This is a genomic window from Geodermatophilus sp. SYSU D00766, assembly GCF_054049915.1.
The window spans coordinates 111,890-155,417 of sequence record NZ_JBJGYI010000007.1 but is presented as its reverse complement, the minus strand read 5'-3'; the positions used below and the strand labels follow the sequence as shown (position 1 = coordinate 155,417).

Sequence of the window (43,528 nt, the reverse complement as noted above, 5' to 3'; positions counted from 1 at the left end):
ACTGCCCGAGGGGCCGACCAGCACCAGGAACTCCCCGTCGGCGACGTCGAGGTCCAGCCCGCTGACCGACGGCGCGGACGCCCCCGGATAGGTCAAGGTGGCGTGGTCGTAGGTGATGGCGGCCATGAGGTTCCTCTGATCGTCCCTTCTGCGCCGGTGCAGATCGCCCCACTGTGACACGTCGGCCGCCGCCGGGACCACGGGGCACCGGCGTGGCAACCCGTCCGGGGCACGCGGGCACCGTCACCGTCTCCCGACCTGCACCGATTCCGGAACGACCCGTCCGGATGAGCCAGTGGTGCCGTTGCATAACGGTTTCAACACTGTTGCGCGAAACCGACCGCTCGGCCGCTTATCGTCCCCGGGCGAACACGGCGACCGGCATGGGATGCCGGTCCGTCCGCGTGCGAGGAAGCAGGGCGGCGAGGACGCCGCAGCAACCGAAGGGAAACACATGACGATGCGCGCGAGAGGCCGACGCTCCACGGCGCTGGCCGGTGGCCTGGGTGTGGCGCTGGTGCTCGCCGGCTGCGGTGCCAGCGAGACCAGCAGCGGCGAGGGGGGGACCACCGACGCCTCCGAGCTGAGCATCGACTGCGCCCCCTACGAGGAGTTCGGCGACCTGGAGGGCGAGACGGTCAGCGTCTACACCTCGATCGTCGACCCCGAGGACCAGCCGCACATCGACTCCTACGTGCCGTTCGAGGAGTGCACCGGCGTCGACGTCCAGTACGAGGGCTCGCGCGAGTTCGAGGCCCAGCTGGTCGTCCGCGTCCAGAGCGGCAACGCCCCCGACATCGCCTTCGTGCCGCAGCCGGGCCTGCTGGCCAACCTGGTCGCCCAGGGCGCCGTCGTCCCCGCGCCGGCCCAGACCGAGGCCAACGTCGACGAGTACTGGGACGAGAGCTGGAAGAACTACGGCTCGGTGGACGGCGAGTTCTACGCCGCCCCGCTCGGCGCCAACGCCAAGTCCTTCGTCTGGTACTCGCCGTCGGCCTTCGAGGAGGCCGGCTACGAGGTGCCGCAGACCTGGGACGAGATGATCGCCCTGTCCGACCAGATCGCCGAGTCCGGCGCCAAGCCGTGGTGTGCGGGCATCGGCTCCGGTGACGCCACCGGCTGGCCGGCCACCGACTGGCTCGAGGACGTCGTCCTGCGCTCGGCCGGCCCCGACGTCTACGACCAGTGGGTCAACCACCAGATCCCGTTCAACGACCCGCAGATCGCCGAGGCGCTCGACACGGTCGGCGGCGTCCTGAAGAACCCCGACTACGTCAACGGCGGCCTGGGCGAGGTGCAGTCCATCGCGACCACCGAGTTCACCGACGCGGGCCTGCCCATCCTCGACGGCAGCTGCTTCATGCACCGCCAGGCGTCCTTCTACCAGGCCAACTGGCCGGAGGGCACCGACATCTCCGAGGACGGTGACATCTTCGCCTTCCCGCTGCCGCCCATCGAGGGCGACACGGCGCCGGTCCTCGGCGGCGGTGAGTTCACCGCGGCCTTCAACGACGAGCCGGCCACCCAGGCGTTCCAGACCTACCTCTCCTCGCCGGAGTGGGCCAACATCAAGGCCCAGGTCTCCGGCCCGGGCTGGGTCAGCGCCAACACCGGCCTCGACGTCGAGAACCTGACCTCGCCGATCGACCAGCTGGCCGCCGAGCAGTTCCAGGACCCGAACGCGGTCTTCCGGTTCGACGGTTCGGACCTGATGCCGGGTGAGGTCGGCGCCGGTGCGCTGTGGACCGAGCTGACCAACTGGATCGCGAACGACAAGCCGACCCAGCAGGTCCTCACCGACGTCGAGAACGCCTGGCCGACGTCCTGATCACCGCGGTCCCGGTCAGCCACCCCGGCTGACCGGGACCGTCCGTCCCACCACCCTGGAGGCCGGGGGGAGCGTGGCGCCACCGCACCTGCGGCGGCGCCGCGGTCCTCCCGGCGTTCCGTTGCCGAGAGAAGGTCGTCAGCGGTGCAGTGGTTCCTCGACGCGAGCACCACGGGGCACAAGTTCGCCCTGATGGTGTTCGCCATCCTCCTGTTCGCGGCCGTGATGGGTCTGATCCTGTTCGCGGTCGACCGGCCCAAGCGGGTCCCCACCTGGGTCGTGGCGGCCGGCTTCGTCGGCCCGACGCTGCTCCTGCTGGGCGTCGGCCTCGTCTACCCCGCCGTCGAGACCGTCCGGGGCTCGTTCTACAACCGGGACGGCTCGGAGTTCGTCGGCCTGGACAACTACGCCACGGTGTTCTCCGAGGACAACTTCCAGCGGGTCCTGCTGAACACGTTCCTGTGGGTGGTCCTGGTCCCGCTGCTGACCACCGGCCTCGGCCTGGTCTACGCCTACCTCGTCGACCGCACGCGCTTCGAGAAGCTGGCCAAGGCGCTGGTCTTCCTCCCGCTGGCGATCTCGATGGTCGGCGCGAGCGTGATCTGGAAGTTCGTCTACGAGTACCGCCCCGACCAGCCGGGCGTGCGCCAGATCGGCCTGCTCAACCAGCTGCTGGTGCTCATCGGCATCGAGCCGCAGCAGTTCCTGCTGAACTGGCCGTCGAACACCTTCTACCTGATCGTCGTCATGATCTGGATCCAGGCCGGCTTCGCCATGACCGTGCTGTCGGCGGCCATCAAGGCCATCCCCGACGACGTCGTGGAGGCCGCCCGCCTCGACGGCGTGGGCGGCGTGCAGATGTTCCGCTACGTGACGGTGCCGAGCATCCGCCCGGCGCTGGTCGTCGTCCTGACCACGGTGGCCATCACCACGCTGAAGGTGTTCGACGTCGTCCGCACCATGACCGGTGGCCAGTTCGGCACCAGCGTGGTGGCGAACGAGTTCTACACGCAGGCCTTCCGGCAGTTCAACTTCGGTCTCGGTGCGGCGCTCGCGGTGCTGCTGTTCGTCCTGGTCATCCCGATCATCGCCTACAACGTCCGCCAGCTGCGTCTCGCCGAGGAGATCCGATGACCACGACCACGCCGGTCATGGCGCCCGTCCCCCCGGACGAGCGTCGGCTGACCCGGACCGAGCGCCGGGCGGTGGCGGCCAAGAACAAGCTCAGCTCCCCGGCCGCCTCCATCATCGCGCTGGTCATCGCGGTGCTCTGGACGGTGCCGACCCTCGGCCTGCTCATCACCTCCTTCCGGCCCGAGCTCGACATCCGCCGCTCGGGCTGGTGGACGGTCTTCAGCGACCCGCAGTTCACCCTCGACAACTACAACGAGGTGCTCTACGGCGGCGCGACGAACTTCGCGGCACTGTTCGTCAACTCGCTGGTCATCACCCTGCCGGCGGTGGTCATCCCGATCTCGCTGGCACTGCTGGCCGCGTACGCGTTCGCCTGGATCAAGTTCCCCGGCCGCAACCTCCTGTTCGTCGCGGTGTTCGCGCTGCAGGTGGTCCCGATCCAGGTGACGCTCATCCCGCTGCTGAGCCTGTACGTCGACACCGGGCTGGCCGGGTCCTTCTGGACCATCTGGCTGTCGCACTCGATCTTCGCGCTGCCGCTGGCGATCTTCCTCCTGCACAACTTCATGAAGGAGATCCCCGCGTCGCTGGTGGAGGCCGCCCGCATGGACGGCGCCGGTCACGTGAAGATCTTCTTCCAGGTGCTGCTGCCGCTGCTCACGCCGGCGATCGCGGCGTTCAGCGTCTTCCAGTTCCTGTGGGTGTGGAACGACCTGCTGGTCGCGCTCACCTTCGCCGGCGGCGCCCCCGACGTCGTCCCGCTCACCGTCCGGGTGGCCGAGCTCGCCGGCACCCGCGGGTCGGACTGGTTCCTGCTGGCCGCGGGTGCCTTCGTGTCCATGGTGCTGCCGCTCATCGTCTTCCTGGGCCTGCAGCGCTACTTCGTCCGCGGTCTGCTGGCCGGCAGCGTCAAGGGCTGAGCGCCGGCCCGGCACAGGGCGCACACACGAGAGAGGCCCCCGGACCTGGTCCGGGGGCCTCTCTCGTCGTCTCGGGCGGTGTGCGCGCCCCTCAGGCGGGCGCGTGCTGCGTCTGCCGGCTGGCCGACGACGGCTCGGCCGAGCCGCGGCTGTCGAGGTCGCGCAGGTGCGACTCCAGGTAGGAGCGGAACCGCGTGCGGTACTCGCGCTCGAAGGTGCGCAGCTCCTCGATCTTGCGCTCGAGGTTGGCGCGCTTCTCCTCCAGGCCGCCCATGACCTCGCGGTGCCGGCGCTCGGCGTCCTGGTCGAGGGCCGCGGCCTTGGCGCGGGCCTCGCGCTCCATCGTGTCGGCGCGGGTGCGGGCGTCGTTGACCATCGACTCCGCGCGGGCGCGGGCGTCGTTGACCATCTGCTCGCTCTTGGACCGGGCGTCGGACAGCAGCCGGTCGCTGGTGGCCTTGGCGCTGGAGACCATCTGGTCGGCCTGCGCCTTGGCCTCGTTGACGTAGCGGTCAGCCGTCTCCGAGGCCAGCGCCAGCATCCGGGAGGCCCGCGCGGTGTCGTCCTCGCGCGCGACCGGCTGGGGCGGCGGCGCGGGCGCCGGCGGCGGCTCGGGTGCGGCGGCCTGGGCGGCGACCCGGCCGGTGCTCGACCCCGAGCGCAGCTCGTTGTTCTCCTCGATCAGCCGGGCGAGCTCGGCCTCCACCACGTCGAGGAACGCGTCCACCTCGTCCTCGTCGTAGCCACGCTTCCCGATCGGCGGCTTCTTGAAGACGACGTTGTGCACGTCGGCTGGCGTGAGTGGCAAGGGGCTCACCTCGGGTCGGACGGCGGGGACGGGGACGGTCGATCACGCGCGGGCCGCGTGAGCGGTGGTCAGGCGGTGAGGGCGAGACCGGTCGTGATGTTCCGCAGGATGTACACGGCGATCAATAAGACCATGAACGCGAGGTCGAGGCGGATGGACCCCAGGTTCAGCGGCGGGATCACCTTCCGGATGGCCTTGAGCGGCGGGTCGGTGGTCGCGTAGACGACCTCGAGACCCGCGGCCACGAAGCCCGACGGGCGCCAGCTGCGCGCCAGGACCATCACCCAGTCCACGACGAAGCGCGCGAACAGCAGGATCAGGAAGACGAGCAGGATCGACGAGACGATCTGCCAGAAGAGAGCCACTGTCCTCGCTCGTCCCGGGGCACGCGCGGTGCCGTGTGTCTGCCAGCGCCCCGGCCGACGACCTCAGGACTGGGCGAAGAACCCGCCCTCGCGGATCCGGGCCTTGTCCTCGGCCGTCACGTCGACGTCCCTGGGGCTGAGCAGGAACACCTTGGCCGTGACGGGCTCGATGCTACCGCGCAGGCCGAAGATCAGTCCCGCTGCGAAGTCCACGAGCCTGCGCGCGTCGGCGTGGTCGAGGTCGGTGAGGTTCATGATGACCGGGCTGCCCTCGCGGAAGGCCTCCCCGATGGCCCGCGCCTCGTTGTAGGTCTTGGGGCTCAGCGTGGTGATCCGGTAGGGCTGCGGGGCGGGGGCCGGCTCGGCGGCCGCGACCGGCTCGCGGGCGGCCAGCCCGGCGGCCGCGGCGCCGCCGCCCGCTCCCCCGGCGGTGCCGGCGCCCGCGCCGACGCTGCCCAGGCGCGGGGCGGGGGTGCCGGCCGACGCCGGCACCCGGGACTCACCGGCGGACCCCTGCGCCGGCACCGGCCCCGAGGACGCCACCGGGGTGGCCAGGCCCAGCCGGGTCGCGCCGCGGCGCGGCAGCGCCGGCTCCGGGTCGGCGGCGTCGTCGCGCGCGTCGAGGCCGCGCGGGTCGAGGCCACGCGGGTCGAGGCCACGGGGCTCGGGGCCGCGCGGCTCGGCGCGCTCGTCGAAGCGCTCGTCGTCGTAGCGGCGGTCGTAGCGCTCGTCGTAGCCGGGGTCGCCGGTCAGCGAGTCGTAGCCGCCGTAGCCGGCCCCGGCGCGCCCCTCGGAGGCGTAGCGGTCGTCGGCGCGCTCGTCGAAACGGCCCTCGAAGCGGCCGGCGCGGCGCTCGTCGTAGCGCCCGTCGTCGTAGCGCTCGTCGTAGCGGCCGTCGTCGTACCGGTCGTGGTGGTCGGCCTGGCGGGCGTCGTAGCGCCCGTAGGCGCGGGCGTCGTCGTCCTCGACGAGTCCGAGGTAGATGCCCATCTTCCGCATGGCCCCGGCCATCAGACCTCCTCCGGGGACCCGGGTGGGACCCCTGTGACTCGTGTGACTCGGGGCGAGGGTAGGGGCCGGGAGCCGAAGAGCGCGGTTCCGACACGCACCAGCGTGGCGCCCGCCGCGACGGCCTCCTCGAGGTCGGCGCTCATGCCGGCGGACAGCTCGGCGGCGTCGGGGTGGTCGGCCCGCACGCGGGCGGCCAGCGCGGCCAGCCGGGCGAAGGCCGGCCCGGGCTCCTCGTCGCGCGGGGCGACGGCCATGAGCCCGCGCAGCCGCAGTCCGGGCAGCCCCGCGACGGCGTCGGCCAGCGCCGGGACGTCGTCGGGCGCCGCGCCGCCGCGCTCGGCGAGCTCACCGGCGGCCCCGCCGAGGTCGACCTGCACGAACGCCTCGACCGGCCGGCCGGCCGCCTCCCCCGCCCGCGCCAGCGCCCGGGCCAGCGGCAGCCGGTCGAGGGAGTGGACGACGGCGCCGGTGCGGGCCACCGCGGCGGCCTTGTTGCGCTGCAGCTGGCCGACGAAGTGCCACTGCAGCGGCAGGTCGGCGAGCTCGGCGGCCTTGGCGGTGAGCTCCTGGGCGCGGTTCTCGCCGAACGCCGTCTGGCCCAGGGCCGCCAGGGCGCGGACGTCGTCGGCCGGGAAGGTCTTGCTGACCGCCAGCAGCGCCACCGAGGAGGGGTCGCGGCCGGCGGCGCGGGCGGCGTCGGCGATGCGCCGGCGGACGGCGGCCAGGCGGTCGGCCGGGGAGGTCATGCGCCGATCCTCCCGGATCGGGCCCGTGCACTTCCCCGGAAGTGCACGCGAGGGGTCCTGCGTCAGGACAGCCAGGTGACGCCGGCCTGCCGTCCGGTGACGCCGTCGCGGCGGTGGCTGAACAGCCGGCGGTCCTCGACGGTGCAGCGCGGGTCGTGCACCACCTGGGCCACGCCGGCGCGGGTCATCAGCTCGTCGAGCCCGGCGCGCAGGTCCAGTCCCGGGGTGCCCCGCCGGGTCCGGACGGCGGCCGCCGGCGCGACCCGGGCCACCTCGGCCTGCATCGCCCGCGGCACCTCGTAGCAGGCGCCGCAGACGGCCGGGCCGAGCAGCGCGGTGGTGTCGGCCGGGCGGCTGCCGAGCCGGACCATGGCGGCCAGCGTCGAGGGGACCACCCCCTGCCGCACGCCCTCGCGGCCGGCGTGGACGGCGGCGACCACCCCGGCGACCGGGTCGGCCAGGAGCACGGGGACGCAGTCGGCGACGAGCACGCACAGCACGAGACCGGGCGTGCGGGTGACCAGCGCGTCGGTGGCCGGCAGCGGGGCCTCGACCGGTCCGTCGACGACGGCGACGCCGGTGCCGTGGACCTGGTCCATCCACACCAGCCGCTCCCCGGGCACACCGAGCTCGCGGGCGAGGCGCTCGCGGTTGGCCGCGACGTCGACCGGGTCGTCACCGACGTGGGCCCCGAGGTTGAACGCGTCGTAGGGCGGGCGCGAGCGCCCGCCCCGCCGGTCGGTGACCACCCGTCGAGGGCGCACCTCCGGCGGACGAAGGACCCCCTCGCCCCCCACCGCTCGCACGCTCGCGGCGGGCCCCTGCGAGGGGGCCGGAGAGCGAGGGGTCTCCGTCATTGGCGGAGGAAGTCCGGGATGTCGAGCTCCTCCTCGAAGTCCTCGTTGCCCAGCGGCCGGCGGCCGGCGGCGCCGGACGCGGCCCCGTTGACCGGCGGCAGCGGCGGGACGGTGATGCCGCCGCCGGGCGGGGTCGCGCGGGACACCGGTGACGGCGCCGGGGCGACCGGGGCCGGCGGCGGCACCGACCCGACCAGCCGCTCCCCCGTGGCCCGCGGCAGGCCCGCCGGCGGCGCCGGGGCGACCGGCGGCGACGGCAGCCGCCCCGGGGCGGTCGTGGGCCCGGCGGACGGGACGGCGGCGACCGCGCCCTCCTTGCGCGAGGACGGGCGCCCACCGTCGAACCCGGCGGCGATGACGGTCACGCGGACCTCGTCACCCAGGGCGTCGTCGATGACCGCACCGAAGATGATGTTGGCGTCGGCGTGGGCCGCGTCGGACACCAGCGAGGCGGCCTCGTTGATCTCGAACAGCCCCAGGTCCGAGCCGCCGGAGATCGACAGCAGGACGCCGTGGGCGCCCTCCATCGAGGCCTCCAGCAGCGGGCTGGCGATCGCCTGCTCGGCGGCGAGCAGCGCGCGGTTGTCCCCGCGGGCGCTGCCGATTCCCATGAGGGCGGAGCCGGCGCCGGACATGACCGACTTGACGTCGGCGAAGTCGAGGTTGATCAGGCCGGGGGTGGTGATCAGGTCGGTGATGCCCTGGACACCGGAGAGCAGCACCTGGTCGGCGGTGCGGAAGGCGTCCATCACGCTGACGTTGCGGTCACCGAGCTGCAGCAGCCGGTCGTTGGGGATGACGATGAGCGTGTCGCACTCGTTGCGCAGCTCCTCGATCCCCGACTCGGCCTGCACGGCGCGCCGCTTGCCCTCGAAGGAGAACGGGCGGGTGACCACGCCGATGGTGAGCGCGCCGAGCTTGCGGGCGATCGAGGCCACGACCGGCGCGCCGCCGGTGCCGGTGCCGCCGCCCTCGCCGGCGGTCACGAAGACCATGTCGGCGCCCTTGAGCACCTCCTCGATCTCCTCGCGGTGGTCCTCGGCCGCCTGGCGGCCGACGTCGGGCTGCGCGCCGGCGCCGAGGCCGCGGGTGAGCTCCCGGCCGACGTCGAGCTTGACGTCGGCGTCGCTCATCAACAGTGCCTGGGCGTCGGTGTTGATGGCGATGAACTCCACCCCCTTCAGACCGACCTCGATCATCCGGTTCACCGCGTTCACGCCGCCGCCGCCGATGCCGACGACCTTGATGACCGCGAGGTAGTTGTGCGGAGGTGTCATGTGGGGCTCCCGACCTCGACCCTCATCCTCAAGTGGAGACTTAGCGTTATGTCAACTGGGTCGACGCGGACGAAGTTAGGTGGGCCCTGTCGGCACCATCAAGCACCCTCCTCGGACCGGCGTGTCGCGACACCCGCATCTCACGGTTCTCCGGCGACCCGCTGGTCACATCTGCACCACCGACCGTGACGACCCGCGGCCGGCGATCCCTCATCCCGGGGTGGAGACCGTGAGCACCGGCACCGGTGGACGGATTCGGTCCCGATGTCGTGTCGGGCGTGTCGCAGGAGCGGGCGTGTCGGCGGCGCGCCGGTCGATCAGCGGTCCGCACGCGGCCACGCACGCACGGCAACGGGATGGAACGGCCCTCCTGCAGGGTCCCGCCTCGAGCGGAGCGAGGGGTGGGGGGGCAGGAGGGTCCTTCGTCATCGGAGGACGACGGCGTCCGGCGCGCTGACGTCGATGGTCGTGGCCGGCTCGATGGCGCCGGCGGCGAGCTGGTCGAGCAGGGCCACCAGCGCGGCGGCGCGCCGGTCGTCGTCGGCGTCGTCACCGGTGCCGCCCCACACGACGGTGGTGCCGTCGGTGAGCGTGAGCGTCACGTCGTCGGCGGAGGGGGCCGTCGCCCGGGCGACCTGCTGCCGGACCGCGGTGGGCAGCGCGCCGAGCGCGTCGAGGCCGGCTCGGGTGGCGGCGTCGTCGGGACCGGGGTCGGCGACGTCGAGCGGCACCACCCCGGCCGGCGCCTCGCCGGTGACGGTGTCGAACAGCACGCCGGAGGCGTCGACCAGCGAGCGGGTGCCGCCGTCCTCGACGACGGCGACCGGCCGCCGCTCGGCCACGGTGACCACGACGCTGCCCGGCCAGCCGCGGGCGACCTGCACCGAGGCGACCTGCGGCAGGCGGGCGACCCGCGCCTCGGCCGCCTCGACGTCGACCCGCAGCAGCGGCGTCCCCTCGGCCACCCCGGCGGCGGTGCGCACCTGCTCGGCGGTCAGCGTGGTGGCGCCGTCGACGCGGACCCCGCGCACCGCCAGCAGCGGGCTCATCCACAGCGCCCACCAGGCCAGCGCCAGGACCAGCAGGGTCGCCGCGGCGCCGACCAGGCGGCGCCGGCGCCGGTCGCGCGGGGTGTCCCGGCGCCGCCGGCGGGCGGGCCGGGCGACCTCGACCGGCGTCCCGCGCTCGCGGTCGGCGGTGGTGAGGCCGGCGCGGCTCACCGGACGGCGTCCCCGCCGCCCGGGCCGGCCAGCGCGGCCAGCACCTCCGGGCCGACCATGGAGACGTTGCCGGCCCCCATGGTGATGACCAGGTCCCCGGGCCGGGCCCGGGCGGCGAGGGCCGGGGCGGCCGCCGACCACGAGGGCTCGAAGTGCACCCGCTCGGGCGGCAGCGGGACGGCGTCGGCGACCATCGCGCCGGTGACGCCGGGCACCGGGTCCTCGCGGGCGCCGTAGACGTCCATGACCACGACCTCGTCGGCCAGCCCCAGCGCCTCGCCGAAGGCCGCCGCGAACTCGCGGGTCCGGCTGTAGAGGTGCGGCTGGAAGGCCACCACCACCCGGCCCTCCCCCGCCACCGCGCGGGCGGCCCGCAGCTGCGCGGTGACCTCGGTCGGGTGGTGGGCGTAGTCGTCGTAGACCCGGACGCCGGCGGCGGTGCCCTTGAGCTCGAAGCGGCGGTGCACCCCGCCGAAGCGCTCGAGCCCGGCGACCAGCCCGTCGGCGGGCAGCCCCAGCTCCAGGCCGGCCAGCAGCGCTGCGGCGCTGTTGCGGGCCATGTGCTCCCCGGGCACCCGGATGCGCACCCGGCCGAGCACGGCGCCGTCGAGCACGGCGGTCCAGGCGGTGGCGTCGGGGCCGACGTCGAGGTCCACGATCCGCAGGTCGGCGTCCTCGGCGGTGCCGTAGGTGCGCAGCCGCGCCGGGGTGGGCACGCCGCGCAGCCGGGCCGAGCCCGGGTCGTCGGCGCAGACGACGACGAAGCCGTCGGGGTGGACGGTGCCGAGGAAACGGTCGAAGGCGGCCTCGACGGCGGCGAGGTCGCCGTAGTTGTCCAGGTGGTCGGCCTCGACGTTGGTGACGATCGCCCCGTACGGCGCGAGCAGCAGGAAGGAGCGGTCGCTCTCGTCGGCCTCGGCGACGAAGACGTCGCCCTCCCCCGCGTGCGCGTTGCTGCCGGACTCGTTGAGGGTGCCGCCGATGGCGAAGGAGGCGTCGACGCCGCAGGCCTGCACCGCGACGGTGAGCATCGAGGTGGTCGAGGTCTTGCCGTGCGTGCCGGCGACGGCGACGCTGCGCCGCCCGGACATCACCGCGGCCAGCGCGACCGCGCGGGGCAGCACGGTCAGTCCGCGCGCGCGGGCGGCGGCCAGCTCCGGGTTGTCCTCGCGGATGGCCGAGGAGACGACGACGGAGTCGGCGTCGCCGAGGTGGGCGGCGTCGTGGCCGGTCTCGACCCGGGCACCGAGGGCCCGCAGCGCGAGCAGCGTCGGGGTCTCGCGGCGGTCGCTGCCGGAGACGCGCACCCCGCGGGCGAGCAGGATCCGCGCGATGCCGCTCATGCCGGCGCCCCCGATGCCGATGAAGTGCACCGCGCCGAGGTCGGCCGGTGAGGGCACCGGGCCGGTCCAGGCGGTGGTCGCGTCAGCGGTCACCGGTCGCCACCTCCAGCACGATGTCGGCCAGCCGCTCGTCGGCGTCGGGGACCCCGGCCGCGGCGGCGTGGGCGGCGTACCCGGCCAGCGCCGCGGGGTCGGTGAGCAGCGGCACCACGGTGGCCTCGATCCAGGCGGGTGAGAGGTCGGCGTCGTCGACGAGCAGCCCGCCGCCGGCCTCGACGACCGGCAGCGCGTTGCGCCGCTGCTCGCCGTTGCCGATGGGCAGCGGCACGAACGCCGCCGGCAGCCCGACGGCCGAGAGCTCGGCGACGGTGACCGCCCCCGAGCGGCAGAGCGCGAGGTCGGCGGCGGCGTAGGCGAGGTCCATGCGCTCCAGGTAGTCGACGACGACGTAGGGCGCCGACCCGGCCGGCCGCGGCGGCACCGTGACGTCGGTGTTCTTGGGCCCGCGGGCGTGCAGCACCTGGATGCCGGCGGCGGTGAGCGCGTCGGCCGCCGCGACCGCGGCCCGGTTGAGCGAGGCCGCGCCCTGCGACCCGCCGAAGACCAGCAGCGTCGGGCGGTCGGCGTCGAGACCGAACTGCGCGCGCGCCTCGGGCCGGGTGGCGGCGCGGTCGAGGCTGGTGATCGCCGAGCGCAGCGGCATGCCGACGTGCTCGCCGCGGTGCAGCGGCGTCCCGGGCACGGTGACCGCGACCCGGGCGGCCACCCGGGCGCCGACCCGGTTGGCCAGGCCCGGCAGCGCGTTCTGCTCGTGCACGACCACCGGCACGCCGGCGCGCCTCGCGGCGAGGTAGGCCGGCAGCGCGACGTACCCGCCGAACCCGACGACGACGTCGGCGGCGAGCTCGGTGAGCAGGCCGCGGGTCTCGGCGACGGCGCGGCGCACCCGGCCGGGCACCCGCAGCAGGTCGAGGGTGGGCCTGCGCGGCAGCGGGACCGGCGGGATCAGCCGCAGGTCGTAGCCGCGGGCGGGGACCAGCCGGGTCTCCATGCCGCGGGCGGTGCCCAGGCAGGTGATCCGCAGCGCGGGGTCGCGACGCCGCAGCGCGTCGGCCAGCGCCAGCATCGGCTCGATGTGGCCGCCGGTGCCGCCGCCGGCGAGGACGACGCTCCCCGGGCGGCCTCCCGGGCGGGTGGCCGGGCCGGTCACCGGGACCGTCCCGGGCGGTCGGCCAGGCCCCGCCGGTCGCGGTCGGGACGGCGGGCGGCCGGCGGCGGCACGCGGCGGGCGGGGCCGCGGTCCTCGGCGGGCCGCCGCAGGGGGTGGGCGCCGACCGGCCGGCGCGGGGCCGGGCGGGCCGGCTCCGGCTCGGGCCGGGGGCGGCGCTGGCGGACCGGGTCGACGGCGAGCTCGGGCACCGGCAGCAACCAGCGGGCCAGCCGGCCGCGGTCGCGGCTGCGGGCGTACTCGATGGCCGCGGGCTCGGATCGGGCGAAGCGGATGAGGATCCCCACGATGAACAGGGTGAGCACCAGCGAGGTGCCACCGGCGGAGACCAGCGGCAGGGTGACCCCGGTGACCGGGAGGACGCCCACCACGTAGCCCATGTTCATGGCCGCCTGGCCGACCAGCCAGACGGTGATCGCCACGCTGGCCAGCGACACGAAGCGGTCGGCGGTCCGGCGGGCGATGCGGAAGCCGGCGTAGGCCAGCACCGCGTAGAGCGTGACGACGACCAGGCAGCCGAGGAAGCCGAGCTCCTCGCCGATGATCGCGAAGATGTAGTCCGACTCGGCCTCCGGCAGCAGGTTCCACTTCATCGCGCTGTTGCCCAGGCCCACCCCCCACAGCCCGCCGTTGGCCAGCGCGTAGAACCCGCGGACGGCCTGGAAGCCGGTGTCGCTGGGGTCGTCGAAGGGGTGCAGGAAGGAGGTGACCCGCTCCAGGCGGTACTCCGAGGTCGCGATCATGGCGTAGCCGAGAGTGGCGCCGGCGGCGATGCCGATCCCCCACAGCCGCCCGGGCAGGCCGCCGGCCCACAGCAGCCCGCCCACCACGAGCAGCAGGCTGACCACCGCGCCGAAGTCGGGCTCGAGCATGAGCAGGCCGCAGAGCAGGACGAAGACCGGCAGCAGGGGCACCAGCAGCGTGCGGACCGTCAGGTGGCGGCCGCGCAGGGCGAGCACGTGCGCACCCCACAGGGCGACGACGAGCTTGGACAGCTCCGAGGGCTGGAAGTCGGTGAAGCCGAGGCTGATCCAGGCGCGCGAGCCGTTGTACTCGACCCCCACGCCCGGGACGAGCACCGCGACCAGCAGCACGGCGACGGCGACCAGCGCGACCGGCGACCAGCGGCGGACCAGCCCGGCGGGCAGTCGCACCGCGACGCCGAGCGCGGCCAGGCCGAGGACGGCGAAGACGAGCTGGTCGACGCCGGGGCGCCAGGCGGGCTGGTCGTCGAGCGCGGCCTCGATGGCCGAGGCGGAGAAGACCATGACCAGCCCGATGGCCAGCAGCAGCCCGGCGGCGCCGATGACGAGGTGGCAGCTGACCATCGGCCCCTCGAGCCAGGCCGGGCCGCGCAGCCGCCGCAGGGGCGCCGCCGGGGACGTCCGGCGGGGCGTGCGCCGGGCGCGGGTGGACTCGCTGCGGCCGTCCATCCGGTCATCGTCGCCGAGCCGCGCGCGCGGCCCCGGCAGGGGCCGGGCGTGTCGTGACGGTCGGCGCGGTGAGGTGCTGGAACGGCCCCCTCGCAGACGAAGGACCCCCGTGCCCCCCACCGCTCGCAGGCTCGCGGCGGGCCCCTGCACGAGGGCCGAGGTGCCGGGGGCGAGGGGGTCCTCCATCACAGCCCGGTGAGCGACAGCCAGTCGGCGTAGAACAGCCCCAGGCCGAAGGCCACGGCCATCCCGGTGACCAGCCAGAACCGCACGATGACGGTGTTCTCCGCCCACCCGGCGAGCTCGAAGTGGTGGTGCAGCGGGGCCATCCGGAACACCCGCCGGCGGGTGGCGCGGAAGAAGGCGACCTGGATGACCACCGACAGCGTCACCGCGACGAACAGCCCGCCGAGGACGATGAGCAGCAGCTCGGTGCGGGTGACGATGGCGATGCCGGACATGAGCCCGCCGAGGGCCAGCGAGCCGGTGTCGCCCATGAAGATCCGCGCCGGGCTGGTGTTCCACCACAGGAAGCCCAGGCAGGCGCCCAGCGCCGCGGCGGCCACCAGCGTGACGTCGAGCGGGTCGCGCACCTGGTAGCAGCCGTCGACGGCGGCGGTGGCGCAGTCGTGGGTGAACTGCCAGAAGCTCATGACGACGTAGGCGCCGAACACCATGGCCGAGCACCCGGCCGCCAGCCCGTCGAGGCCGTCGGTGAGGTTGACCGCGTTGGAGAACCCGGCGATGAACAGGTAGGCCAGCACCACGAAGCCGAGGGCGCTGACGTACAGCGGCTCGATGTCGCGGACGTAGGAGACGAACTCCGACGCCGGCGTCACCCCGGCCTCGTCGGGGAAGTTCAGCGCCAGGACGGCGAAGGTGAGCCCCACGACGAGCTGCCCGACCAGCTTGGCGGTCTTGTTGAGACCCAGGCTGCGCCGGTGGCGGATCTTGAGGTAGTCGTCGAGGAAGCCGACGGTGCCGAGCCCCACCATGAGGAACAGCAGCAGCAGGCCGGTGGCGGTGACCCCGCGGCCGGGCTGGCCGATGAGGAAGAGGTGGGCGATCAGGTAGCCGCCGACGGTGGCCCCGACGATGACGGTGCCGCCCATGGTGGGCGTGCCCTTCTTCGACAGGTGCGACTCGGGGCCGTCGTCGCGGATCTCCTGCCCGAAGCCGCGCCGCCGGAAGGCGCGCACGGCCAGCGGCGTGGCGAGGATGGAGACGACCAGCCCGAACGCCGCGGCGATGAGGACGGACTTCACGCGCCTGCCCCGGCGCTCAGCAGGCCCTCGGCCAGGACCTCGAGCCCGTTGGACCGGCTGGCCTTCACCAGCACGACGTCACCGGGCACGAGCACCTCCGAGAGCAGGTCGAGGGCGGCCGCCCGGTCGGGCACGGACACGGCGCGCGTCCCGGCACCGGTCCCGCTGCCCTCCGCCGCGCGGGCACCGGCGGCCGTGGCACCCGTCACCATCCCTACCGCACCGGGTCCGACGGCGACCAGCAGGTCGACGCCCGCGGCGACCGCGTCGCGGCCGAGCCGCTCGTGCTCGGCGACGGCGTCGTCGCCGAGCTCGGCCATCCCGCCGAGGACGGCGACCCGCCGGCCGGCCGGCAGCCCGGCGAGGGCGGCCAGCGCCGCGCGCATCGACTCGGGGTTGGCGTTGTAGGCGTCGTTGACCACGGTCACGCCGTCGGCGCGGCGGGTGACCTCCATGCGCCAGCGGCTGCGCGGCTGCGCCTGCGACAGCGCGGTGGCGACGGCGGCGGGGGTCATCCCGGCGGCGAGCGCGGCGGCCGCGGCCGACAGCGCGTTGGCCACCTGGTGCTCGCCGACCACCTGCAGCGCCACCGGGTGCGCCTCGCCGCCGGCGACGAGGGTGAAGCGGGCCCTGGCGGTGTCGTCGAGGACGACGTCGGTGGCGCGGACGTCGGCGCCGCCGGCGCGCCCGGTGGTGACCACCCGGGCGCGGGTGCGCGGCGCCATCCCGAGCACGCGGGCGTCGTCGGCGTTGAGGACGGCGGTGCCGGTCTCCGGCAGCGCCTCCACCAGCTCGCCCTTGGCCACCGCGATGGCGTCGGCGGACCCGAACTCGCCGAGGTGGGCCGAGCCGACGTTGAGCACCACCCCGACGTCGGGCCGGGCGAGCGTGCACAGCCGCGCGATGTGGCCGATCCCGCGGGCGCCCATCTCCAGCACCAGGTAGCGGGTGTCCTCGCCGGCCGAGAGCACGGTGAGGGGCATGCCGATGTCGTTGTTGTAGGAACCGGGCGGGCTGACGGTGGGACCGGCGGCGGCCAGCACCTGGCCGAGCAGGTCCTTGGTGGAGGTCTTGCCCGAGGAGCCGGTGATGCCGACGGTCAGCAGGCCGCCGGCGGCGAGCCGGGTGTGCACCAGCGCGGCGAGCCGGCCGAGCGCGACCACGGTGTCGTCGACGACGAGGGCCGGCAGCGGGCCGCCGGGGCGGGTGGTCAGCGCGGCGACGGCGCCGGCGGCCGCGGCGGCGTCGAGGAAGTCGTGCCCGTCGACGCGCTCGCCGGCGACGGCGACGAACAGGTCGCCGGCGGCGACGCTGCGGGAGTCGAGCGTCACGCCGGTGACGGTGACGTCACCGGCGCCGGGCGGCACGGCCGCGCCGACGGCCCGCGCGACCTCGGCGAGGGAGAGGGCGATCACCGGGAGGCCGCCCCGGCGGGGGCCGACGCTCCCGGCTGCCGGGCGGCGAGCACCTCGCGCAGCACGGCGCGGTCGTCGAACGGCGTCACGGTGCCGGCGACCTCCTGTCCCGACTCGTGTCCCTTGCCGGCGACCAGCACCGTGTCCCCGGGACGGGCCAGGGCGACGGCGTGGGCGATGGCCGCCCGCCGGTCGCCGACCTCCTCGACGGCGGCGCGGCGCCCGGCCGGCACCCCGGCCAGCACGGCGGCGCGGATGGCGGCGGGGTCCTCCGAGCGCGGGTTGTCGTCGGTGACCACGACCAGGTCGCTGCCCAGCGCCGCCGCCGCGCCCATCGCCGGGCGCTTGCCCTGGTCGCGGTCGCCGCCACAGCCGAGCACGGTGATCAGCCTGCCCCGGGTGGCGGCGCGCAGCGCGGCGAGCGCGGTGGCCACGGCGTCGGGGGTGTGGGCGTAGTCGACGACGGCGGTGAACGGCTGGCCGGCGTCGACGGGCTCCATGCGGCCGGGGACGACGGTGGCCGCCACGCCCGCGAGCGCCTGCGGCACCGGGACGCCGACGGCGTCGAGCAGGGCGACGGCGAGGACGGCGTTGGTGACGTTGAACCGGCCGGGCAGCCGCACGCTCGCCGGCCAGGAGCCGCCGGGGCCGGTGAGGGTGAAGGTGGAGCCGCCGTCGGGCGCGGTCGCGACGTCGGTGGCGGTCCAGGCGGCGGGGGCGCCGTCGGCGGAGACGGTGACCGCCCGCTCCCCCAGCATCCCGGCCAGGCGGCGGCCGGCGTCGTCGTCGACCACGACCACCTCGGTGGCCGCGCGGCCGTCGAAGAGCAGCGCCTTGGCCTGGAAGTAGCTCTCCAGGTCGCCGTGGAAGTCGAGGTGGTCCTGGCTGAGGTTGGTGAAGCCGGCCGCGGCGAAGGGCACCCCGCCGACCCGGCCCTGCACCAGGGCGTGGCTGGAGACCTCCATGACGACGGCGTCGACGCCGGACTCGGCCATGGTCGCCAGCAGCGCGTGCAGCACCGGCGCCTCGGGCGTGGTGCGGACGCTGGGGAAGGCCCGCTCGCCGCCGTCGCGGCCGCGGGTGCGCGACTGCACGGTGCCGATCAGCCCGGTGCCGCGGCCCGCGGCGGCGAGCCCCGCCTCCACCAGGTAGCTCGTCGTCGTCTTGCCGTTGGTGCCGGTGATGCCGATGACCGGAAGCCGGCGGGCGGGCTCGCCGTAGACGCGCGCGGCGACGTCGCCGAGGCGGGCGCGGGGGTCGTCGACGACGCAGACCGGCAGGCCGGTGGCGGCGGACTGCTCGCGGCCGGCGGGGTCGGTGAGGACGGCGACCGCGCCGCGCGCGGCGGCGTCGGCGGCGTAGCGGGCGCCGTGGGTGCGGGCCCCGGGCAGGGCGGCGTAGAGGTCGCCGGGGGCCACCTCGGTGGAGGCGAGGGTGACGCCGCGGACGGCGGTGGCGGGGTCGCCCTGCACGGGGTCGCCGACGAGGTCGGCCAGCGCGCTGAGGGCGAGCGGGCGGTTCCCCGCGGGCCGGGGCGCCGACCCGGGTCCGGTCGGGCTCACGTCGGGCCAATCTACCGGCGCGCCGCCCCGGCCCCGCGCACCCGCGGCGGCTCGGCGGTGTCCGACGCCGTGCACGTCCGCGGAAGTGCACGCCGGAGGCACGGGCACTTCCGCGGAAGTGCCCGGCTAGTCGCCGGCGGGAGGGCCGGCGGCGGCCTCGGCCTGGTCCTCGCGGGTGAACGCGAAGTCCGGGCGCGGCGTGCCGGAGGGCACCACGCCGGAGGAGGTGAGCACGTACCGCATGACGTCGGCGAACACCGGGGCGGCGACCTGCCCGCCCTCCGCGGAGCTGGTGGGCCGCTCGAGGTCGACGGCGACGACGTACTGCGGGTCGTCGGCGGGCGCGAACCCGACGAACGTCGTCACGTAGCCGCCGCCGTCGTAGCAGTTGCACTCGGGGTTGGCGCGCTGGGCGGTGCCGGTCTTGCCGGCCACCCGGTAGCCCTCGACCTGTGCGAGCGGCGCGGTGCCGCCGGGGCCGACGACGGCCTCGAGCATGTGCGCGAGGTCGGCCGCGGTGTCCTCGCTGACGACGCGGGTCGGCTCGGGCGCGTCCGGCGTGGTCGTCGTCCCGTCGGGGGCGGTGATCGAGGAGACCACGCGGGGGGCGACGCGGACGCCGTCGTTGGCGATGGCCTGGTAGACCGAGGCCATCTGCAGCGTCGTCACCGACACGCCCTGCCCGATCGCGATGTTGGCCGCGCGGCTGTCCTCCCACTCGTCGGCGCCCTGCAGGATGCCGGCGCTCTCGCCAGGCAGCTCCACGCCGGTCTTCGCGCCGACGCCGAACGCGCGCAGGTACCGCTCCAGCGTCGCGTCGCCGACCTCGCGGGCCAGCATGATCGTGCCGACGTTGCTGGACTTGGCGAGGATGCCGGTCACCGTCCAGTCGATCGGCTCGTGGTCGTGGGCGTCGGTGACCACCGTGTCCCCGGCCCGGATGTGGCCGTCGACGGTGAGCACGGTGTCGGGGGTGGTCACGCCCTCCTCGAGCGCGGCGGCCATGGTCACCGCCTTCATGACCGAGCCGGGCTCGAAGACGTCGCTGACGACGGGGTTGCCGAGCAGCTCGGGGTCGGTGCGGCCGGCCTGCGCGGGGTCGTAGCCGGGGCAGGACCCCATGGCGACGACCTCGCCGGTGTGCACGTCGAGCACGACGGCCGAGGCGCGGGTGGTCGCGCCGTCGGCGCAGGCGGCCGCCAGCCGCTGCTCCACGACGTACTGCACGTCCTGGTCGAGGGTGAGCTCGACGGTGCTGCCGTCGGTGGCCGGCGTCGACTCGTCGATGCCCGCCGGGATCGGGTTGCCGCCGCTGCCGACCTCGACCCGGCGGCGGCCGTCGGTGCCGGCGAGGGTGTCCTCGAAGCGCAGCTCGACCCCGCCGAGGCCGGTCCCGTCGCGGCCGGTCCAGCCGACCACCTGCCCGCCGACGGCGCCGGCCGGGTAGAGCCGCACCGGGTCGTCCTCGAAGTACACCCCGGGCAGGCCGAGCTCCTCGATGGCCTCCACGGTCTCCGGCGGGACCTGCCGGGCGAGGCTGACGTAGCGCCCGTCGGAGGAGAGCTGCTCGGTGAGCTCGTCGACCGGGACGTCGAGCAGCGCGGTCAGCGCCAGCGCGGTGCGCTCGGGGTCCTCGACGAGGGAGGGGTCGGCGGTGACCCGCGAGGCGTCGACGGTGTAGGCGAGCGGGTTGCCGTCCCGGTCGAGGACGGCCCCGCGCAGCGCCGCGAGGGGGACGTCGGCGAGCCGGTCCTGCTCGGCGCGGTAGGCGAGGTCGGCGCTGTCGACGCCCTGCAGGAACACCAGCTTGCCGGTGACCACCAGCAGCGGGACGACGACGAGCACCAGTCCCCACCACAGGCGCGACGGTGCGGCGGTCAGCGGGCGGCCGCTGTGCCGGCGCCCCTGGGCGCGCCGCGGGACGAACGCGCCGGCACGGGTCGCTCCCCCGCCGCGCAGAGCGGCACCGCGGGGGACGGCACCCCGGCGCTCGGGGGCGCGGTGCTCGGCGCCGCGGGGCTCGGCACCGCGTCGTTCGGGACTGCGACGCTCGGGACTGCGACGCTCCGGCACCCGGCGCTCCGGCACGCGGCGCTCGGCGGCACCGCGGCCGGGGCTGCGCCGCCCGGGGTCGCCGGGCCGGCCGGTCTCGCGGGGCAGGTCGCGGGGCGCCACGTCAGCCACCCGCCCCGGCCGGCGGCTCGGCGCCGGGCGCCGGCTCGGGCGTGCCGCGCAGCGTGGCGCTGCCGTCGGGACCGATGACCAGGTACGCGGCGGCACCGGCGGGGACCAGCCCGGCGGCGGCCGCGGCGGCGGCGAGCTGGGCCGGGGCGCCGCCGGCGACCACCTGCTGCTCGAGCTGCTGGACCTCCTCGGCCTTCTCGGCGTTGGCGGCGCGCAGCTCGGTCGCCTTGAGCGAGTTGACCGCGATGGCGGTGTTGAGGACCAGCAGGCCGATCGTGGTGGCCACCAGGAGCACGAGGACGAACAGGACGAACGGCGCGCGGCGGCCGGCGGCCGCGGCGCGGGCCCGGCCGGCGACGCCGGTCGCCGGCCGCGCCTCGGCCGCCGACGGCACGACCGGCGCCGGCCCCGTGCCGCGCGCGGGCCGGACCGGCACGCCGCGCACGGGCCGCGAGGGCAGGGTCCGCACCGGCCGGGAGGGCAGCGCGCGCAGCGGCCGGGACGGGACGACGTGCGGCGTCGGCGGCGTGGTGCGCCGGGCGGTCGCCTCCGGGGTCGTGCGGGTGGCGCCGTCGCGGGGCGCGCGGGCGGCGGCGCTCACGCTGCCCGCCGGATGCGCTCGGCGGCCCGGACGCGGGCCGAGGCCGCCCGCGGGTTGGCGGCGAGCTCCTCCTCGGAGGGCGCCTCGCCGCCGCGGGTGAGCAGCCGCAGCACCGGGCCGTACTCGGGCAGCCGGACCGGCAGCTCCGGCGGCGTCCGGTCGGCGGCGCCCGCGGCGAGGGTCTGCTTGACGATCCGGTCCTCCAGCGAGTGGAAGGTGATGACCACGATGCGGCCGCCCACCGCGAGCGCGTCCAGCGCCGCCGGAAGCGCCCGCTGCAGCACCCCCAGCTCGTCGTTGACCTCGATCCGCAGCGCCTGGAAGGTCCGCTTGGCGGGGTGGCCGCCGGTGCGCCGGGTGGCCGCCGGGATCGACTCGCGCACCAGGTGGGCCAGCCGCTCGGTGCCGCTGAACGGCTCGCGGGCGCGCTCGCGCACGATCGCCCCGGCGATGCGGGCGGCGAAGCGCTCCTCGCCGTAGACCCGCAGCACCCGGGTCAGCTCGGCGGCGGAGTAGGTGTTGACGACGTCGGCGGCCGACCGCGGGGCGTCGGGGTCCATCCGCATGTCCAGGGGGCCGTCGGCGGCGTAGCTGAAGCCGCGGTCGGCGCGGTCGAGCTGCAGGGAGGACACGCCGAGGTCGAACAGCACCGCCTGCACCTCGCCCAGGCCGAGCCGGTCGAGGACGTCGGGCAGCTCGTCGAAGACGGCCGGCACCAGCGTGGCGCGGTCGGCGTGGCCGGCGGCGGCGATGCGGGCGGCGGCCTCGGCGCGGGCGTGCGGGTCGCGGTCGAGCCCGACCAGCCGCAGGCCGGGGTGGGCGCCGAGCAGGGCCAGCGCGTGCCCGGCCAGGCCGAGCGTGGCGTCGACGAGGACGGCGCCGTCGCGGGCGCAGGCGGGACCGAGCAGCTCGGCGACCCGGTCGAGGAGGACGGGCACGTGCACCGCGGGCCGGGTGGGCTCGGGCGTGCTCATCGTCGGTCTCCTCGGGTCGCGCTCCCGCGCGGGACGGTGTCGTCGCCGGTCGGGTGCGCCCATGGTGGCGCGGGCAGCGGGTCGGCTGGGGGAGCTCGGCGGCGTGCCGCGGGACGGGCGGGACACGAGGGGCGCCGTGCGGCGGGGTGCGGGCAGGCCGGAGGCCACCCGGGCGAGACGCGCGGGTGGGGCGGTGTGGGGACCGGGGGGCGGGGTGGAGCGGGAGTGGGGACCGCCACCCCCCGCGGGGCCGCCTGGCGCCGGGGAAGTGCGTCAGGAGGAGCCCGCGGGGGGCGGAGGCCGCCTGTGCCGGTCACCGGCGAGGCCGGTGGCGTGGGGACGCCGGGGTCCGCGCGGGGACCGAGCCGCGGGGAAGGCGGTTCGGGCCGGACCCGGTCGAGCCGCGGGGAAGTCGGCTCGCGGTCGGGTGCGCGGCGGCCGGGGCGACCGGCTGGACGGGGTCAGGACAGCGTGGGCATCCCCTCGCTCTCCATGGCGGCGAACGCCGCCTCCTGCTCGGCCTCGTAGGAGTCCCACGTGGCCTGGTCCCAGATCTCGAAGCGGGTGTCGACGCCGACCACCACGACGTCGCGGTCGAGGCCGGCGTACTGGCGCAGGGCCGCCGGGATGGTGATGCGGCCGGCCTTGTCCGGCTCGACCTCGACCATCGAGCCGAAGCTCAGGCGGGCGCGCATGCGGGCCTCGGCGGTGTCGGCGGGGGCCATGCTGGCGGCGGCGCGGCTCTGCTCGGCGACGCGGGCCATCGTGAGGCCGTAGACACAGCGCTCCTGGCCCTTCTTGATCACCATGCCGTCGGCCACCTGGTCTCGGAAGCGCACGGGGAGCGCGAGCCGGCCCTTCTCGTCGAGCCGCAACGAGTAGCTGCCGACGAACACCGGATCACCTCCCCCATGCGCCCTCCTCGCGTCCACCGCGGACCCGGGACGGGCCCTGGCTCCCCACCGCGCCACACACTAACCCACTACGCCCCACCGAACACCACTCGACACCATGTCGTGACCGGTTCTCCCCACCGCTCCCCGTGCAGGTCAGCGCCGGTTCCCCGGGCTCCCCGCCGGCAGGGGGGCGCGGGTGGGGCCGGGTGGGGCGCACGAGCACCGCGGGACCGGCCCGGGAGCCCCTCCGGACCGTCCCGGTGGGGTCCGCGGACGGTCTCCGACCGCGGTGCGCGGACCTGCTCCGGAACGGCGGTGGGCACGTACCGTGGGCCGGGTGACCGACACCATGCGTGCGGCGGACGGGACGGCGGGGCCGCCGGTCGACGTCGCCGCGGAGGGCGCGCGCATCGCGGCCAACGTCTCGCGGGTCGTCCAGGGCAAGCCCGACGTCGTCCGCCTGGCCCTGGTCGTGCTCCTCGCCGAGGGCCACCTGCTCGTCGAGGACGTGCCCGGCACCGGCAAGACGACGCTGGCCAAGGCGCTGGCCGCGTCCATCGACGCCAGCGTCCGCCGCATCCAGTTCACGCCCGACCTGCTGCCCAGCGACGTCACCGGCGTGTCCATCTACGACCAGGAGACCCGCGCCTTCGAGTTCCGGCCGGGCGCGGTCTTCGCCAACGTCGTCGTCGCCGACGAGATCAACCGGGCCTCGCCCAAGACGCAGTCGGCGCTGCTGGAGTGCATGGAGGAGCGGCAGGTCACCGTCGACGGCGTCAGCTACGAGCTGGCCCGGCCGTTCCTGGTGATGGCCACGCAGAACCCGGTGGAGATGGAGGGCACCTACCCCCTCCCCGAGGCCCAGCGCGACCGGTTCACCGCGCGGGTGTCGATGGGCTACCCCGACCGCGAGGCCGAGGTCGCGATGCTCGACGACCGCGGCACCGGCGACCCGCTGGCCACGCTCGCCCCGGTCGCCGACGCCGGCACGGTGCGCGCCCTCGTCGCCGCCGTCGGCACGCTGCACGTCTCCGACGCGCTGCGCCGGTACGTCGTCGCGCTGGTCGAGGCCACCCGCCGCTCCCCCGACCTGCGCCTGGGCGCCTCCCCCCGCGCGGGCCTGCAGCTGCTGCGCACCGCCCGCGCCTCGGCGGCGCTGGCCGGCCGCGACCACGTCCTGCCCGACGACGTGCAGGAGATGGCGCTGCCGGTGCTCGCCCACCGCCTGCTGCTCACCGCCGACGCCGCCGCCGCCCGGCGCACACCCGAGCAGGTGGTGCACGGGCTGCTGGGCAGCGTGCCCGTCCTCCGCGGGCGCTGAGCCGTGGCCGGCCCGCTCCGGACGGCGCTGACGTCACTGACGCTGCGCGGCCGCTGCCTGGTCGCCGCGGGGCTCACGCTGCTGGCGCTGGGCGCGCTGCTCGGCGAGCGGCCCCTGGTGCAGATCGCCGTCTTCCTGCTCGCGCTGCCGCTGCTGTCGGCGGTCGCCGTCGCCCGCCAGCGGTTCCGGGTCGGCGTCCGGCGCACGGTGACCCCGGCGCGCGTCCCCCGCGGGGAGAGCGCCGACGTGCTGCTCGAGGTCACCAACGCCGACCGGCGCACCGGCCGGCTGTGGCTGCTGTCGGAGCAGCTGCCGGCCGAGCTGGGCCGCTCCCCCGGCTTCGTCGTCGAGCGGCTCCCCGGCGGGCGGGCCGCCGCGCTGCCCTACCGGGTGCACGGCGGCCGCCGGGGCCGGTTCCGCCTCGGCCCGCTGCAGCTGCGGCTGGTCGACCCCTTCGGCCTGGTGCAGCGCACCACCAGCGGCAGCGACGGCACGCCGCTGCTCGTCGTCCCCCGGGTGCGGCCGCTGGGGCCCGGCGGCCCGGCCGGCGGGCACGGCGGCGGGGGCGAGGGCGCCCGCCGCTCCATCGCGGTGCACGGCGAGGACGACGTCAGCACCCGCGCGTACCGGCACGGCGACGACCTGCGCAAGGTGCACTGGCGGGCGACGGCGCGCACCGGCGAGCTCATGGTGCGGATGGAGGAGCGGCCGTGGCGGGCGCAGGCCGCGCTGCTGCTCGACACCCGGGTGCGCGCCCACCTGCTCGTCCGGGCCGCGGGTCCGGGGCCGGCCGCCACGATCGTCGTCCCCGGGCCGCCGGGTGACCCCGCGCCGCCGCCGGACAGCCTCGAGTGGCTGGTCGAGGCCGCGGCCAGCATCGGCAGCGCGCTGGCCCGCCGCGGCTCGGCGCTGCGCGTGGTGACCGCCGAGGGCGAGCTGCGCCCGGTCGAGGGCTCGGGCGGGCTGGGCCCCACCGAGCTGCTCGACCGGCTGGCCGTGCTCTCCCCCACCCGCGGGTCCTCGCTGCGGCCGGCCGTCGAGCAGCTGCGCCGGGTCGCCGGCGACGCCCCGGTGGTCGCGGTGCTCGGCGCCGTCGCCCCCGACGACCTCGCCGAGCTGCTCGCCGCCCGCTCCGGCCCGCACAACGACGTCGCCGTCCTCCTCGACGTGGCCAGCTGGGCCGAGGCCGGCGGCCGCACCCGGCGGGGCCTGTCGGCCACCGCCCGCGCGCACCTGGCCGCGCAGGTCGAGGAGTCCGCGTCGCTGCTGCGCGGGGCGGGGTGGCAGGTCACCGTCGCCGGCGCCGGCTCCTCGGTCGAGGCGGTGTGGGCCGAGCTCGCCGCGCAGCGCGGTTCCGCCGCCCGTCCCGCGGGGGTGCCGGCATGACGACGCTCGCCCCGCCACCGGCGCCGTCGGCCCCGCTCCCGCCGCCCCGGCCGCCCGCTCCCGCCGCCCGCCCGGCCCCGGCGCGGCCGGCCGCGACCGGGCAGCACGACGGCCCCACCACGCTGGCCGCCGCGGTGGCGACCGCGCTCGGCGCGTGCGCGCTGGTGCCGGTCTTCACCCGCCCGGCGTGGCTGCCCCCGGCGCTGGCGGCGATCGTCGTGGTCGCGCTCACCGGGCTCGCGCTGCGCGCCGCCGGTCCGGCGCTGTGGGAGTGGGCGTCGGGCGGCCGGCCGGCACCCGCCCGCGTCGCGGCCGCCGGCGTGCCCCTGGTCCCGCTGGCCCAGCTCGCCGCCCTCACCTCCCTCATGACGGCGCTGTTCGCCCCCGACCGCGCCCTCGCCGGGTGGCTGCCCACCCCCCGCAGCCTCGGCGACCTCGCCGCGGTCCTCACCGACGGGTCGGCGGAGCTGCGCGAGCAGGCGACGCCGGCGCTGCCGCTGACCGGCCTGCTCGCGCTGACCGTGCTGCTGGTCGGGATGGTCGCGGTCACCGTCGACCTGATCGCCGTCGGCGGGCGGCAGCCGGCGCTGGCGGGGCTCGGCCTGCTGGTCCTCTTCTGCGTGCCGGTCAGCACGGTCACCGGCGGCGTCGGGCTGGTCGCGCTGGCCGCCCCGGCGGCCGGGCTCGCGCTGCTGCTGTGGTCGGACCAGGCGCGGCGGCTGACCCGCCGCGCCCGCCGGGCCGGCCGCGGCTCCGGCGCGGGCGCGGCGGCGGCCGCCGGCACCGCGCTGGCCGCGCTGGCGGCCGCCCTCGTCGTCGGCAGCCTCGTGCCCACCCTCCCGGAGGGCCGGCTGGCCGCCGGCTTCGGTCCCGGCGGAGGGGGCGGGGCCACCGGTACCGCCCTCGACCCGGCCGCGGCGCTGCAGGGGCAGCTGACCCTGCCCGAGCCGATCGACCTGCTGCGCGTCGACGCCTCCGTCCCCGACCCCGGCTACCTGCGCGTGGTGACCCTCGACGTCTACGACGCCGAGCAGGGCTGGACCCTCGGCAACCTCGACGGCGAGAGCTCGGTGGCGCAGTCGCAGGACCTCGCGCCGCTGCCCGGCCGGCGCGACGGACGGCGGGTCGAGGCGACCGTCACCGCCGTCGGGCACGACGACCGGTTCCTGCCGGTGCTCCCCTCCCCGCTGCGGGTGCAGATCGCCGACCCCGACGCCTGGCGGTTCGACCCCGCCACCGGCACCGTCTTCGGCCGCGACGTGACCACCGCGGGCACCAGCTACCGGGTCGGCGCGGTGCAGGCCCAGCCCAGCGAGCAGGAGCTGCTCGAGGCCGGGCCGCTGGCCCCCGGCAACCCGGTGCTCGAGCGCGACACCGCGCTGCCGCCGCTGGACCCCGAGGTCACCGACCTGGTGGCCCGGCTGACCGCCGGCGCGGCGACCCCGTACGAGGCGGTCCGCGCCATCCACGACCACTTCTCCCGGGCGAACGGCTTCGTCTACAGCCTGGCGACCGCGCCGGGCACCACCGGCGACGACCTCGCCCGCTTCCTCCGGTTCAAGCAGGGCTACTGCGAGCAGTACGCCGGGGCGATGGCGGCCATGGTCCGCGCCGCCGGCATCCCCGCGCGGGTGGCGCTGGGCTACACCCCCGGCCGGCTGCAGCCCGGCGGGAGCCGGCTGGTCACCAGCGACGACGCGCACGCCTGGGTGGAGGTCTACTTCGACGACCTCGGCTGGATCCCGTTCGACCCGACGCCGATCGACAGCGACCGCGCCGTCGACCTGCCGTGGGCGCCGCGCCCGGCCGACCAGGAGGTCCTCGAGCGGCCGACCGACGTCCCGACCGCGCCGACCCCGGTCCAGCCCACCCCCGCGCCGCGGCAGGACCGGCTCGACGACGGCGCGCAGCAGGGGTCGGCGTCCGCCGGGCAGACGTCGTCGGCGCGGCCGGTGCTCGTCGGCGCCGGCGTGCTGCTCGGCCTGGCCGCGCTCGTGGGCGCCCCGGCCGGCGCGCGGGCGCTGCAGCGCCGCCGCCGGGTGGCCGACGGCAGCCCGGGCGCGCTGTGGGACGAGCTCGCCGCGACCGCCCGCGACCTCGGCCTGCCCTGGGACCCCGCCCTGACCCCGCGCCGGCAGGCGGCGGCCCTGGCCCGCACGCTCGGGCCCGGGAGCGGCGGGTCCTCCCGGGTGGGCACGCAGGGCGCGGCGGACGCGGTCGAGCGGCTGGCCCGCGCGGAGGAGGCCGCCCGCTACGGCCCTCCCGGCGCCGGCTCCGGCGACCCGGCCGCGGCAGCCGCGCTGCGGACGGCGCGGCAGGGGCTGGTCGCGGCCGTCCCCGCCCGCACCCGGCTGCTGGCGCGGCTGTGGCCGGCCTCGCTGGTCGAGGGGCTGGGCGCCGCGGCCCGGGCGTTGCTGGGCCGGCTCCCCCGCCGCACCGCCTGAGGAGGGCCCCCTTCCCGGGGCCCGTTCCAGCACGTCACCCGGCCGCCGGACGGTGTGCGCCGACGCCGCACGTCCGGGCCGGGGACGCCGCGCCGGCGCACACCGTCCGGGGGAACGGGCCCGCCGAACGCCGACGGCCGCCGTCCCCGGGAGGGACGGCGGCCGTCGGCCGAGCGTGCGGGCTACTGGTCGTAGCGGCGGCGGAAGCGCTCCTCGAGGCGGTTCTTCAGCGGCTGCCGGCGGGGCCTGCCGCCGCGGCCGCGGGCGGCGGTGCTCCCGCCGCGGGCGCCGACCGGGCCGGTCTCCACCGCGCCGGTGGCGCTGCGGTAGTTCAGCACGCCGAGCGCGGCGCCGCCGAACATCACCAGGAACCCGAGGACCCCGAGGGGCACGGACGGGACGACCGCGCCACCGACGAGGACGGCCAGGCCCACGACCACCAGCAGCGCACCGAGTTGCAGCTTCCGCCGGGCCTTGAGCCTGCGGTCACCCGTGCGGACGGAGGAGGCGAACTTGGGATCGTCGTCGACGAGGGCGCGCTCGATCTGCTCCAGCAGTCGCTGCTCGTGCTCGGAGAGCGGCACCGAGACCTCCAGATGGGCCAAGCCAATACCGCCGGGGTCACCCCGGCGGTGCCACCGAGGATACGAGCCGTTCGCGGGGTGCGAAAGGCGAGCGCGCGGCGACCCGCCGGTGATCGTCTCCGGTCACCCTCCCGGGCGGTCGCGCACCCGCCGGTCGCGGTCGCGGTGCAGCAGCGTGGCCGGCCGGACGGCCCCCGCGCCGAACCGGCGGGCGGCCCGGTCGGCGGCCAGCTCGGCGTCCCGGCGGCCGTGCTCGCGCTCGCCGAGCTGCAGCTGCCGGGGCGCCGACCCGGCCGGCACCAGCCGCTCGGCCCGCACCCCCACCAGCCGCAGCCGCGCCCGGTCCAGGCCGAGGGCGTCGAAGAGCGCGCGGGCGGTCTCGTAGAGGTCCTGCCCGACGTCGGTGGGGACGTCGAGGGTGCGGCTGCGGGTGATCGTGGTGAAGTCGGCGAAGCGGACCTTGATGCTCACCGTGCGCGCCAGCCAGCCGCCCGCCCGCAGCCGGCCCGCCGTCCGCTCGGCCAGCCGCAGCAGCTCCCGGTGGACCACGGCGGGGTCGTCGACGTCGGTGGCGAAGGTCTCCTCGTGCCCGGTGGACCGCTCCGGCTCGTCGGGCACCACCCGGCGCGGGTCGCGGCCCCAGGACAGCTCGTGCAGGTGCGCGCCGGCCGCCGGGCCCACCGCCCGCTGCAGCGTGCGGACCGGCACGTGCGCCAGGTCGCCGACGGTGCGCAGCCCCAGCCGCAGCAGCAGCTCCTCGGTCTTCGCGCCGACGCCCCACAGCGCGCCCACCGGCAGCGGGTGCAGGAAGTCGATGACCTCGGCCGGGCGGACGACGAGCAGCCCGTCGGGCTTGGCGCGGGTGGAGGCGAGCTTGGCCACGAACTTGGTGCCGGCGACGCCGACCGAGCAGGTGATGCCCTGCTCGTCGTAGACGCGGGCGCGCAGGTACTCGCCGATCTGCGCCGCGTCGCCCAGCCGGCGGCCGGCCCCCGACACGTCGAGGAAGGCCTCGTCGAGGCTCAGCGGCTCCACCAGCGGGGTGACCGACCGGAACAGCGCCATGACCGAGCGGGAGACCTCGGCGTAGAGCGCCATGTCGCCGGGCAGCACGGTCGCCGTCGGGCACAGCCGCAGCGCCCGGGCCGTGGGCATGGCGGCGTGCACGCCGTACGCGCGCGCCTCGTAGGTGGCCGAGGTGACCACCCCGCGGTTGCCCGCGCCGCCGACGACGACCGGCGTGCCGGCGAGCTCGGGGCGCCGGCGCACCTCGACGCTGGCGAAGAAGGCGTCCATGTCGACGTGCAGCACCGTGCACCCCTCCGCCCGCCCCGCTGCCACGACCCCTCCCTCGAACACCTGTTCGGACCGACCTGGGGAGGGTAACGGTCCGGCCGGGTCCGTGGCGCGCGGTGCGGGCGGGCTCCCCGGCGTGTCCCGGAACGGCGCGAACTCGCAGGTGACCGCATGTGTGACCGCCCCGTGAACGAGGTAGGTGGGACGCGACCGACCGCCATCCGGCGGCCGGCGCCGATCCGCACCGGAGGAGCTCGATGGCGCTCGACGACGACGACATGACCAGCGTGGAGGGTCCGGCCGACAGCGGTGCCGGCGAGGGCACGCCCGGCCAGCACGACGGCGGTGCCGACGGCGGCGCCGACGGCGGCGCGGGCCACGACGGCGGCGCGGACGGCACGGCCGACGGCGGTGCCGGCCACGACGGCGGCGCGGACGGCGGTGCCGACGGCGGCGCCGGGCACGGCCCGGCCGACGGCGGTGCGGCCGGTGGCGGCTCCGACGGCGGTGCCGACGGTGGCGCCGACGGCGGCGCGGACGGTTCGGCCTGAGCCAGGACCCGGCCGTCGCGGGGCCGGGCGGGGCTGACCCCTGCCCGGCCCTGCGCCGGTGCACGCACCTCGACCCCGCGGTCTTCGCCGAGCGGCACTGGTCGCGCCGCCCGCTGCTCACCCGCGCCGAGGACACCGGGGAGTCCTTCGCCGACCTGCTGACGCTGGCCGACGTCGACGAGCTGCTCTCGCGCCGCGGGCTGCGCACCCCGTTCCTGCGCATCGCCAAGGACGGCGCCGTCGTCGACGCGGCGCGGTTCACCACCTCCGGCGGCGCCGGCGCCGAGATCGCCGACCAGGTCTCCTCGGACGCCGTGCTGCGGCTGTTCGCCGACGGCAGCACCGTCGTCCTGCAGGGGCTGCACCGGCTCTGGCCGCCGCTGATCGAGTTCGCCGACCAGCTCGCCGCCGACCTCGGGCACCCCACGCAGGTCAACGCCTACGTCACCCCGCCGTCCTCGCGCGGCTTCAGCCCGCACTACGACGTGCACGACGTCTTCGTGCTGCAGGTGGCCGGCGAGAAGCACTGGACGATCCACGAACCGGTGCTCCCCGAGCCGCTGCGCAGCCAGCCGTGGAACGACCGCGCCGCCGAGGTCGCCGCGGCCGCGGAGCGCGAGCCGGTCATCGACGCGGTGCTGCGCCCCGGCGACGCGCTCTACCTGCCGCGCGGCTACCTGCACTCGGCGGTGGCCCTGGGGCAGACCAGCGCCCACCTGACCGTCGGCGTCCACTCGGTCACCCGCTGGTCGGCCGTCGAGGCGGCGCTGGACCTGGTGCGGGTGCTCGCCGCCGACGACCCCGAGCTGCGCCGGGCGCTGCCGCTGGGCGTGGACCTCGCCGACCCTGCGGCCCTGCGCGACGACGTCGCCGCCGTGGTGGGTGCGCTGCAGGGCTGGCTGGGCCGGGTCGACCCCGACCGGGTCGCCGACCGGGTGCGCGGCCGCACGTGGGCGCAGGTGCGGCCGGAGCCGGTGGCGCCGCTGGCGCAGGCGACCGCCGCCGCGGCGCTCACCCCCGACACCGTGCTGCGGCTGCGCCGCCGGCTGCGGGTCTCCCTGCGGGACGCCGGGGGCGACCGCGTCACCCTGATCGGCGGGCGCCGCACGCACGAGTTCCCCGCCGCCACCCGCCCGGCGCTGGCCGCGCTGCTCGCCGCCGGGGAGCTGAAGGTGGCCGACCTGGCCGGCCTGGAGCCGGCCGACCGGCTCACCCTGGCCCGGCGGCTGGTGACCGAGTCGATCGCCGTGGTCGCCGACGCGCACGTCGACGGGTCCCCCGACGGTGGGAGCGCCCCCGAGCCGGGCCCGGCCGGACCGGGTGCCCCGGCCCCGGACGCGGGCGGGGACGATGGGGAGCGTGCCGACGCCCTCGGGACCGGGTCGTGAGCCCGCCGCCCTCCCCCGGGTGAGTGCCGCACCGGCGCGGCCCGACCCCTCCCCGCCGTCCCGGCCGGTCCGCGTCGGCCGGCTGGACCCGACGCGCTGCTCGGTCACCGCCCTGGTCCGCGGCGACTCCCCCGTCGCCACGGCCGGGCCGGCGCAGCGCTGGCTGCTGGTCGAGCAGCCGGGGCCGTGGGGCCCCGACGCGCTGCTGCAGTCCCGCTTCGACGCCGCCGTCGCCCCGCGCCTGGCCGCCCGCGCCCGCGCCGAGGGCACCCGCGTGCTGCTGGTGCGCCGCCCCGGGGAGCGGCTGGCCGAGTCCGGGCACCGCTGGGCCTACGCCGACGGCCGGCCGGGCCGCGAGGGCCTGTGGTGGTCGACCCGCGACACCGACGCCGACCTGCTCGACGTGCCGTGGGACGGCTCGGTGGGCGAGCGCGCCGACGACCCGGTGTACCTGGTGTGCACCCACGGCCAGCACGACGCCTGCTGCGCGTTGCGCGGCCGGCCGCTGGCCCGCGCGCTGCCCGCGCCCGACGTGTGGGAGTGCAGCCACCTCGGCGGCTGCCGGTTCGCCACCAACGTGCTCGTGCTGCCGCACGGCTTCGCCTACGCCCAGGTGCCCGGCGACGGCGCCGACCTCGTCGCCGCGCACGCCCGCGGCGAGGTGGCGCTGCCGTGGCTGCGCGGGCGGACCGGGCTGCCCATGCCGGCGCAGGCCGCCCAGCAGGCCGTCCGCGAGCGGTTGGGACTGCTCGGCGTCGACGACCTGCCGCTGCGCGGCACGCACCGGCTGCCGGGCACCGACGCGGAGGCCGCGGCCGGCGTCGAGCGGTTCGACGTGGTGCTCGCCGGCCCGGACGGCGACGTCGTCGTGCGGGTGGAGAGCCGGCCGACGGCGGAGGCGGCTCAGCTGACCTGCCGGGCGGTGCACCCCGCCCACCCCCGCGGGTGGACGGTGCTGTCGATCTCCTAGCTCCCGGTCTGCTGGAGCGCGCGCCCGCGGGCCAGCAGCAGCGGGATGGCGACCTCGGCGCAGGTGAGCGAGCCGTGGTAGGCCGCCAGCCGGCTCGGGCCGGGCTCGGTGGCCGACGCGGTGATCGCCCACGGGCCGCGGGCCAGCGCGACGACGTCGCCGATGCGGGCGGCGAGCGCGCCGTCGACGTCGCCGAAGACGCCGCTGGCGACCGCTTCGTCGCGGCTGACCACCCAGGCGCGGTCGCCGAGGACGCCGCGCCAGGCGTCGAGGACGTCGCCGGCGGCGCCGGGCACGGCGTGCGCGTAGCGGGCCCGCGGCTCGCCGGCGAGCAGCGCGACGCCGTCGAGGAGGGCGGGCTCGTCGTCGACGTCGACGCGGGTGGTGGCGGGGACGTCGAGCATGCCGTGGTCGGCGGTGACCAGGAGCGCGGCGTCGTCGGGCAGGCCGGTGACCACCTGCTCGACGACGCGGTCGACCAGTGCCAGCTGCAGCCGCCAGCTGTCGGAGTCGACGCCGCGGACGTGGCCGGTGAGGTCGAGCTCGGGGGTGTAGCCGTAGACCAGGCCGGTGGGGGCCGCGGCGAGGGACTGCAGCAGCACCGCGGCGAGGTCGCCGGCGCTCACCGTCCCGGCGTAGCCGGCGCCGCGGTAGGCGGCGGTGGACAGTCCCGAGCCCCGGTAGGCGTAGGGGGCGACCGCGGTGACCGGCAGTCCGGCCGCGGCGGCCTGCTCGAAGACGGTCGGGCGGGGCTGCCAGTCGCGGGGGTCGGGGTCGTCGGCCCACTGGACGTGGTTGAGCAGCCGGTCCTCGCCCGGGACGGCGGTGACGAAGCCGAGGACGCCGTGCCCGCCCGGGGGCACGCCGGTGCCGAGGGTGGCGAGGCTGACCGGGGTGGTGCTCGGGCAGGGGGCGTCGAGGTCGCCGACCGGCGAGGCCAGCCCGGCGAGGGTGGGTGCGAGGGAGGCGTGCGCGCGCAGCAGCCGGGCGCCCAGGCCGTCGACGAGCAGGACGGCGACCCGCCGCGCCCCGGCCAGCGCGGTGGTGAGCCCGAGCGGGTCGGCGGGCAGGCCCGCGCGGTCGACGTCGACGCCCAGCGCGGTGGCCACGCCGGGCAGGACGTCGGCGAGGGTGGTCCGGCCGTAGGCGGGCAGGACCAGTCCCTCGGGCAGCGTCACGGGCGGGTGGCCAGGACGTGCAGCCCGGCGGCGACGTCGCGGTAGGGCGAGGTGCCGGCCAGGGCGAGCTCGAGCCGGCGGACCGCGGCCGGGTCGGCGCCTGAGGCGGTGTCGAGCAGGTCGGCGACGACGGCGACGCCGCGCCACTCCCCCGCGGTCAGCCCGGCGCCCTCGACGAGCGCGAGCAGGTCGGCCGGGGTGAAGCGCCGGCGGGCGGGGCGGGTGCGGGCGGGCACCGGGTCGCGGTCCTCGAGCAGCGCGAGGGCCTCTTTCGGGTGGCCGCCCAGGGCGCGGGTGAGGACGGCGCCGGCCCGGTTGGCGGTCACCACGCTCACCCGGCCGCCGGGGCGCAGGGCGCGGGTGACCTCGCCGAGGGTGGTGGCCGGGTCGTCGACGACCTCGAGGACGGCGTGGCACAGGCCGAGGTCGTAGCCCTCGTCGTGGCCCTCGTCGAGGGGCAGCTCGTGCAGCTGGTCGCCGTCGCCCTGCAGGCCGCGGACCCGGCCGCCGACGCCGGCCGTGCGGGCCCGCCGCTCGAGGGTGGCCAGGGCGTCGGCGCTGGGGTCGACCACGGTCACCTCGTGGCCGAGGCGGGCGAGCGGGACGGCGAACCCGCCGCTGCCGCCGCCGACGTCGAGCACCCGCAGCGGGGTGCCGGCGCCCACGAGGGGGTCCAGCGCGGCCCACACCGCGGCGGTCCGGACGGGCAGCTGCTCGCCGGAGGACGGGTCGGGCGGGGTCGGCGGCACCCGTCCGACCCTAGTGGCGTCGCCCCGGCCCGGCCCCGCGCGGCCCGGCCCCGCGCCGCCGGGCCGCGGTCAGGCGGAGACCGGGTCGGCGGCCCGCTCCAGGTCGGCGATGACGAGCCTGCGCATGGTGAACATCGCCTGCACGGCGCGCTGCCGGCGGGCGGGGTCGGGGTCGGCCTGCAGCTCCAGCAGGCGGGTGGGCACGACCTGCCAGGAGACGCCGAAGCGGTCCTTGAGCCACCCGCACGGTGCCTCCTGGCCGCCGTCGCTGAGCCGGTTCCAGTAGTGGTCGACCTCGGCCTGGTCGGCGCACAGGACCTGGAAGGAGATGGCCTCGCTGAAGTGCCAGTCCTGCGGGCCGCCGTTGAGGCCGACGTACTCGGTGTCACCGAGCCGCCAGCTGACGGTGAGGACCTGCCCCTCCCGCTCGGGGTCCTCGGCGCCGTAGCGGACCGTGCCGAGGATCTCGGCGTCCGGCCAGATCGACGTGTAGAACCGCGCGGCCTCCTCCGCCTCGGTGTCGAACCACAGGCACGGGATCTGCTTCGGCACGGCGTCCTCCTCCGGATCGGCCGGCGGGGCGCCGGCGCTCGCCGGTTCCGACCGCCCCCGCGCCGCGAACTCATCGGGGGGAGCTGGCGCCCCGTCTGCACCCGGCGCGGGGCGGTGCGGCGGTGCGGCGGTGCGGCGGTGCGGCGGTGCGATGTGCGACGTGCGCGAGGGGCGTGTTCTGCGGGCCACGTGCGCCACGGGCGGACATCACCTGGGGCGAGGGCGGCAGCGGCCGCCCCGCCGCAGGGCCCCGCACCGAGCGTGCGGGGCGTGAGGGCTCTCCTCAGTGGCCGGAGCTGCCGGGGCTGGAGTGCCACAGCTTGCGCGGGGCCGACGCGGCGGCGCCGCGCTGTGCGGCGGCGCGGCGGGCGGCGGTGCCGGCGTCGTCCCCGGCCGGCTTGATGTCGGCGTAGGGCGACATCCGGAAGCCGGTCGGGTGCACCAGCACCGGCCTGACCACCACCGGCCGGGCGCCGTGCGAGGCGGCCGCGCCGGCGATGGCCTGCTCGGTGAACTCCCCTGGCGCGGCCATGTGCTCGGCCACCGCAGCCGGCCCGCCGGTCTCCCACGCCTCGTACAGCGCCGGCAGCTCCCACGCTCCGGTGGCCCGGATCGACACCCCGCGCGGGCCGGTGCGGCGCAGCACCCCGCGGATGACCAGCAGCCACGAGTGGAACACCGTCGCCGCGTAGGGACCCTGCACGTCCTCGAAGAAGGTCGAGTCGGTGCAGCCGGTGCCGTCGTCGAGGGTCACGAACACCACCCGGCGCCCCGACCGGATCGGCGGCGTCTGGGTGGCCACCTTGACCCCGGCCACCAGCACCTCGGCGCCGCTGCGGCAGCCGAGCAGCTCCCCGGCCGGCACCGCGCCGACCGCGGAGAGGAACGGCCGGTAGAAGTCGACGACGTGCCGGCTGGCGTCGAGCCCCAGCACCTCCAGCTCGGCGCGCACCAGCTCGGCGTCGGTGAACTCGGGCAGCCCCGAGCCGGCCGCCCACCCGGGACCGGGCGCGGCGCCGTCCTCCCCGGCGCCGTCCTCCCCGGCGCCGGGCTCCTCCCCCGCGACCTCCAGGCCGAGCAGGTCGAGGCTCAGCTGCCCCACCGACCCGGCGCGGGCGGTGCTGCGGCTCCACCGGTCCAGCTCGCCGATCTGCAGCAACAGGTCGCGGCGGGTCACCGACCGGCGGGAGCGGGTGGGCCGGCCGGCCTCGCGGTCGCGGACCCCGAAGCCGTAGAGGGAGTCGAACCCGCCGGCCAGCACCAGCCGCTCGACCACCGGCCGCGACACCGACGCCCGCGACCAGAAGTCGGTGAGCGACCGGTAGGGCTGCCCGGCGACGACCCGCTCGACCTCGTCCTCGCCGATGCCCTTGACGTCGGTGAGCGACAGCCGGATCCCGTAGGCCGACGGGTCGGCCATCGCCGTCGGCATCCACTCCGGCCGCCGCCAGTCCGCCCGCCGGTCCGCCGGCGCCAGCCGCTCCACCCGGTAGCTGCCGGTCGAGGCGTTGACGTCGAGGCCCAGCACCCGGATGCCGAAGTTGCGGGCGTCGTCGAGGATCAGCCGCTTGGGGTACATGCCGGGGTCGTGGGTGAGCACCCCGGCGAGGAAGGCCGCGGGGTGGTGGGTCTTCAGCCACGCCGACTGGTAGGTGGGCAGCGCGAACGCCGCGGCGTGGGCCTTGCAGAAGCCGAACGAGCCGAAGGCGACCAGCACCTCCCACACCCGCTCGACCACCTCGACCGGGTAGCGCTGCAGCGCCTCGGGCATGAACCACGCCCGCACCTCCGGGTGCAGCTCGCGGTCGCCCAGCGCGCGGCGCGCCTCGTCGGCCTGGGCGAGGTCGCAGCCGGTCATCTGCGCCACGATCTGCAGCACCTGCTCGTGGAAGACGACGACGCCGGCGGTCTCCCGCAGGTACGGCGCGAGGTCCTCGTGCGGGTAGACCGGGTCCCGCCAGCCGTTCCGGGCCAGCAGGAACGGGGTGACCATGTCGCTCTTCACCGGGCCGGGCCGGAACAGCGAGATGTCGATGACGATGTCCTCGAACGACTCCGGCCCGAACTTGCCGACCAGCTCGCGCTGCCCCGGCGACTCGATCTGGAACATGCCGAGCGTGCGGGTGCTGCGGATCAGCTCGAAGGTGGTCGGGTCGTCGCGCGGGACCGCGTCGATGTCGACCCGCTCGCCGTCGACCCGGGCCACCTCGTCGAGGGCGTGCGCGATCGCCGACTGCATCCGGATGCCGAGCAGGTCGAGCTTGAGCAGCCCGAGCTCCTCGACGTCGTCCTTGTCGAACTGGCTCATCGGGTAGCCGAGGTAGCTGTTCTCCACCGGGGTGCGGTCGAGCAGCGTGGCGTCGGACAGCAGCACCCCGCACGGGTGCAGCGCGATGTGCCGGGGCAGGCCGTCGAGCCGGGCGACGAGGTCGAAGAGCAGGTCGAGGTCGCCGGTGCCGCCGCCGCGGCGGGAGCCCAGCCGGCTGGCCTGCAGCTCCGGCAGGTCGCGCAGCGCGGCGTGCACCTGGTTGGCCCGGATGTGCGGGAAGGCCTTGGCGACGGCGTCGATCTCGGCCGGGGGCAGCCCGAGCGCGGCACCGACGTCGCGGATGGCGTGGCGCACCCGGTAGGTGTCCATCATCGAGATGCAGCTGACCCGGTGGGCGCCGAAGCGGGCGATCACCGCGTCGTAGACCTCCATCCGCCGGGCGGACTCCACGTCGATGTCGATGTCGGGCAGCTGGTGGCGCAGCGGGGAGAGGAACCGCTCCATCAGCAGGCCGTAGCGGATCGGGTCGACGTCGGAGATGCCCAGCAGGTAGGTGACCAGGCTGCCCGCCCCCGACCCGCGCGCCGCGGCGCGGACCCGCAACCCCTTGATGAGGTCGACGACGTCGGCGACGGTGAGGAAGTAGGAGGGGTAGCCGAGGGAGTCGATGACGGCGAGCTCCTCCTCGAGCCGCCGGGTCACCGCCGCCGTGCGCGCCATCCCGCGCCGGCCCAGCCCCGCCTCGCAGCGGGCCCGCAGCACCTCGGAGGGGTCCATCCCCTGCTCGCCGGGCGCGGTGACGACGTCGAGCTCCGGGTAGCGCACGGTGCCGATGCCGAGGTCGTCGCGGACGTCGACGGCGCACTGCTCGGCCAGCCGGGCGGTGCGCTCGAGCAGCCGCAGCGCCGCATCGCGGTCGGGGCCGGCGATCTCCGCGGCGACCTCGGCCATCTCCTTGCCCGACTTCAGGTACCCCTCGGCGGTGCGCCGGTCGACGTGCCGGGTGTCGAGGGCGACCAGCCGCCGGGAGGCGTCGAGGACGTCGGCGGTGGGCGCGTCGAGGGCCTCGACGTAACGGACGGCGTTGGTGAGCACCACCGGCACGCCCTCCTCGTCGGCGAAGCGCAGCAGCCGCTGGGCGCGGGAGCGGTCGCCCCGGCCGCGGTGGTGCACCAGCTCGACCACCAGCGAGCCCGGGCCGAACACCGACCGCCAGGCCGACAGCCGCGCCGCGGCGACGTCGGCCCGCCCGGCCGCCAGCGCCCGGCCCACCGGCGAGTCCGGCCCCAGCACCGCGACCAGCCCCGGGGCGTGCTCGGCGGCCAGCGCCAGCGAGGACACCGGCTCGCCGCGGGTGCCGCGCAGGTGGGTGGCGCTGGTCAGCCGGCACAGCGCGCGCCAGCCGGCGCCGTCGCGGGCGAGGAAGGTGACCCGCGGCAGCCGCGGGTCGACGGCGGCGCCGCCGCGCACCGGGCTGCGCCGCGCGGGAGCGGTCCGGGGGTGTCCACCCGCGGTGCGCCGCGGCGAGAGCTCGTCGTCCTCCCCCAGCACGTGCGCCCGCGCGGGGGGCACGGCGGTGTCCACCGCGGGGGCGACGGCGAGGTCGACCCCGAACAGCGGACGGACCCCCGCCGACCGGCAGGCCAGCGCGAACTTGACCGCGCCGTAGAGACCGTCGCGGTCGGTCAGGGCGAGGGCACCCATGCCGTGCTCGGCGGCGCGGGCCACCAGGTCGGCCGGGTGGTTGGCCCCGTACCGCAGGGAGTAGCCGGAGGCGACGTGCAGGTGGACGAAGGGGTCGCCGCTCACCGCCCGCGGGCGGGACGGTGCGCGGTGCCGCCCACCACGCGCGGCCGGGGCGCGGGCGCGGGGGTGCTGGCGAGCACGCTGTCGACCACGGCGAGGAAGGCCCCGACGTCGCGGACCAGGTCGTCGGCCTCGCGCTCGGTGACCGCGCGGGACAGCCCCGCCTCGGCCGCGGCGCGCTTGGCGGCGCCGGCGGCGAAGAAGGTGGCCCACTCCCCCAGCTCCGGGGCGACCTGCTCGAGCAGCACCCAGGCGCTGCGCGGCCGGCGGCGGCCGCTCTCCGGCCGGGTGCGGGCGGCCAGCACCGCCGCCGCCGCGCGCAGCGCGCCCAGGTGGGCGGTGGCGTAGCGCCGGCAGGGGTCGGGGGCGCGGCGGGCCTCGGCCAGCGCGCGGGTGGCCTGGTCGAGCAGCTGGGTCGCCGCCGCCGGCAGCGGCGGGGGCAGCGGCAGCTGGTCGGCCGGGTGGTGGGTCATGGCGGAGGCGGCACCCATCAGTCGTGCACCCGCACGAGCGACCAGCGGTTGTCCGCCGCGTCCCAGCACAGGTCGTAGACCCCGGCGAAGCTCATCCGCGAGCGCCCGGCCCGCACCGCCTCGACCCGGTAGACCTCGCGGGGGGCGACCAGGTCGGCCGAGGCGCCGCCGGGGACGTCGGCGGGCCGCTGCCACCACGGCGCGGTCTCGACCCACGAGTCGAGCAGCTCGCCGACGACGTAGCGCCACTGCCCGCGCCAGAACTGCGCCGGCCCGAGCGGCCCGCGCTCGACCTGCACCTCCTCGCCGACCCGCTCGCCGACGTCACCCAGCACCCGGCTCATGCCCGTCTCCCCACCCCGTGCCCGCTGACCGACCGGCCCGACCCACCGCACCGGGTGGGGAAGGACCCGGGTGCGGTGGGAGGCCGGCGGTGTTCGAACGTGTGTTCGAACGAGTCGAGTAGACCCGACCGCGCCGGTCCCGTCAAGCCGGGCGCCCGGCGGGCCCTCCCCGTCCCCTGCGGCGGACGGTACGGCGGGGCACCGACAGCGGTGGCAGGATCGGCGCATGAGCCGACCCGACCACCCCCGGGTGGCCGCCCTCGCCGAGCTGCTCGCCGCGGCCGGCGTGCGCGGGGAGGTCCGCGGTATCCCGTCGGGCGCGCGCACCGCCGCGGAGGCGGCCACCGGGCTCGGCGTCCCGGTCGGCGCCATCGCCAACAGCCTGGTCTTCGACGTCGGCGGGCAGCCGCTGCTGGTGCTCACCAGCGGCGCGCACCGGGTCGACACCGGGCGGGTCGCCGTCCTGCTCGGCGTCCCGGAGGTGCGCCGCGCCCCGGCCGACTTCGTCCGCGAGCACACCGGCCAGCCCATCGGCGGGGTCGCCCCGGTCGGCCACCCCGCGCCGATCGGCACCCTGATCGACGTCGAGCTGGCCCGCTACGAGCAGGTCTGGGCCGCCGCCGGCCACCCCTCGGCCGTCTTCCCCACCACCTACGACGAGCTGCTCCGGCTGACCGGGGGCACCCCCGCCGAGGTCGGCGACGGCCCGGCCGACGTCGCCTCGGTGACCGCGCAGTCCCCCGCCGCCCCGGTGGGTCCGTGAGCGAGGAGAGACAGTGACCGGCACGACGCCCGCGGCCCGGGTGACCGAGCTGCCCGCCGGCTGGCTGCGCGACCACATGCACGAGGCGCTGGCCATCTACGGCGCGGCCATGGGCTACGACGCCTCGGTGGTGGCCGGCCGCTACGGCTACGCGATCCAGCACACCGAGCGCCCCGGCTTCCGCGCCGTCGGCGCCTTCGCGCCCGGTCCCGACGGCGAGCAGCTGACCGGGTTCGGCTACGGCTACCTCGTCGCCCCGGGCCAGTGGTGGCACGACCAGGTGCGCGCGGCGCTGGACCGGCGCACCGCCAAGCGGTGGCTGCCGGGCGCCTTCGAGGTGTGCGAGCTGCACGTGCACCCCGAGGCGCAGAGCCGGGGCCTGGGCCGGCGGCTGCTGCACGCGCTGGTCGAGGGCGTCGACGCACCCGCCGCGCTGCTGTCCACGCCCGACGCCGACACCAAGGCCTTCCGGCTGTACCACGCCGACGGCTTCGTCGACCTCGCCCGCGGCCACCACTTCCCCGGCGACACCCGGCCCTTCGCCATCCTCGGCGCCCGGCTGCCGCTGAAGCCGGTGCCGGGCAGCGGCGCCTGAGCGTGCCCGGTCCCCCCACCGCCGACGCCGTCGTCGTCGGCGCCGGTCACAACGGCCTGGTCGCGGCCTGCTACCTCGCGCGCGCCGGGCTGCGCGTCGAGGTGGTCGAGCGCGACGAGGTGCTCGGCGGGGCGGTGTCCACCGTCGAGCGCTGGCCGGGGGTCCGGGTCGACCGTGGCTCGAGCGCGCACGTCATCGTCCGGCACAGCGGCGTCGTCGAGGAGCTCGACCTGACCGCGCACGGGCTGCGCTACCTCGACTGCGACCCGTGGGGCTTCGCGCCGGCCCCGGCGCCCGGCGACCCCGGCCCCGACGGCCGCCCGCTGGTGTTCTCCGTCGACCTCGACGCCACCTGCGCCTCGATCGCCGCCGCCTGCGGGGAGGACGACGCCCGGGCCTACCGCCGGTTCGTCGGCGTCTGGGGGCCGCGCAGCCGCGCCGTCGTCGACTCCTTCGGCCGCCGGCCCACCCCGCTGGGCCTGGCCCGCGCGTTCTGGCCGCTGGGCGCCCCCACCGGCGACGGTCCCCGCACCCCCGGCGGCGACCTCGCCGTCGACTTCCTCGGCTCCGGCGACGCGCTGCTCGACCGCTGGTTCACCAGCGAGCGGCTCAAGGCGGCGCTGGCCTGGTTCGGCGCGCAGTCCGGGCCGCCGATGAGCGAGCCGGGCACCGCGGCGATGGTCGCGTGGGTGGCGCTGCTGCACGACACCCCGCCGGGCCACCCGGTGGGCGGCTCCGGCGGCCTCACCGAGGCGCTGCGCCGCCGGCTGGAGTCCGACGGCGGGCGGGTCACCCTCGGCGACGGCGCCGCGCGGCTGCTCGTCGGCGGCGGCCCGGCCGGCGGCCGGGTGACCGGCGTCGAGACCGTCTCCGGACGGCGGGTCGCGGCGCCGGTCGTCGTCGCCGCCTGCCACGTCCTGGCCACCCGCGACCTCGCCGGCGCGGCCGCCCCACCGGCGCTGGCCGACGCCGCCCCGCCGGTGGGCAACGGCTTCGGCCTGGTGCTGCGCTGCCTGACCGACGCGCTGCCGGTCTACCCCGGCGTCGACCCCGCGGTCTCCGCGCAGGGCCTGCAGCTGCTGTGCACCGACCGGGCGCAGCTGGCGGCCGCGCACGGTGACTGGCTGGCCGGCCGGCTGCCGCGCGAGCCGGTGCCGCTGGCGATGTCCTTCTCCGCGAGCGACGACACCCTGGCCCCGCCCGGGCGGCACGTGGTCACCGTGTGGGGGCAGTGGTACCCCTACGACCTCGCCGACGGCGGCGACTGGGACGCCCTCGCCGAGGGCGAGGCGCAGCGGCTGCTGGCCGCCGTCGACCGGTTCGCGCCCGGCTTCGCGGGCTCCGTGCAGGACGTCCACGTCCAGACGCCGCTGCTGCTCGAGCGTGAACTGTCCCTGCTGCGCGGCAACGTGATGCACGTGGAGATGGGCCTGGCCAGCATGTTCGCCTTCCGGCCGACGCCGGCGCTGGCGGACTACCGCGTGCCCGGCCTCGACGGGCTGTACCTGGCCGGCGCCTCCACCCACCCCGGCGGCGGGGTGTCGGGCAACTCCGGCCGCACGGCGGCGCGGGTGGTCCTCGCCGACCGTCGTCCGCTGGCCCGGGCGCGCACCCGCGTGCAGGACGTGGCCGGCCGGCTGCTGCGGGCGGGCCGGTGAGCACCGGGGTGTACACGGGGCTGGCGGCGCTGCGGCGGGCTCCCGCGCCGGCCCGGGTGCCGCTGGTCCTCGCGGTGCTGCTGGTGCTGGCCGCCATCGCCTACCCGCTCAGCGACGGCGCGGCCCGCGACACG

At 77.0% G+C, this 43,528-nt stretch carries 38 protein-coding genes (1 of these 38 only partly in view); 13 read left to right on the top strand and 25 right to left on the bottom strand.

Translation table 11 applies throughout. The features are described 5' to 3' along the window. Positions 1–460: 460 nt before the first annotated feature. The 3 genes from ACI8AD_RS08760 (at position 461) to ACI8AD_RS08750 (ending at position 3,882) form a co-directional block, all read left to right on the top strand. Entirely contained in the window at positions 461–1,828 is a 1,368-nt protein-coding gene (locus ACI8AD_RS08760) for an ABC transporter substrate-binding protein (protein WP_456870141.1), read from the top strand. Positions 1,829–1,972: 144 nt separating this feature from the next. After that, positions 1,973–2,962 (top strand): carbohydrate ABC transporter permease, encoded by a 990-nt coding sequence (locus ACI8AD_RS08755; protein ID WP_456870140.1) that lies wholly within the window; start codon positions 1,973–1,975, stop codon positions 2,960–2,962. Continuing rightward, a complete protein-coding gene (locus ACI8AD_RS08750; protein WP_456870139.1) occupies positions 2,959–3,882 on the top strand; it encodes a carbohydrate ABC transporter permease in 924 nt (307 codons plus the stop codon). The genes ACI8AD_RS08755 and ACI8AD_RS08750 overlap by 4 nt, the downstream gene beginning before the upstream one ends. Before the next feature lie 91 nt (positions 3,883–3,973). Here ACI8AD_RS08750 and ACI8AD_RS08745 read toward each other — a convergent pair whose 3' ends face one another. The 17 genes from ACI8AD_RS08745 to mraZ all read right to left on the bottom strand — a co-directional run bounded on the left by ACI8AD_RS08745 (position 3,974) and on the right by mraZ (position 23,067). After that, the gene (locus ACI8AD_RS08745) at positions 3,974–4,699 is read right to left on the bottom strand and encodes a DivIVA domain-containing protein (protein ID WP_456870138.1); all 726 of its coding nucleotides are present in this window, start codon (positions 4,697–4,699) and stop codon (positions 3,974–3,976) included. Between the two features lie 59 nt (positions 4,700–4,758). Next, positions 4,759–5,055 (bottom strand): YggT family protein, encoded by a 297-nt coding sequence (locus ACI8AD_RS08740; RefSeq protein WP_089402918.1) that lies wholly within the window; start codon positions 5,053–5,055, stop codon positions 4,759–4,761. Positions 5,056–5,118: 63 nt separating this feature from the next. Next, on the bottom strand, positions 5,119–6,066 hold the full coding sequence (gene sepF, locus ACI8AD_RS08735; RefSeq protein WP_456870137.1) for a cell division protein SepF: 948 nt from the start codon (positions 6,064–6,066) through the stop codon (positions 5,119–5,121). Continuing rightward, positions 6,066–6,812, bottom strand: coding sequence for a YggS family pyridoxal phosphate-dependent enzyme (locus ACI8AD_RS08730; RefSeq protein ID WP_456870136.1), 747 nt, complete (start codon positions 6,810–6,812; stop codon positions 6,066–6,068). Before ACI8AD_RS08730 ends, sepF begins: the two co-directional genes overlap by 1 nt. Positions 6,813–6,874: 62 nt before the next feature. Further along, positions 6,875–7,561 (bottom strand): peptidoglycan editing factor PgeF, encoded by a 687-nt coding sequence (gene pgeF, locus ACI8AD_RS08725; RefSeq protein ID WP_456870135.1) that lies wholly within the window; start codon positions 7,559–7,561, stop codon positions 6,875–6,877. Positions 7,562–7,665: 104 nt separating this feature from the next. Next, the gene (ftsZ, locus tag ACI8AD_RS08720; protein WP_456870134.1) at positions 7,666–8,946 is read right to left on the bottom strand and encodes a cell division protein FtsZ; all 1,281 of its coding nucleotides are present in this window, start codon (positions 8,944–8,946) and stop codon (positions 7,666–7,668) included. 425 nt (positions 8,947–9,371) lie between these two features. Then, a complete protein-coding gene (locus ACI8AD_RS08715; RefSeq protein WP_456870133.1) occupies positions 9,372–10,166 on the bottom strand; it encodes a cell division protein FtsQ/DivIB in 795 nt (264 codons plus the stop codon). Beyond that, complete coding sequence (murC, locus tag ACI8AD_RS08710) at positions 10,163–11,602, bottom strand: UDP-N-acetylmuramate--L-alanine ligase (RefSeq protein WP_456870132.1); 1,440 nt, start codon at positions 11,600–11,602, stop codon at positions 10,163–10,165. The genes ACI8AD_RS08715 and murC overlap by 4 nt, the downstream gene beginning before the upstream one ends. Beyond that, the gene (gene murG, locus ACI8AD_RS08705; RefSeq protein ID WP_456870131.1) at positions 11,592–12,719 is read right to left on the bottom strand and encodes an undecaprenyldiphospho-muramoylpentapeptide beta-N-acetylglucosaminyltransferase; all 1,128 of its coding nucleotides are present in this window, start codon (positions 12,717–12,719) and stop codon (positions 11,592–11,594) included. The genes murC and murG overlap by 11 nt, the downstream gene beginning before the upstream one ends. Then, positions 12,716–14,170: a putative lipid II flippase FtsW gene (ftsW, locus tag ACI8AD_RS08700; protein ID WP_456870130.1), complete on the bottom strand. Its 1,455-nt coding sequence runs from the start codon at positions 14,168–14,170 to the stop codon at positions 12,716–12,718. Before ftsW ends, murG begins: the two co-directional genes overlap by 4 nt. 185 nt (positions 14,171–14,355) lie before the next feature. Next, positions 14,356–15,435: a phospho-N-acetylmuramoyl-pentapeptide-transferase gene (gene mraY / locus ACI8AD_RS08695; RefSeq protein WP_456870129.1), complete on the bottom strand. Its 1,080-nt coding sequence runs from the start codon at positions 15,433–15,435 to the stop codon at positions 14,356–14,358. Continuing rightward, positions 15,432–16,850, bottom strand: a complete 1,419-nt coding sequence (locus ACI8AD_RS08690; RefSeq protein ID WP_456870128.1) for a UDP-N-acetylmuramoyl-tripeptide--D-alanyl-D-alanine ligase — start codon at positions 16,848–16,850, stop codon at positions 15,432–15,434. The genes mraY and ACI8AD_RS08690 overlap by 4 nt, the downstream gene beginning before the upstream one ends. Beyond that, the gene (locus tag ACI8AD_RS08685) at positions 16,847–18,412 is read right to left on the bottom strand and encodes a UDP-N-acetylmuramoyl-L-alanyl-D-glutamate--2,6-diaminopimelate ligase (RefSeq protein ID WP_456870127.1); all 1,566 of its coding nucleotides are present in this window, start codon (positions 18,410–18,412) and stop codon (positions 16,847–16,849) included. The genes ACI8AD_RS08690 and ACI8AD_RS08685 overlap by 4 nt, the downstream gene beginning before the upstream one ends. Before the next feature lie 126 nt (positions 18,413–18,538). Next, positions 18,539–20,587 (bottom strand): peptidoglycan D,D-transpeptidase FtsI family protein, encoded by a 2,049-nt coding sequence (locus ACI8AD_RS08680; protein ID WP_456870126.1) that lies wholly within the window; start codon positions 20,585–20,587, stop codon positions 18,539–18,541. Between the two features lies 1 nt (position 20,588). After that, a complete protein-coding gene (locus ACI8AD_RS08675) occupies positions 20,589–21,197 on the bottom strand; it encodes a hypothetical protein (protein ID WP_456870125.1) in 609 nt (202 codons plus the stop codon). Then, positions 21,194–22,171, bottom strand: coding sequence for a 16S rRNA (cytosine(1402)-N(4))-methyltransferase RsmH (gene rsmH, locus ACI8AD_RS08670; RefSeq protein WP_456870124.1), 978 nt, complete (start codon positions 22,169–22,171; stop codon positions 21,194–21,196). The genes ACI8AD_RS08675 and rsmH overlap by 4 nt, the downstream gene beginning before the upstream one ends. Positions 22,172–22,632: 461 nt before the next feature. Then, entirely contained in the window at positions 22,633–23,067 is a 435-nt protein-coding gene (gene mraZ / locus ACI8AD_RS08665) for a division/cell wall cluster transcriptional repressor MraZ (RefSeq protein WP_456870123.1), read from the bottom strand. A gap of 337 nt (positions 23,068–23,404) precedes the next feature. Between mraZ and ACI8AD_RS08660 the strand changes: the two genes are divergently transcribed. From ACI8AD_RS08660 to ACI8AD_RS08650, 3 genes are read left to right on the top strand one after another with little or no spacing between them, the layout of a single operon-like run. After that, positions 23,405–24,388, top strand: a complete 984-nt coding sequence (locus ACI8AD_RS08660) for an AAA family ATPase (RefSeq protein WP_456870122.1) — start codon at positions 23,405–23,407, stop codon at positions 24,386–24,388. Positions 24,389–24,391: 3 nt separating this feature from the next. Further along, complete coding sequence (locus tag ACI8AD_RS08655) at positions 24,392–25,774, top strand: DUF58 domain-containing protein (RefSeq protein WP_456870121.1); 1,383 nt, start codon at positions 24,392–24,394, stop codon at positions 25,772–25,774. Beyond that, positions 25,771–28,218 (top strand): transglutaminase family protein, encoded by a 2,448-nt coding sequence (locus tag ACI8AD_RS08650; protein WP_456870120.1) that lies wholly within the window; start codon positions 25,771–25,773, stop codon positions 28,216–28,218. Before ACI8AD_RS08655 ends, ACI8AD_RS08650 begins: the two co-directional genes overlap by 4 nt. Before the next feature lie 182 nt (positions 28,219–28,400). On the opposite strand, the gene ACI8AD_RS08645 is transcribed toward ACI8AD_RS08650, so the two are convergent. Next, positions 28,401–28,802, bottom strand: a complete 402-nt coding sequence (locus tag ACI8AD_RS08645; RefSeq protein WP_089402932.1) for a DUF3040 domain-containing protein — start codon at positions 28,800–28,802, stop codon at positions 28,401–28,403. A 123-nt stretch (positions 28,803–28,925) separates the two neighbouring features. Further along, positions 28,926–30,113 carry a DNA polymerase IV gene (gene dinB, locus ACI8AD_RS08640; protein ID WP_456870119.1) on the bottom strand — a complete coding sequence of 396 codons (1,188 nt, stop codon included), beginning with the start codon at positions 30,111–30,113 and terminating at the stop codon, positions 28,926–28,928. A gap of 242 nt (positions 30,114–30,355) precedes the next feature. Between dinB and ACI8AD_RS08635 the strand changes: the two genes are divergently transcribed. The 3 genes from ACI8AD_RS08635 to ACI8AD_RS08625 all read left to right on the top strand — a co-directional run bounded on the left by ACI8AD_RS08635 (position 30,356) and on the right by ACI8AD_RS08625 (position 33,007). Beyond that, complete coding sequence (locus ACI8AD_RS08635) at positions 30,356–30,649, top strand: BatC protein (protein WP_089403354.1); 294 nt, start codon at positions 30,356–30,358, stop codon at positions 30,647–30,649. 314 nt (positions 30,650–30,963) lie between these two features. Then, the gene (locus ACI8AD_RS08630) at positions 30,964–32,037 is read left to right on the top strand and encodes a cupin domain-containing protein (protein ID WP_456870118.1); all 1,074 of its coding nucleotides are present in this window, start codon (positions 30,964–30,966) and stop codon (positions 32,035–32,037) included. A gap of 19 nt (positions 32,038–32,056) precedes the next feature. Then, complete coding sequence (locus tag ACI8AD_RS08625; RefSeq protein WP_456870117.1) at positions 32,057–33,007, top strand: sucrase ferredoxin; 951 nt, start codon at positions 32,057–32,059, stop codon at positions 33,005–33,007. Here the strand turns inward: ACI8AD_RS08625 and ACI8AD_RS08620 are convergent. The 6 genes from ACI8AD_RS08620 to ACI8AD_RS08595 form a co-directional block, all read right to left on the bottom strand. Further along, positions 33,004–34,185 (bottom strand): alkaline phosphatase family protein, encoded by a 1,182-nt coding sequence (locus tag ACI8AD_RS08620; RefSeq protein WP_456870116.1) that lies wholly within the window; start codon positions 34,183–34,185, stop codon positions 33,004–33,006. The genes ACI8AD_RS08625 and ACI8AD_RS08620 overlap by 4 nt on opposite strands. Continuing rightward, complete coding sequence (locus tag ACI8AD_RS08615; RefSeq protein WP_456870115.1) at positions 34,182–34,934, bottom strand: class I SAM-dependent methyltransferase; 753 nt, start codon at positions 34,932–34,934, stop codon at positions 34,182–34,184. The genes ACI8AD_RS08620 and ACI8AD_RS08615 overlap by 4 nt, the downstream gene beginning before the upstream one ends. 69 nt (positions 34,935–35,003) lie before the next feature. After that, entirely contained in the window at positions 35,004–35,486 is a 483-nt protein-coding gene (locus tag ACI8AD_RS08610; protein ID WP_456870114.1) for a VOC family protein, read from the bottom strand. A gap of 283 nt (positions 35,487–35,769) precedes the next feature. Next, entirely contained in the window at positions 35,770–39,564 is a 3,795-nt protein-coding gene (locus ACI8AD_RS08605) for a DNA polymerase III subunit alpha (RefSeq protein ID WP_456870113.1), read from the bottom strand. Next, entirely contained in the window at positions 39,561–40,052 is a 492-nt protein-coding gene (locus ACI8AD_RS08600) for an SAV_6107 family HEPN domain-containing protein (protein WP_456870112.1), read from the bottom strand. Before ACI8AD_RS08600 ends, ACI8AD_RS08605 begins: the two co-directional genes overlap by 4 nt. After that, positions 40,052–40,378, bottom strand: coding sequence for a DUF6504 family protein (locus ACI8AD_RS08595; protein WP_089402939.1), 327 nt, complete (start codon positions 40,376–40,378; stop codon positions 40,052–40,054). Before ACI8AD_RS08595 ends, ACI8AD_RS08600 begins: the two co-directional genes overlap by 1 nt. Positions 40,379–40,604: 226 nt before the next feature. Here ACI8AD_RS08595 and ACI8AD_RS08590 point away from each other — a divergent pair, with 226 nt between their 5' ends. The 4 genes in view from ACI8AD_RS08590 to ACI8AD_RS08575 are tightly spaced (at most 13 nt apart) and all read left to right on the top strand, a layout consistent with a single transcriptional unit that may run on beyond the window. Beyond that, positions 40,605–41,141 (top strand): YbaK/EbsC family protein, encoded by a 537-nt coding sequence (locus ACI8AD_RS08590; RefSeq protein ID WP_456870111.1) that lies wholly within the window; start codon positions 40,605–40,607, stop codon positions 41,139–41,141. A 13-nt stretch (positions 41,142–41,154) separates the two neighbouring features. After that, a complete protein-coding gene (locus ACI8AD_RS08585) occupies positions 41,155–41,736 on the top strand; it encodes a GNAT family N-acetyltransferase (protein ID WP_456870110.1) in 582 nt (193 codons plus the stop codon). A gap of 2 nt (positions 41,737–41,738) precedes the next feature. Next, complete coding sequence (locus ACI8AD_RS08580; protein ID WP_456870109.1) at positions 41,739–43,394, top strand: phytoene desaturase family protein; 1,656 nt, start codon at positions 41,739–41,741, stop codon at positions 43,392–43,394. Beyond that, positions 43,391–43,528: the start of a carotenoid biosynthesis protein gene (locus tag ACI8AD_RS08575; RefSeq protein WP_456870108.1), read on the top strand. The gene runs 699 nt beyond the window's last position; the window shows 138 of its 837 coding nt (coding positions 1–138); it begins with the start codon at positions 43,391–43,393; its stop codon lies beyond the right edge, outside the window. Before ACI8AD_RS08580 ends, ACI8AD_RS08575 begins: the two co-directional genes overlap by 4 nt.

Coding starts and splice junctions, on each gene's coding strand:
- ACI8AD_RS08600 (WP_456870112.1), bottom strand. CDS start 40,052: ATGGGTGCCGCCTCCGCCATGACCCACCACCCGGCCGACCAGCTGCCG.
- ACI8AD_RS08595 (WP_089402939.1), bottom strand. CDS start 40,378: ATGAGCCGGGTGCTGGGTGACGTCGGCGAGCGGGTCGGCGAGGAGGTG.
- ACI8AD_RS08750 (WP_456870139.1), top strand. CDS start 2,959: ATGACCACGACCACGCCGGTCATGGCGCCCGTCCCCCCGGACGAGCGT.
- rsmH (WP_456870124.1), bottom strand. CDS start 22,171: ATGAGCACGCCCGAGCCCACCCGGCCCGCGGTGCACGTGCCCGTCCTC.
- ACI8AD_RS08760 (WP_456870141.1), top strand. CDS start 461: ATGCGCGCGAGAGGCCGACGCTCCACGGCGCTGGCCGGTGGCCTGGGT.
- sepF (WP_456870137.1), bottom strand. CDS start 6,066: ATGGCCGGGGCCATGCGGAAGATGGGCATCTACCTCGGACTCGTCGAG.
- ACI8AD_RS08590 (WP_456870111.1), top strand. CDS start 40,605: ATGAGCCGACCCGACCACCCCCGGGTGGCCGCCCTCGCCGAGCTGCTC.
- ACI8AD_RS08650 (WP_456870120.1), top strand. CDS start 25,771: ATGACGACGCTCGCCCCGCCACCGGCGCCGTCGGCCCCGCTCCCGCCG.
- ftsW (WP_456870130.1), bottom strand. CDS start 14,170: ATGGACGGCCGCAGCGAGTCCACCCGCGCCCGGCGCACGCCCCGCCGG.
- ACI8AD_RS08730 (WP_456870136.1), bottom strand. CDS start 6,812: ATGACCTCCCCGGCCGACCGCCTGGCCGCCGTCCGCCGGCGCATCGCC.
- ACI8AD_RS08635 (WP_089403354.1), top strand. CDS start 30,356: ATGGCGCTCGACGACGACGACATGACCAGCGTGGAGGGTCCGGCCGAC.
- ftsZ (WP_456870134.1), bottom strand. CDS start 8,946: ATGACACCTCCGCACAACTACCTCGCGGTCATCAAGGTCGTCGGCATC.